The 47,280-nt window shown below is 57.0% G+C and carries 42 protein-coding genes and 2 pseudogenes (1 of these 44 cut by a window edge); 24 read left to right on the top strand and 20 right to left on the bottom strand.

The annotated features are described in order from the left end of the window. Positions 1–43: 43 nt before the first annotated feature. Positions 44–121, top strand: a complete 78-nt coding sequence (locus ACTNA2_RS02785; protein ID WP_441048561.1) for an agmatine deiminase family protein — start codon at positions 44–46, stop codon at positions 119–121. A gap of 448 nt (positions 122–569) precedes the next feature. Here ACTNA2_RS02785 and ACTNA2_RS02780 read toward each other — a convergent pair whose 3' ends face one another. From ACTNA2_RS02780 to ACTNA2_RS02770, 3 genes and pseudogenes are all read right to left on the bottom strand, one after another. After that, positions 570–989 (bottom strand): YjdF family protein, encoded by a 420-nt coding sequence (locus ACTNA2_RS02780; RefSeq protein WP_427796066.1) that lies wholly within the window; start codon positions 987–989, stop codon positions 570–572. Between the two features lie 842 nt (positions 990–1,831). Then, entirely contained in the window at positions 1,832–2,326 is a 495-nt protein-coding gene (gene lnu(C), locus ACTNA2_RS02775) for a lincosamide nucleotidyltransferase Lnu(C) (RefSeq protein ID WP_019543803.1), read from the bottom strand. 23 nt (positions 2,327–2,349) lie between these two features. Further along, positions 2,350–3,264 (bottom strand): annotated as a pseudogene (locus ACTNA2_RS02770) (IS1595-like element ISSag10 family transposase); the annotation flags it as partial. A 100-nt stretch (positions 3,265–3,364) separates the two neighbouring features. On the opposite strand from ACTNA2_RS02770, the gene ACTNA2_RS02765 reads away from it, so the two are divergent. Together ACTNA2_RS02765 and ACTNA2_RS02760 are read left to right on the top strand one after the other, a co-directional pair. After that, complete coding sequence (locus tag ACTNA2_RS02765; RefSeq protein WP_441048558.1) at positions 3,365–4,963, top strand: hypothetical protein; 1,599 nt, start codon at positions 3,365–3,367, stop codon at positions 4,961–4,963. A 585-nt stretch (positions 4,964–5,548) separates the two neighbouring features. Beyond that, positions 5,549–6,055 (top strand): annotated as a pseudogene (locus ACTNA2_RS02760) (flavodoxin family protein); the annotation flags it as partial. 108 nt (positions 6,056–6,163) lie between these two features. Here ACTNA2_RS02760 and ACTNA2_RS02755 read toward each other — a convergent pair. The 5 genes from ACTNA2_RS02755 to ACTNA2_RS02735 all read right to left on the bottom strand — a co-directional run bounded on the left by ACTNA2_RS02755 (position 6,164) and on the right by ACTNA2_RS02735 (position 17,570). Then, positions 6,164–7,258 carry an ATP-binding protein gene (locus ACTNA2_RS02755; RefSeq protein WP_154516910.1) on the bottom strand — a complete coding sequence of 365 codons (1,095 nt, stop codon included), beginning with the start codon at positions 7,256–7,258 and terminating at the stop codon, positions 6,164–6,166. 246 nt (positions 7,259–7,504) lie between these two features. Then, positions 7,505–9,745 (bottom strand): DNA gyrase subunit A, encoded by a 2,241-nt coding sequence (locus ACTNA2_RS02750; RefSeq protein WP_441048557.1) that lies wholly within the window; start codon positions 9,743–9,745, stop codon positions 7,505–7,507. A 45-nt stretch (positions 9,746–9,790) separates the two neighbouring features. After that, positions 9,791–11,788 carry a DNA gyrase/topoisomerase IV subunit B gene (locus tag ACTNA2_RS02745; protein ID WP_441048556.1) on the bottom strand — a complete coding sequence of 666 codons (1,998 nt, stop codon included), beginning with the start codon at positions 11,786–11,788 and terminating at the stop codon, positions 9,791–9,793. A gap of 254 nt (positions 11,789–12,042) precedes the next feature. Next, on the bottom strand, positions 12,043–16,410 hold the full coding sequence (locus ACTNA2_RS02740; protein ID WP_441048555.1) for a hypothetical protein: 4,368 nt from the start codon (positions 16,408–16,410) through the stop codon (positions 12,043–12,045). Positions 16,411–16,565: 155 nt separating this feature from the next. Beyond that, entirely contained in the window at positions 16,566–17,570 is a 1,005-nt protein-coding gene (locus tag ACTNA2_RS02735; RefSeq protein WP_441048554.1) for a helix-turn-helix domain-containing protein, read from the bottom strand. Between the two features lie 297 nt (positions 17,571–17,867). Between ACTNA2_RS02735 and ACTNA2_RS02730 the strand changes: the two genes are divergently transcribed. From ACTNA2_RS02730 to ACTNA2_RS02715, 4 genes are all read left to right on the top strand, one after another. After that, entirely contained in the window at positions 17,868–18,134 is a 267-nt protein-coding gene (locus ACTNA2_RS02730) for an asparagine synthase-related protein (RefSeq protein WP_441048553.1), read from the top strand. Continuing rightward, a complete protein-coding gene (locus ACTNA2_RS02725) occupies positions 18,135–18,848 on the top strand; it encodes a GMP synthase (glutamine-hydrolyzing) (protein WP_441048552.1) in 714 nt (237 codons plus the stop codon). A 279-nt stretch (positions 18,849–19,127) separates the two neighbouring features. Continuing rightward, a complete protein-coding gene (locus tag ACTNA2_RS02720; protein ID WP_441048551.1) occupies positions 19,128–19,712 on the top strand; it encodes a DUF5714 domain-containing protein in 585 nt (194 codons plus the stop codon). A gap of 242 nt (positions 19,713–19,954) precedes the next feature. Then, the gene (locus tag ACTNA2_RS02715; protein WP_441048550.1) at positions 19,955–23,209 is read left to right on the top strand and encodes an ABC transporter ATP-binding protein/permease; all 3,255 of its coding nucleotides are present in this window, start codon (positions 19,955–19,957) and stop codon (positions 23,207–23,209) included. 439 nt (positions 23,210–23,648) lie between these two features. Here the strand turns inward: ACTNA2_RS02715 and ACTNA2_RS02710 are convergent, their stop codons facing one another. After that, positions 23,649–24,308 (bottom strand): hypothetical protein, encoded by a 660-nt coding sequence (locus ACTNA2_RS02710; protein ID WP_441048549.1) that lies wholly within the window; start codon positions 24,306–24,308, stop codon positions 23,649–23,651. Between the two features lie 348 nt (positions 24,309–24,656). On the opposite strand from ACTNA2_RS02710, the gene ACTNA2_RS02705 reads away from it, so the two are divergent. Further along, on the top strand, positions 24,657–25,610 hold the full coding sequence (locus tag ACTNA2_RS02705; RefSeq protein ID WP_441048548.1) for a tRNA dihydrouridine synthase: 954 nt from the start codon (positions 24,657–24,659) through the stop codon (positions 25,608–25,610). Between the two features lie 144 nt (positions 25,611–25,754). Here ACTNA2_RS02705 and ACTNA2_RS02700 read toward each other — a convergent pair whose 3' ends face one another. From ACTNA2_RS02700 to ACTNA2_RS02680, 5 genes are all read right to left on the bottom strand, one after another. Next, positions 25,755–26,021, bottom strand: coding sequence for a ribbon-helix-helix protein, CopG family (locus ACTNA2_RS02700; protein ID WP_154516940.1), 267 nt, complete (start codon positions 26,019–26,021; stop codon positions 25,755–25,757). Positions 26,022–26,029: 8 nt separating this feature from the next. Beyond that, the gene (locus ACTNA2_RS02695; protein ID WP_441048547.1) at positions 26,030–26,296 is read right to left on the bottom strand and encodes a hypothetical protein; all 267 of its coding nucleotides are present in this window, start codon (positions 26,294–26,296) and stop codon (positions 26,030–26,032) included. A gap of 57 nt (positions 26,297–26,353) precedes the next feature. Beyond that, the gene (locus tag ACTNA2_RS02690; protein ID WP_441016494.1) at positions 26,354–27,640 is read right to left on the bottom strand and encodes a hypothetical protein; all 1,287 of its coding nucleotides are present in this window, start codon (positions 27,638–27,640) and stop codon (positions 26,354–26,356) included. 293 nt (positions 27,641–27,933) lie between these two features. Next, positions 27,934–28,179 carry a glutaredoxin family protein gene (locus ACTNA2_RS02685; protein WP_441048546.1) on the bottom strand — a complete coding sequence of 82 codons (246 nt, stop codon included), beginning with the start codon at positions 28,177–28,179 and terminating at the stop codon, positions 27,934–27,936. Between the two features lie 51 nt (positions 28,180–28,230). Next, the gene (locus ACTNA2_RS02680; RefSeq protein ID WP_154516952.1) at positions 28,231–29,058 is read right to left on the bottom strand and encodes a TipAS antibiotic-recognition domain-containing protein; all 828 of its coding nucleotides are present in this window, start codon (positions 29,056–29,058) and stop codon (positions 28,231–28,233) included. A 141-nt stretch (positions 29,059–29,199) separates the two neighbouring features. Here ACTNA2_RS02680 and tsaA point away from each other — a divergent pair, with 141 nt between their 5' ends. After that, positions 29,200–29,937, top strand: a complete 738-nt coding sequence (gene tsaA, locus ACTNA2_RS02675) for a tRNA (N6-threonylcarbamoyladenosine(37)-N6)-methyltransferase TrmO (protein ID WP_441048545.1) — start codon at positions 29,200–29,202, stop codon at positions 29,935–29,937. Positions 29,938–30,049: 112 nt separating this feature from the next. Continuing rightward, positions 30,050–31,261 (top strand): MalY/PatB family protein, encoded by a 1,212-nt coding sequence (locus ACTNA2_RS02670; RefSeq protein ID WP_441048544.1) that lies wholly within the window; start codon positions 30,050–30,052, stop codon positions 31,259–31,261. Between the two features lie 96 nt (positions 31,262–31,357). Here the strand turns inward: ACTNA2_RS02670 and ACTNA2_RS02665 are convergent, their stop codons facing one another. Next, the gene (locus ACTNA2_RS02665) at positions 31,358–31,837 is read right to left on the bottom strand and encodes a pyridoxamine 5'-phosphate oxidase family protein (RefSeq protein WP_441048543.1); all 480 of its coding nucleotides are present in this window, start codon (positions 31,835–31,837) and stop codon (positions 31,358–31,360) included. A gap of 255 nt (positions 31,838–32,092) precedes the next feature. Here ACTNA2_RS02665 and ACTNA2_RS02660 point away from each other — a divergent pair, with 255 nt between their 5' ends. The 3 genes from ACTNA2_RS02660 to ACTNA2_RS02650 all read left to right on the top strand — a co-directional run bounded on the left by ACTNA2_RS02660 (position 32,093) and on the right by ACTNA2_RS02650 (position 34,518). Then, positions 32,093–32,518 carry a potassium channel family protein gene (locus ACTNA2_RS02660; protein WP_154516963.1) on the top strand — a complete coding sequence of 142 codons (426 nt, stop codon included), beginning with the start codon at positions 32,093–32,095 and terminating at the stop codon, positions 32,516–32,518. Positions 32,519–32,554: 36 nt separating this feature from the next. Continuing rightward, positions 32,555–33,088 (top strand): TIGR00730 family Rossman fold protein, encoded by a 534-nt coding sequence (locus ACTNA2_RS02655; RefSeq protein WP_441048542.1) that lies wholly within the window; start codon positions 32,555–32,557, stop codon positions 33,086–33,088. A gap of 125 nt (positions 33,089–33,213) precedes the next feature. Beyond that, on the top strand, positions 33,214–34,518 hold the full coding sequence (locus ACTNA2_RS02650) for a chloride channel protein (protein ID WP_441032546.1): 1,305 nt from the start codon (positions 33,214–33,216) through the stop codon (positions 34,516–34,518). A gap of 83 nt (positions 34,519–34,601) precedes the next feature. Here the strand turns inward: ACTNA2_RS02650 and ACTNA2_RS02645 are convergent, their stop codons facing one another. The 5 genes from ACTNA2_RS02645 to ACTNA2_RS02625 all read right to left on the bottom strand — a co-directional run bounded on the left by ACTNA2_RS02645 (position 34,602) and on the right by ACTNA2_RS02625 (position 38,903). Next, entirely contained in the window at positions 34,602–35,339 is a 738-nt protein-coding gene (locus ACTNA2_RS02645) for an SAM-dependent methyltransferase (RefSeq protein ID WP_441048541.1), read from the bottom strand. A gap of 257 nt (positions 35,340–35,596) precedes the next feature. Continuing rightward, positions 35,597–36,472: an EamA family transporter gene (locus tag ACTNA2_RS02640; protein WP_441048540.1), complete on the bottom strand. Its 876-nt coding sequence runs from the start codon at positions 36,470–36,472 to the stop codon at positions 35,597–35,599. A gap of 450 nt (positions 36,473–36,922) precedes the next feature. Next, positions 36,923–37,621, bottom strand: a complete 699-nt coding sequence (locus tag ACTNA2_RS02635; protein WP_441048539.1) for an ABC-2 transporter permease — start codon at positions 37,619–37,621, stop codon at positions 36,923–36,925. Then, a complete protein-coding gene (locus ACTNA2_RS02630; RefSeq protein WP_441048538.1) occupies positions 37,618–38,499 on the bottom strand; it encodes an ABC transporter ATP-binding protein in 882 nt (293 codons plus the stop codon). Before ACTNA2_RS02630 ends, ACTNA2_RS02635 begins: the two co-directional genes overlap by 4 nt. A gap of 23 nt (positions 38,500–38,522) precedes the next feature. Continuing rightward, complete coding sequence (locus ACTNA2_RS02625; protein ID WP_370450620.1) at positions 38,523–38,903, bottom strand: GntR family transcriptional regulator; 381 nt, start codon at positions 38,901–38,903, stop codon at positions 38,523–38,525. A gap of 853 nt (positions 38,904–39,756) precedes the next feature. Between ACTNA2_RS02625 and ACTNA2_RS02620 the strand changes: the two genes are divergently transcribed. The 11 genes from ACTNA2_RS02620 to ACTNA2_RS02570 all read left to right on the top strand — a co-directional run. Then, positions 39,757–40,398 carry a hypothetical protein gene (locus tag ACTNA2_RS02620; protein WP_441048537.1) on the top strand — a complete coding sequence of 214 codons (642 nt, stop codon included), beginning with the start codon at positions 39,757–39,759 and terminating at the stop codon, positions 40,396–40,398. Further along, positions 40,398–41,252: a hypothetical protein gene (locus ACTNA2_RS02615; protein WP_441048536.1), complete on the top strand. Its 855-nt coding sequence runs from the start codon at positions 40,398–40,400 to the stop codon at positions 41,250–41,252. Before ACTNA2_RS02620 ends, ACTNA2_RS02615 begins: the two co-directional genes overlap by 1 nt. A 94-nt stretch (positions 41,253–41,346) precedes the next feature. Continuing rightward, positions 41,347–41,910 carry a hypothetical protein gene (locus tag ACTNA2_RS02610; protein ID WP_441048535.1) on the top strand — a complete coding sequence of 188 codons (564 nt, stop codon included), beginning with the start codon at positions 41,347–41,349 and terminating at the stop codon, positions 41,908–41,910. A gap of 15 nt (positions 41,911–41,925) precedes the next feature. Next, entirely contained in the window at positions 41,926–42,264 is a 339-nt protein-coding gene (locus ACTNA2_RS02605) for a hypothetical protein (protein WP_441048534.1), read from the top strand. A 118-nt stretch (positions 42,265–42,382) separates the two neighbouring features. Continuing rightward, the gene (locus ACTNA2_RS02600; protein ID WP_441048533.1) at positions 42,383–42,577 is read left to right on the top strand and encodes a hypothetical protein; all 195 of its coding nucleotides are present in this window, start codon (positions 42,383–42,385) and stop codon (positions 42,575–42,577) included. Between the two features lie 10 nt (positions 42,578–42,587). After that, entirely contained in the window at positions 42,588–43,109 is a 522-nt protein-coding gene (locus tag ACTNA2_RS02595; protein ID WP_441048532.1) for a hypothetical protein, read from the top strand. Then, positions 43,099–44,574 carry an FtsK/SpoIIIE domain-containing protein gene (locus tag ACTNA2_RS02590; protein ID WP_441048531.1) on the top strand — a complete coding sequence of 492 codons (1,476 nt, stop codon included), beginning with the start codon at positions 43,099–43,101 and terminating at the stop codon, positions 44,572–44,574. The genes ACTNA2_RS02595 and ACTNA2_RS02590 overlap by 11 nt, the downstream gene beginning before the upstream one ends. Positions 44,575–44,800: 226 nt before the next feature. Further along, positions 44,801–45,577 (top strand): rolling circle replication-associated protein, encoded by a 777-nt coding sequence (locus ACTNA2_RS02585; protein WP_441048530.1) that lies wholly within the window; start codon positions 44,801–44,803, stop codon positions 45,575–45,577. A 3-nt stretch (positions 45,578–45,580) separates the two neighbouring features. Next, positions 45,581–45,796: a DUF3173 domain-containing protein gene (locus ACTNA2_RS02580; protein ID WP_441048529.1), complete on the top strand. Its 216-nt coding sequence runs from the start codon at positions 45,581–45,583 to the stop codon at positions 45,794–45,796. A gap of 222 nt (positions 45,797–46,018) precedes the next feature. Next, a complete protein-coding gene (locus tag ACTNA2_RS02575; protein ID WP_441048528.1) occupies positions 46,019–46,378 on the top strand; it encodes a hypothetical protein in 360 nt (119 codons plus the stop codon). A 200-nt stretch (positions 46,379–46,578) separates the two neighbouring features. Beyond that, positions 46,579–47,280 carry the 5' portion of a tyrosine-type recombinase/integrase gene (locus ACTNA2_RS02570; RefSeq protein ID WP_441048527.1) on the top strand. The gene runs 417 nt beyond the window's last position, so only the first 702 of its 1,119 coding nucleotides appear in the window; its start codon is at positions 46,579–46,581; its stop codon lies beyond the right edge, outside the window.

The raw sequence follows: 47,280 nt of genomic DNA, 5'->3' as shown, positions 1-47,280 counted from the left end.
GGAGATCTACGACGAGGTCTGGGGCGAGGGCGTCTACAAGTGCGTGGGCGTCAAGTCCGACCAGGTCGTCTACGGCGGCGGCAACATCCACTGCATCACGCAGCAGGAGCCGTCCGCCTAGTAGCCCGGCCTGCCGGGGCGCGGCGCCCCTCTTTCACGGGAGTCCGCCGCACCCCGGAGGCCCGGCCGGCCAGGCGAACGGGGCCGCCTGGCCGGGCTTTCCCCGGGCGCTCCGCTGCCTCCGCACCGGAGCGCCCCTCCCCTTCGATTGGATACCCGCCTGGCCTGGGACCTATCGCGGGTTAGGCCTAATGTTCGCTTGGATATCCCAGGTCAGACGCGTATCCAATTGCCGAAAGTTCCCGGTCGTATACGCGGCCGTCTTGATCGGAGTATCCATGTACCAGCGTATTTAATTACTGCGCTGGAATAGAACGCATGCTTGATAAATTAATTTAGCATCAGACAGCGGGCGCAGTTTCAGTCGAATCCGTGCCCGCTGCTGTATGTGTGAGCAGTGTGAACAGGGGACGTAGCCCTGTTCACGCCTGGACCCATGTCGGCACCGGTCAATGTCCACGATGCTTCTGCTTACGCTTCAGCTTTCGCTGCTCGAAGCGCGCCTCCGCCTCATCCGCGCGACGCTGACTTCTTGCTTGAGCCGACTCCCGCTTCATCGCTTCCCGCTGTGCCGCGAGCGCCTGTTGTGCCTTGGTGCTCACCGCGGGCCGTTTAAGGGCTTTCGCTGCCTCGCGAGCGCGCCGCTTGGGGTTCTTCGCGGGCTTGCTTGTCTCAGTGGCCTTGTCGCCGAAGAACGAGAGCTTCTCCCATTTGCCGACAACGAATTGCAGGATCTCCTCATCGGACGGCTCCGCGCCGAAGACGATGCGGGCGACGCCGTATCTGCCGTCCTCGACATGCTCCGCCAGCCCGACCCAGAATTGGCCGTCGTGATATACGGTCAGGGTGGACGACACACTGATCTGCATGGTTGGTTCCTCCTTTATGTAGATGACCATGCAGAGAAGGGACAACCAAGGAGGCAGGTTACTGATGCGGACCCCCGCACGCCCACGACTACCCGACGGGGACTGTGTTTTTATCTCTGGTAGTTGGATTGTAGCACGCGCAGACGCGCCCTTCATCGCTGGCGACATGACATGGTTGGGGCTTACCACCCGACGCGCCCTTGCGCATATCGTCTTCTCGGTTTCGAAACTTTAAAAGACCTTGAGTTTCGAAACCGCGAAGGAGAGTTTAAGCAAGAGATGACGTTAGCTCTGAGTCGACGCTCGAGAAGGGGCTCGGGTCGCTTCTACCCATCAGGGATGCATTCACGAAGGTCCTCATCGCCCGCGCGGGAGTTCGAACGCGCGCAAATCGATCCGGACGCAAGCGAAGCCCCAGTCGGCTCCATGACTTATGGGAAAGCCGCCCTTTGCAGGCTTCTTACCCTTGTTGTGGATGTTGTTGTTTACGGTGTTGTTTGCGTTCGCATTGGCAGAGGAGCTGTCGCCGTTGCCCCCCGTATTCGTCAGTACCGGGCTGGGTGGCTGCCCTTCAGCCTGTATGCAAAGTGGGCTTGGGCCCAGCGCCGTCTTTTTATAAGCGCTTTGGCGAAAACGTCCTGCTTATCAGAAGGATTTAAGTCCCAATTAAGAAAGGAGCGGAAAGAGAGCCATATGCAATAGCAATGATTTCGCTATTGCATCTTTTGCTCGCATTTGCCTTAATAAATCCTATATTAAAAGGCTATGTCACAACAAACAGTTGATAAATAGCCATTTTTATAGGGGAGTATCAGAACTCCCCTACAAACTGTTATTTGCAGTTATCTATACTCATTTGGAATTTCGATATGAAGTGTCTCACACAATAACTTCACATCATGTGCATCATTTTCATCAAACTCGTATCCCAGATGGAACATTACTTGACTATATGGTTCAATACAGGAAACCTCTATTTCCTCAATTCTTCCTTTACCCGAAAAAGTTTCTACCGGAAAACAATCCCCATCATAAAGAATTTCACCTTCGTCCGTATATTCAAAACAATGCAAATCAATAATTCTGTTTTTCAAATCTTCCCATACAGTATGGTTCAATGTTGTATATTCCATCTTAATCTCATAAAAGCCATTAGCTTTCATTATTTCTATAAAGTTCTGATAATCGTTCTTTTCTACAAAAATGTCAATATCATTATGGGCTCTTGATTGATATCCAAGAAGAGCATCTACACCCCAGCCACCATCAAGAAAGACTTTAATCTCCGCATCTATTGCAAATTGAAGAATCTGTTTTACATCTGTTATATTGACCATCTTATCATCTCCACAAATTCTAATTAGGCGACCAGAGGAACTGCTGGTCTGTTTGATAAATCTCTGCATTTAGCAGTTTTCAATGTTGCCAAAACGAAAGTTAAGAAGATGTTCCTTTTCTCCATGTCGCTTTCTTTGGCGTAATTTACAAGGTTATTCCACACAAGATAGTTGTTCAGATACTTGGTAGAAACACCGTTAAAGCCACGCATAAACCTCTTTAGCTGGCTATGGTAGCTATTGATATGTTGGATATTATAAATGCCTTTCTTGGCTTTGCCAGTCTTTAACTGCACAAGGTCAATGCCATTGGCATTTGTAAATCTCACATAGGAGTTCATCTTGTCCGTAACAAGAGTGGAATTGGTCTTAATCCTACCATCATAAATATGATGTAAATCTCTTGTAGAAACTCTACCAGTATTCGTAATCTTGGAGATAGACAAGCCATTCCTATTAACCGCACAAGGAACACATACCTTTTCTTGGGACAAGCCTCTGATATGTGTAGAATGACCACGCTTATGAGCCTTGCGTGGCATAGCAAATGTCTTACTCTTGCTATGATTGCCCTTGTACGAGATGGCGAAAAAAGTTTCGTCAGCCTCAATAATGCCGTCAAGGGTAACATCGTCTGCCATATTCTGAAGTGCATCCAAAATCTTGTGTCTCCAAAGGAATGCGGTGTTTCTGTGAATCCCACAAGCAACAGCAGTCTTACGAATGGATAAGCCATTCATCATACAATCAATGTACTGCTCCCACACGGACAAGTCTTTTCTTGTACCAGACACAATGGAGTTCGTAGCAATCACGAAGGACTTGCCACAATCCTTACATACATATCGCTGTGTGCCATCTTTACGATGACCATTGCGAACCACATGGATACAGCCACAAAGAGGGCATACACGACCATTTGCAAAGCGTTCCTTTAATGAGTACATCATTAAACTCACCAACGATATTGAAACTGGGGGTGTTACGTTCCGCTCTCCGCAGGATGTAAGTGTAAGTATTGTTGGCAACGGACACACCGTGACGCTTAAACAGGACGGCTTGATTTCCGTAATGAGGGGAGCTCAATTGAACTTGGGCGCGGCAGACGGTACTGACACGCTAATAATTAGCGGTGGAGACGCGCAGAGCTACTACATACCTGGCATGTTGTATATCCAAGACAGGTACAGCACGTGCAATATGTACCCCGGCGTCACCATTGCCGACCGTACAGGCAGTAACTACTTTGGCGGCGGCGTAACCGTACGGAGCGGCACATTCCATATGTACGGCGGTATTATTGATCACTGTGGCATTAACGGCGGATCCGTTTGCTCTGGCGGTGGCGTTGCGGTAATTAACGGCGGCTTGTTTATCATGGATGACGGCGAAATAAAGAACTGCTTCGTTACTTCTGACTACAAAGACCCGGACCCCTGCATTATCACGACTGCCGGCGGCGGCGTGTGCGTTTCCGGCGGATCTTCGTTTGTTATGAAGGGCGGAACCATTTCGAACAACAAAGCAGACGAAATGGGAGGCGGCGTTGCCGTTGTTGCAACACAAGATGACCGCGATGGCGACTTCAAGAGCTCCGCGCAAATCCTTGGCGGTAAAATCATCGAAAACGAAGCAAACGCCGGCGCAGGTGTGATGGTTTCCGCGCATTTCTACACCGAATCAATGGGCATATGCGTTCCCAACCCGGGCGTAGGCACCCCCCAAACGCCGGGCCTGTTCCTTATTAAGAACACCACCATAGCCAATAACATAGCGAACAAGGACGGTGGCGGCGTTGCATCGTATCTTTACGACACCAGCTTGACCATCGACGGATGCACCATCACCGGTAACAAGGCGGCAAATTACGGCGGAGGCTTTGCCGCAGAAAACAATTCTGGCGAAGGCGCAGACACCACCATCACCAGCACCAAACTGTGCAACAACAGCGCAGACATGGCGGGTTCCGACGTCTACCTGAGCAACTCTGTTGCAAAATTGCCAGCCGCAAAAGACATGAACGAGCTTTACCTGGGCAAACCCGATGACGTGACTAATAAAAAGATTGACGGTTGGTATCATGACAACGAAGGTGCCCGCTACACAACGCAGACAAAAGATCAGCGTAGCGAGTACTCCACCGATGCCCCCATCGGCTCCGATGGCAAGGTTTATCTGGTTGCCGCCGCAAATCCGTCTTTGGTGAAAATCACCTTCGCGAATGAAGACGGCACCACTATCTACAGCGAAAAATTGTACGAGATCGGCACGACAGCAGACCAAATTGAGGTACCCACTCCTACGAAACCGTCTGACGACAAGTACGACTACGTGTTCGATTCGTGGGACAAGGAAATCACCGACGCGACAGAAGACGTTGTCTACAAAGCCAAGTTCAAAAAGGTGCCCAAGAACAATCCGGGCAATCCCGATGCCGGCAAACCCGACGCGGGCGCCACAGGCAACAACACCCCTGGCGCGGGCGGATCTCAAACTAACGGCGGCAACGCGAACGCCGATAGCGCCATTCCTCCGATGGGTGATCATACGGCAACAGTGCTTGGCGCTGCTCTGACCGGAACGGGTGTGCTTGCATTGGCAGCTGCAATCTTCGCGCGCAATAGAAAGCGCATCTGATAAAGCAAGGCGCTCTCTTTTCGCTTGCCGCAAGAAGTCGGTACCGCGCGGGTGCGAACTGCGGCCCAAACTTAGACGGCTCAATAAATAAATAAGCTGCAAGGGACTGGTCCCGGATTTTCTCCAGGGTCAGTCCCTTCAATTTGACCCGACCCCTCCGAGCGTTTCAGTGGGTTGCGTAGGCGTCGAGGTCAGTCATCCCTAAAGGGCCCGAAGTCGTATCACGTCCGCTCCGATCCCGTCCTCGATATGGCCGAAGGCCTGTTCGGCCGGCTCGCTATCCAGGTAGTTGTCCTTGACGCCTATTCCGAAGGAGGCATGCGAGCGATATCAAGTCGTCGCGATTCCCAATGCTCATCTTGACCGCGTGCCATCTGGGCAGGCGGCGCAACCATGGCTCCCTTGTTGGTTTTCGACGTTGTATAAGGCAATCGCAATCGTCTTGAGCTTCTTTAGGGAACTTGAACAAGAGATATGGCCTGCTGGCGATTGATTAAGTCCATTCGTTTTGGTTACAAGAAAACACACTGCGCGCCTGCAGCATGAAGAAGAGGGAATCCATATGAATATCGTGTATTAAGTGGCAGCCCGCGCAAGGGTGCCAATACCGACACCATGGTCGAGGCGTTTGCCGAGACCGCACGCGAGGGCGGCCATACGGTCGAGGTCATTCGCGTTGCCAGCAAGAAGATCGCCGGCTGCCTGGGATGCCAGTACTGCTTTACCCATGAGGGCGCCTGCGTGCAGAAGGATGACATGATCGGTGTGGTCGAGTCGCTGCAAGACGCCGATATGGTCGTCTTCGCCTCGCCTATCTACTGGTTCGATATCACTGCGCAGGAGAAGGCTGCCATCGACCGCCTGTACGCCTTCGGTGCTACGGGCTTCCCGTTCACCAAGACGGCCCTTTTGCTCGATAGCCACAGCGAGGGCGCCTATGATGCGGCGATCGCTATGTACAAGTCAGCCTGCGCGTACTGCAAGTGGGAGAACCAGGGCATTGTCACCATCAGCGGTATGACCGAGCGCGACAGCATGGCATCGTCGCCCAAGTTGGAAGAGGTGCGAGAGTTCGCCCGCAAGCTCGCCTAAGGACAAGAAGAGCGCATGGCAATCGGTGTTATTTGAACTGCTTGCCGTCCTTGCCAGGTGAATCGTTGATTGCCCTGCGCCGTTGCCCTTGCGGACAATCTCGGCGTGCTAGGAGGCCTTCTCACTCAGGAACTCCCTGAATGCGGGGATGTCAAAGCCAACGAGACCACGCCCGCGCTCTCCGATGACGCCGTCCTCGAGGAGACGGCGTTTATATTGGCTTGCATAGTTGCCGGCAACGCCCATGCGTTTGGCTATCTCCGAGACCCTGCTGGGGCCAGAGTCGGGCAGCATCGCGAGCAAAAACTCAATGTCTTTATCGGAAAGCTCCCGATAGGTCGTTTCGAGAATTCGATCGCGCAGCTCCATACGGGCAAGCAGAGAACCCTGCTGGACATCAGGTGCGCTGATTTTGGGCGAGTTCTCCGAAACATCCCATGTGCGATATCCGACGAGCTGCATCATGTAGGGGAATCCGTCGACGGCCTTCACAGCATCCTCGAGCGCTTCTGGTGTGATTGAACGTCCTCCGGCCTCAACAGTTTTGCGAAACGCGTTTGCAATTTCAACGTCAGTGATTCGTCCTAACTGATGATATTGGGAACGCCTGAGGAACGAGACGGAATCGTTACGCAGCAACGCCGATACTTTGTAGGGCAGTCCTGCCATGAGTAGGGCAACTTTTTTACCTTCGCGTACAAAGTGCTGGTAAACAGAGGCAAATTGAAGCATTTCTTCGAGATCGACGGTGACTTCATCGATGGTGATGAGAAGTCCGATGTCATGTTTTTCGAGTTGCTTAAAGATACCATTCATGCGTGTGCGCCAGTTGCCCTGGGCCTCTTGAGCATATGTCCAATCGATGCCCACTGGACCAATTTGAACGCCGTTTATGCGCGCGTGAGGCTGTGAGAGATAGCTATCTGCGGCTTCTTTGGTTCGCTCGATAATATCTTCGAGCATGCCTGGCATGGCGGAGACATTTGCTGCGATCCAGCCGTGTTCAAGCGCCGTTTCTGAAAGGAGCGAGAGAAGCGCCGTCTTGCCCGTTCCCCTTGCTCCCGTAATAATAGTCGACAGGTTGGGATCTCCCGGGCCGTTGATAAAGCCACGGTTGATGTCGCGCAGGATATGCTCGCGACCCGCTAGAAAGGGAGGGACGCTTCCAAATGTTGGGGTAAAGGGGTTCTTGCTGTACTCCATGGTAGCTCCTTTGCAAGTTTTGCTAATTTTTGCAAGTTTTGCTAACTTTTGCAAGTTTTGCTAACGACAGACCAAAGGGCATCGAAGCAGTGGCGCTGACATGTTTTACGCAGAAAAATAAGCAGAAATCAATTTATCTGCGTTAAAAAATAGTTGAGAAGAAAAACGACGAGTCCCGGGCGCAATGCCGTTGCGTTCCGGGCCTCGTCGCTTTGCGAAGTGTCTAACGATCTCGTTGCCGTCGTCCTAGTCAAACAAACTCGGCATGTCGTTTTCTTTCATGAGGGCACCGGCAGAGGGGAGACTCTGCGCGGTGAACTTCTCGGCCGAGACGCCGGCGCCAAGGATTTCCTCGGTCGTGCCGACGGTGGTGACCGAGCGACCCTTCTTGGCGGTAAAGGCCTGGACGCCCTGCGTGTTGGTGGTCGTCTTGGTCTTGAGCAGCGACGTGTTGAAGTTCATCAGGCGGTAGTCGCTCGAGACCAGCGCGATGTCGTGGTCTTCCTTGAGTACCTGAGCATACAGCAGTTTGCTGCCGCCGTAGATGGCGTTCTTAAGGCGCTTGCGGTTGGTCTTGGTGACGTATCCAGAAAGTGCGACGCGCACCACGCGGCCGTTCTCAAAGACAAACAGCACGTCGGCCTTGTAGTCCTCAGGGTCGATGACCCAGATGACACTCTCGTCGGGTTCCATCTCGAGGTCGGTGGGCAAGTACGAGCCCAGCTGGGCCGACTTGGTGTCCTCAAACGCTGCGACCTTGCACTTGTACACCTGGCTCTTGTTGGTAAAGACCAGCAGCTCGTGGGTGTTGGAGGACGGGAACTCGATAAAGGGTTTGTCGCCGTCTTTGTACTTGAGCGTCGCAGCCTTCTTGAGCACGCGGTCCGTCATCTTCTTAAGGTAGCCATCGCGCGAGAGCATGATGGTAACCGGATATTCCTCGACCTCGGGCTCCAGGCTTACCTCGATAACCTCATGGGGCTCGATCCTGCCCGTGCGGCGCGGCATCACGTACTTTTTGTTGACCGCGGCCAGCTCGTCGCTGATGACCTTCTTGATGTTCTCTTCGCTCGAAAGGATCTCCTCTAGCTCGGCAATCTCACCCTCGAGCTTAGCGATGTCCTTGGTGCGGTTGAGGATGTACTCCTCGTTGATGTTGCGGAGCTTAAGCTCGGCAACAAACTCGGCCTGGGTCTCGTCGATGTCGAAACCCTTCATAAGGTTGGGCACGACCTCAGCCTCGAGCTTGGTGCCACGGATGATGGCGATGGCCTTGTCGATGTCGAGCAAGATCGCTTCGAGGCCGTGCAGCAGGTGCAGGCGCTCGGACTTTTTGCCCAAGTCAAAGTTAATGCGGCGACGCGTGGACTCAATACGCCACTTGACCCACTCGTGCAGGATCTGGCGTACGCCCATAACGCGGGGATAGCCGTCGACCAGCACGTTAAAGTTGCATGAGAACGAATCCTGCAGCGTAGTCGAGCGATAGAGCTTGGCCATGAGCTTGTCGGGGTCGACACCGCGCTTAAGATCGATGGCGATACGCAGGCCCGAGAGGTCGGTCTCGTCGCGGATGTCAGCGATCTCCTTGACCTTGCCTTCTTTGGAGAGCTTGACGATGCGATCGATGATGACATCGGTCTTGGTGGTGTAGGGGATCTCGTAGACCTCGATAATGCGCTCTTCGGGAATCCAGCGCCAGCGGGAGCGGATCTGGAAGCTGCCAAGGCCGGTCTCGATAATCTTTTCCATCTCCTCGCGGCGGTAGATAATCTCACCGCCGGTCGAGAAGTCGGGCATGGGCATGTACTCGAGCAGATCGCAGTTAGGATCCTGCAGGTAGTGCATGGTGGCGGTGCAGACCTCGTTGAGGTTGAAGCCGCAGATGTCAGACGCCATGGCGACGCCGATGCCCTTGTTGGCCGAGACAAGGATGTTGGGGAATGTGGTAGGCAGCAGGCGCGGCTCCTTCATGGCGCCGTCGTAGCTGTCGACAAAGTCGACCGGGTCCTTGTCGATGTCCTTGAAGATCTCGGCACTGATGGGGGCGAGCTTGGCCTCGGTGTAACGCGAGGCAGCGTAGCTCAGGTCGCCCGAATAGTACTTGCCAAAGTTGCCCTTCGACTCCACGAAGGGGGCGAGTAGCGCCTCGTTGCCGGTGGCCAGGCGCACCATCGTCTCGTAGATTGCAGCGTCGCCGTGCGGGTTGAGCTTCATGGTCTGGCCCACGATGTTGGCGCTCTTCTGGCGCTCACCTTTGAGCAAGCCCATCTTGTACATGGTGTAGAGCAGCTTGCGGTGCGAGGGCTTAAAACCGTCGATCTCGGGGAACGCACGCGAGACGTTGACGCTCATGGCGTAGGGCATGTAGTTGACCTCGAGCGTCTGCGTGATCGGCTGATTGGTGACCTCGGAGTGCAGGCCGATGACGTTCTCGGCGTTGACCTGCTTTTTCTTTGGCTGGTTCTTCGTCTTCTTCTTTGCCACGATTTCCTCTTGAACTTCTTATGGGCCGTCGTTATCGATTTGCTGCTACTGCAGGTCCAGCTGGTCCAGGTATTCCTTGCCGTGCTCCGAGATATGGCGCTTGCGGCCCGCCTCGTCGCTGCCCAGCAGAAGGTTGAACATGGTCTCCATCTTGGCGACGTCTTCGGACTCCACCTTGATCAGACGACGCGTCTCGGGGTTCATGGTGGTGAGCCACATCATGTCCGGGTCGTTCTCACCAAGACCCTTGGAGCGGTTGATGGAGCACTTCTGGTCGCCGATCTCCTTAAGAATGCCGTTCTTCTCGAGCTCGGTGTAGGCAAAGTAGGTCTTTTCTTTGCAGTTGATCTCGTAGAGCGGCGACTCGGCGATATACACGTAGCCTTCGTCGATAAGCGTGGGCACCAGGCGATAGAGCATGGTGAGCACGAGCGTGCGGATGTGATAACCGTCGACGTCGGCGTCCGTACAGATGATGACCTTGTTCCAGTTAAGGTTGTCCAGGTCAAAGGCGCCGAGGTTCTTGATGCGCTTGTCTTTGATCTCCACGCCGCAGCCCAGCACGCGCATGAGGTCCATGATGATATCGGACTTAAAGATGCGCGGATAGTCCTCCTTTAGGCAGTTGAGGATCTTGCCGCGGACGGGCATAACGCCCTGGAACTCGGCATCGCGCGAGGTGCGAATGGCGCCTGCTGCCGAGTCGCCCTCTACGATGTAGATCTCGCGGCGGCTCTTGTCCTTGGAACGGCAGTCGATGAACTTCTGCACCCGGTTGGCCATGTCGGTCTTCTGCTGCAGGTTGGTCTTGATGCTCTGGCGCGTCTTCTCGGCATTCTCGCGCGAGCGCTTGTTGATGAGCACCTGCTCCATGATCTTGTTGGCGGCATCTTTGTTCTCGATCAAGTAGGTCGAGAGGCGCTCCTTAAAGAATGCCGTCATGGCCTGCTGGATAAAGCGGTTGTTGATGGCCTTCTTGGTCTGGTTTTCGTAGGACGTCTGGGTGGAGAAGCAGTTGGTCACCAGCACCAGGCAGTCCTGGACGTCCTGCCACTTAATGCCGCTCTCGTTTTTGTTGTATTTGCCCTGTTGCTTAATGTAGGCATCGATGGCGCTGGTGAGGGCACTGCGGGCCGCCTTTTCGGGTGAGCCGCCGTTCTCGAGCCAGGAGGAGTTGTGGTAGTACTCCTGCATCGTGAAAGTGCGCGAGAAGCACATGCAAGCAGTGATTTTTACGTTGTAATCGGGCAGATCCTCGCGATCGCGACCGCGACGGTCGGCTTCGATAAAGAAGGGCTCGGTAAGGTAGTCGGTACCGACCTTCTCGAGCACGTAGTCCTCGATGCCCTTGGGATAGCAGAAGTCCTCTTCGGAAAACTCGCCGTCGTCGCCCTCGATGCGCAGCCGGAAGGTCACGTTGGCGTTGACCACGGCCTGGCGGCGCATGGTCTCGCGATACCAATCGTGGGGGATGCTGATGGAGGTAAAGACCTCAAGATCGGGGCGCCACTTGATGGTGGTGCCGGTGCGGTCCTCGTCGCTGGGCTCAACCTCGAGTGCTTTCTTTTTGGCGCCGACGACCTTGCCCTTCTTAAAGTGCAGGGAGTACTTGTTACCGTCGCGCCAAACCGTGACGTCCATGTACTCGGAGGCGTACTGGGTTGCGCACGAGCCCAGGCCGTTGGTGCCGAGCGAGAAGTCGTAGTCGCCGCCCTGGTTGTTGTTGTACTTGCCGCCGGCGTAAAGCTCGCAAAAGACGAGTTCCCAGTTAAAGCGCTTCTCGGAGGGGTTCCAGTCAAGCGGGCAGCCGCGGCCGTTGTCCTCCACCTGAATGGAGCCATCGCGAAAGGCGGTAAGGGTGATGAGCTTGCCGTAGCCCTGGCGCGCCTCGTCAACGGCGTTGGACAGGATCTCGAAGGCGGCATGCGCGCAGCCGTCGAGCCCGTCCGAGCCAAAGATGACGGCAGGGCGCAGGCGTACGCGCTCCTCGTCCTTGAGCTGACGAATACTGTCGTTACCATAGTTTGCGGTGTTTTTTGCCATGCTCGCTCTCTCGATGCTCCTTTGCTGCGTTTTAGTCATATAGATAGTCAAGGTAGCATAGCCCAGCCCTTGGGCGATTCCAACCAACACGAAATCCATCGAACAATCGTTCGGAGTTCGATAAGGTTTCGTTTACTCGCACAAAACCGAGTCGGTATTGTGCGAGCAAGTTTGAATAGCGAACCGAAGTTGTAATGTCCGCATAGCGATGACGAATGAGCCGAGTCGGCGTCTCTCACAAAAGTAACTAGGAGCTAGCGGGGCCTATCCGAATTGACCTCATTGGCGGTATCGGCTTCGAGCGCCGTGCGGCGGGCGCTGTAGGCGACGAGGCCGGCGCCTGCCGCGGCGAGTGCTGCAGCGGCTGCCGTAAGGGGAGCGCATGTATCGCCCGTGCCCGCAAGCGCGCCCGCTTTTCCGGGGCGCTTGCTATTGTTGTGGTCCTTGCCGCTGCTGGAGCTGCTTCCGCCGGAGCCGCCGCCCTTGTCAGTACCGCCGCCACTCGAGCCGCCACCGTCGTCCACCGTCATCGGTGCATCGTGAAGCCCCGTCGTATCCGCGCTGTCGCATACGCCGACCTGAACTTCTGAGCGTTCGCATGCCGCGTCGGGCACATGAAGCTCGTGCAGTACGGCACCCAGCGCCGAGTTTGCACCCGGCCGAATTTCCTCGAGCGTTACGGGATCGAGCGCCACCAGGTTATGCGCCTTCGCATACAGCGTTACGCGTTTGCCCACATCGTCGCTCCAGCTCTCGGGGATGGCGAAGCTCATGCGGAACTGTGCCGTGCAACCCGGTGCCAGCACGGCGTTGCCGTTGTCGGCTACCAGCGGGTGCGTTGCAAAACGTGCGCCCAGCGTCTCGAGCGCGTACTTCACGTGTGCCATGTCTTGGGCCGAAGCATCCTCGGCAAGCTCTGGATCGTAGATCGAAACCATGCGTGCGTTCAGTCCGAATCCGATGGATGCGCTGGAGAACGGCTGGCTGGAGCCCTCTCGGTACAGATCGATCGTGCCGGCGGTCAGCAAGGTGTTGCCGTCGTTTCGCACCGTGACCATGAAGGATTCGCCTGCTGCTCCGGGTACCACCGCGCCCGAGGTAGCGACCGCGCCCGTCGGAGTGGCACACGCCACCAAGGGCACTTCGATGCCGTGCAGCTCTGCCTCGCTCTTCTCCGCGCTCACAATGTGCGTGGCGAGTGCGGAGAGCATGCCTCCCGACGTCAAAAATGTCGTTATCTGATCGACGGGATGGTCCAGCTCGCACATCACGAACGGCTCCGTGAACAGATCGCCTGCCAAGGTGCTGGCGAAGATGCGGAAGTGCTTGCCCATCACTGCTACCGGGTTGCCTTCTTCGTCGTAGGTTTGTCCCACCTTGCCATCGGTGTTCTCTACATAGAGCACGCACCTGCCGTTGTTGCTTACGCTAAACGATGCCGGGCCACAGCCTGCGGCACCCACGGGCTGCGTTGCAAATGCCGATGCGCCTCGCGTCCAAGTAATATGCTGCAGTTGCTCGTTGACGGTTGCCAAAAAGCCCGAATGTTGTGGCCATGGCACCGCATGAGGTACCGTGGCGTCTGGTGACATAACGTCCCAGCACGCAATGGACTGGCCGATCACGGCGTACGATGCGCAGCCGCAACCGTCTGCGGTCTCGTACGCAACGGACACCACCATTTTGCCGTTGATATTCTCGGGCTTGCCCAGCTCGATACTCGACGGTGCTTGCGGAAAGCAGAGGACCTGACGGAACGTGAGACTGTCGCCCAAATCATCCGACCACAAGGTAAAGCATTCCAGCGCAACCTCGGCCTCGCTGCCGAGCGCCTTTTCTGCGGTGGTTCCGCGGCGGTGGAGGTAGGCACCCGACAGGCGCCCGTCGACGAGCGTCTTGCCCACCGTGATACGCGGGCACTGCAGACAATGGTAGCCATCCTCCTGAAGGCGGCCGCGCGAGATGCTGCGCCACGACGTATACGACACCACGCGAACTTCGCTATTACTTATGCGCAGGCGCACGACGGACAGTATGCCGGCTGTGCTTGCCGTATCGAAAAGGGTGTTGTCACCTGCGGGGCGCTCGCCCGAGATCAGCAGCACGTAGGCGTCCTGGTTTCCTCTTCCGTCCGTATATTCCACCACGTCGAAGTCGTAATCGAATATGCCGTCGCGCTCCACGTCGCCCTCGCCAAACCCAAGGGGAAAGTCCACGGGAGTGGGAGCGGACCACGTGCCGTTTGCCTTTGTGTGCACCACCAGGCGCGAGCGGCCATTGTCGCCGTAGCGCACCGAGGCGATACGGAACAGACATTCTACGCCGGCAATCATTGCCAGCTTCATGTGGGCTTCGCTGAGCACGCCAGCAAACAGCACGTTGTCGCTCGAGGGCTTGATGCCGCCACGCTCGTCCTCCGATACACCAGCAGAATTGGCGTTGGGGTCCGCAACGGCGTTCGTCGCCTGCCCGATATAGGTGTACTCATACATCGGCGCGGCGTTTTCGTCGTTCTCTATCAGTGTATGGACGAAATGCTCGATCTGTCCCGTGTCGTCGCTTTCTGCATCCGCCTCGAGCTTAATGCGCGTGACCGCTTGATCCCAATCGCGCACGACAGGCGCGACGTTTACGGCAGTGGCCTTAACCTCGGCGCGTGCGAGCAGCTCGGCGTTGGTGACGATGGTGGCCGATGCGATAAATTGAGGAACGCCGCCTGCCTCGGCGTTGCCGGCCGTGCCGAAGCGGGCATCCAACGTGTAAGGCGTATCTCCACCCAATGCGAGCTCAGAGCGCTGGAGCACATACTGGTTGCCATTGTTCACCGACATATTCCACGAATCGAGGAGTGTGGGCCACGACCCCGACCAAGCCTTGGTGGTCCACTTGAACATTACGAACTGGAGTATCACATCGACATCGACGTCTGCACCTACGCGCAGCCGCGGAAGCTGGCGTCCATCTGCCTTCTCGTACCCAATGAACAGCGTGAGGGATGCGGCGCCGCGCACGGCAGACGAAGCGACGCCTGCAACGCCGGCGCCAAAGGTGACGGCAAGCCCGATCTGGATGGTGAACGAGCCCGAGGTGTTTGAATAGTCGAGCGAAATGTTTTTAAAAAACGCCGCGCCGCTGCCGTGCGTGTGGGCACCCACGGCGAGCGCCAGCTTCGCCAGCACCCAGGGGTTGACGTTTAGGAAAAACGGCACCGGTCCTAGGGTAAACTGCTCGGTCCAATTGAGGTCGGTTCTTACCTGGAAGAGGGCCTTAATATTGCCAAATGCGGGGTCGTTGTTGTCACCCCAGGTTTTGCCCACCCAGTCGTAGGCGAGCGATCCGTACAGCTGTGTGGCGATATCCATCGTAAAACGCGGCGTGCAGTGGTGACGAAGCAGCTTAGTGTTCCTTGGATCGGTGCCCGAACCGGCACTCATACTTTTGTACTGATTCCACTTCCCCTCCATCTCGTCGAGGTAGCGGTTTGCCTGCTTGGCGCCCGACTCGCGCGGTGACTTCTTCCAGTACTCCGGATCCGGATTGCCCGAATCGTTCATGTAGCCGACCGGTTTGTATCCTCCGCCAAACAGCACGTATCCGGCAAAAGAGAAATCGAACAAAATGGGGAACGAGGGCATCCAGCACGTGAACTTATTGCCGCCGATGCCGGGAAACGCCGCCGGGAAATCAAACGGAGTAATCTCTTGGTCCATGGTGGTGGGGACGATAGTGGTCGAGCCCGATTCTGCCTTTGCGGCCGGCGCGGTGACAACGGCCATGGGGGAGGAGAGTGTATAGGTCTTGCCCTGATAGTCGAGGACAAAGCGCAGCTTGCATCCTTCCTCCAGAAGGCCCGAAGCTGCATCGAGGAACGTGTCTTCGAGTGTGAACGTTGCCAGATTATCCGAACCCGATGCACTGGCCTTGACTTGGCCAATTTGCGTGACGGTTTCGGATGAGCTGCTCGTGGCGGGCATTACCTTGTTGATGCACAGCGTTGCCTGTCCACCCTGTGGCAGATGTGCCTGCACGGTAAAGGCGTGCGTGTCGGGTTGGTCGTTTCCGGCGTCGTCCTTCGGCAGTGCCATGAACGTGGCGTCGGCGTACTGGATGTCCCACTCGTCGAACGTAAGCTGGCGAAAGTACGGCTCACCGTCGGAAAGCGGACGTGTGGGCGCGGTAATGGCGGTGCCGCCCTGGATGCGCGTGAGGGGGATCTCGACATCACGGTAGCCCGCCATGCTGATGGAGATGCCACCGTTAAAGTCGTACGCGTCGAGAAGCGTTGCCTCGTCCACGTAGCCTTCCGAAAGCGGCGCGACCTCAAAGATGGCCGTGCCCTCGTCGTCGGTAGTGGCGGAGATCTGCTTGCCCGCGGCATAACGCGACGCGAGCGTGACCTGGGCTCCCTTGATGGGCATATTCTTGTTGGCGACGTCGACCACGACCACACCAAACATGGTGCGCGAGAGAACGAGCACCTTGAAGGGGTCTTCTTCGTCGGCATAGGCCTCGGTGGGGGCGAATGGCAGTATGAAGGCGTTTGCGCTGCTCGGCACGCGAGGCAGCATGATGCCTGCCAGCGAGGATGCTCCGGCGATAAGTAGCGAACGACGATCAAGCATTTTGGGCTCCCATCCCGCAAATAACGGAGGAAATAATCCTATTTTGCGAGAAGGTGCCCCGTGGCGGTAGTGCCGTTCAAGGGTCAAAATGTCCAAATTGATCGAGCGAAGCGCCGGGTTCCGGAACGCGTTCGATGCGCTTGGCAGCCCGGTCGCTAACGCAACATATGCGCGACCAGCTCGGCGCGAGTTCCGATACCAAGCTTGGCATACACTCCTGATAGGCGGTTTTTAACAGTGCCCGGCGATACTTCCATGTGGCGTGCGATTTCGGCGTTGGTCCATCCGCGGCAGGCGAGCATGGCCATGGTGAACTCCGTGGTCGTTAAATCGTCGGCCACGTCCTCGCCCGAATCGGGGTTGTGGATGCGCCGCCAGCCGTAGCTGAATCGATACGTAATCTCGATGATGCGTGCGAAATCGTCAGGGTATTGCGCTTTTAGGCACGCCTCTATGAGCCCCTGTAAAAGGCCGTGGTGCTCGCCAATGAGCTCGATGAGGCCGTCGGGGCGCGCAATGTCCCAAGCGGCTCCGAAATGTGCCTTTGCGGCGTCGATGTCCTTGAGGCTCATGCATGCCATGGAAGCCGCCAGGTGCAGGAACAGTTCCGAGATGGGATAGCTTCCCTGTTTCATGATCAGGGCATTTTCCACCATGCCCAGGCTGCGGCCGTATTCGCCGCGCAGATACAAGGCGTGCGCCATCACGTAGCTGGCGAACAGGCGCAGGCCTTCGGGCAAATGCGCCGCAAGCGGATAAAACTCTTCGGCGGAATACGGGGAAGGCAAGTGCATCAGGACGCTCGCGGCCGAGGCGAACAGGATATGCACGGCGTGGACGGCAGGCGATTCCTCGTCGGCCGGCGTATCGAGGATGCCAGTAAGGCACCGGCGGGCATCGGCGATACGGTTGAGCGACAGACTGGCGTATCCGCAGATAAAGCATGCGGAATAGCGCAGTGCGGGGTCGGTGGCGTCAAGATAGGGGCGCGCCGTCTTGGCAGCGAGGGTGGCCTGTCCGCGAAAGTACAGCGCTTCTGCCGTGGCAATGGCGCGCGAATCGGGGTCGGAAATGCCTGCAACCGCAGCGTCAATCTGCCCCGGCACAAAGGCGGTGCACATCAACGGCATGGGAACGCAAGGGTAGCCATCGCAGTCCATCTTCCATCTCCCAACAGTTGGCAACAATAGCAGCAATTGTACTCCTGTTACTCGGGACTGGAATTTGCGGGTATGGCATACGATTACGCAGAACGTATAAAGGAAGAGTCTATTGGCGATGCTGCCAAGGTGGCTACCGAAGCCTAGCTGAGCTCGACAGTAGGAAAAATTGCCACCCCTGCAAAAAGCTTTGTCGCAGCGATGGGAAACACATCTTGTTCTGCATATAATGAGGTCATATGACGGTGCGTTTGCATACGTGTGACGCATTCCCATCGAACCGAAAAGGAGCTTTGCATGGATTCCAACAAGCGTCCCGACGACATGGTGCGTATCACCACTTCCGAACTTGCCCAGGTGTTCATCGATGAACAGGTCGCTGCAATCCGCGAGCAGATCGGCGACAAGAAGGTCCTGCTGGCCCTTTCCGGTGGTGTCGACAGTTCGGTTGTCGCGGCCCTGCTCATCAAGGCCATCGGCAAGCAGCTTATCTGCGTGCACGTGAACCACGGCCTGATGCGTAAGGGCGAGAGCGAGCAAGTCGTCGACGTCTTCAAGAACTAGATGGACGCCAACCTGGTCTATGTGGACGCGACCGATCGCTTCTTGGATAAGCTCGTGGACGTCGAGGAGCCCGAGGCCAAGCGCAAAATCATCGGCGCCGAGTTCATTCGCGTGTTCGAGGAGGAGGCCCGCAAGGTTGGCGACGAGGTCAGCTTCCTCGCCCAGGGAACCATCTACCCCGACATCCTGGAGTCCCAGGATGGCGTGAAGGCCCACCACAACGTGGGTGGCCTGCCCGAGGACCTGCAGTTTGAGCTTTGCGAGCCCGTCAAACTGCTGTACAAGGACGAGGTACGCGTCGTGGGCCGCGAGCTCGGTCTGCCCGAGAACATGGTCGAGCGTCAGCCGTTCCCCGGTCCCGGCCTGGGCGTCCGCTGCCTTGGTGCCATTACCCGCGACCGTCTTGAGGCGCTGCGCGAAGCCGACGCCATCGTGCGCGAGGAGATCGACAAGGCAGGTCTGACCATCTGGCAGTACTTCGCCGTGGTGCCCGACTTCCGTGCCACCGGCGTGCGCGAGGGCAAGCGCGCCTACGACTGGCCCTGCATCATCCGCTGCATCAACACCGTCGACGTGATGACCGCCGAGGTGCCTGAGCTCGACTGGGCACTGCTCAAGCGTATTACCGCTCGCGTCACAGCCGAGGTTCCCGGCATCTGCCGTGTGTGCTACGACCTCACGCCCAAGCCCGTCGGCACCGTTGAGTGGGAGTAAGCTTTTTGGGCTGCTTTGATCATAGTTCCATGAATGGGGAGGCCTCGCGCGATTGCGCGGGGCCTTCTTTTTCGAAAAGGGCTGCCGTCGTGGTGTTGCCACTGTCCATCGTGCTTGCCATCGCCTCTGGTGTTGCTCCTGAGCAGGTCTGGTTTGCGACGAGAACTAGCAGGGCTTGTTGGCGGCACGAGCGAAGCAGGTTGTTTCGCATTGAGCGCGCCGGGCAGAAGAAGGCCATAATGGAGTGTGCGCACAATTTGTTTTAGAGGAGGATGCCGCATGGCAAAAGACGAACAAACAGGCTGGATTGTTGAGATGCTCATGGCCAGTACGTCGGTGGCGCCCGCGGCTCTTTTGGAAGAGGTTATGGCAGATGAGCGCTGCGTGGCTTTTGGCCCCATCCACCATTTTATTGTGGGCGCGGTGCTGCTTGCGTGCTGGCGCAACGCCGAAGCATCTGGGGAGCGAGATGCGATGCTCAAAGACGATCTTGCCGATTTGATGTCTCGTTCGGATTGCGTGCCGGGGGCGACGTGTGCCCGCTGGGGCATGTGCGGGGCAGCTGCGTCTGCGGGCATGGCATATGCAATCGTGCGCGGCAATGCGCCGCTGCGCAGTGAAGGCTGGCAGGAGGGGCAGCTTATGGTTTCGGAGCTGCTTGCCGCCATCGCGCGCTCGGGAAGCCCACGGTGCTGCAAGCGAGATGCGCGCGTGGCGATTCGTGAGGCCGTTTCGTTTTTTAACGCGCTCGGCGGACCACAGCTTAAAGCATGGGAGAAGACGCCAACCTGCGATAGCTATGCGGTCAATACAGTGTGCATGGGCGAAAAGTGTCCGTATCATCCGTCCTTTATCATCCAATAGGGAATCGGGTGCCCCAATAAGGGTTGGGCAGATGTGACAAAGTGACAGTTCCTTTGTCACATTATCGACGGTATGCGCGGGATGGTGCGCCACACGGAGTGCCGTCCCGTTCGTTTTTTGGCGCGGTTTGTTACATTCCTCACTGGCGCCGGTAAAAAAAGGGGATAGAGTAGGACAAACGCGTCGAATACGAACGGCGGGGGAGAGCGGGCAAGGTGCCTGCGCAGGAGAGGTTGCCGTCCATGCTGGAGCTCAAAGGAATTTGCAAAAGGTACGTTACGCAGTCGTTTACGCAGGTGGCGCTCGACAGCGTGAGCCTGTCTTTTCGGGATAACGAGTTCGTGGCCATTCTGGGGCCCTCGGGTTCGGGTAAGACCACGATGCTCAACGTTATCGGCGGACTCGACCACTTTGACTCGGGTGACCTGCTGATCGACGGTATTTCGACCAAGGACTTCCACGATCGCGATTGGGATGCCTATCGCAACAACCGCATCGGCTTTGTGTTCCAAAGCTATAACCTCATTCCGCATCAGACCATTTTGGAAAACGTGGAGCTGGCGCTTGCGCTCACGGGCGTGGGGCACGCCGAGCGCCGCCAGCGTGCGCGCAAGGCGCTCGAGGCCGTTGGTCTGGGCGAGCACGTGAACAAGCGCCCGAGTCAGCTTTCGGGTGGGCAGATGCAGCGCGTGGCCATCGCCCGCGCCCTGATTAATGATCCCGAGATTGTGCTGGCAGACGAGCCGACTGGCGCCTTGGATTCCACAACGTCCGTGCAGGTCATGGACTTGCTCAAGGACGTCGCGCGCGACCGTCTGGTTATCATGGTCACGCATAATCCCGATCTGGCGTACGAGTACGCCACGCGCATCGTCAACCTGGCGGACGGCAAGATTACCGACGATTCTGATCCTTTCGATGTCGCTGACGCCACGCGCCGCGAGGCCAAGCCTACGCGCAAAACCTCGATGAGCTTTGTGACGGCGCTGGGGCTTTCTGCCCGAAACCTTATGACCAAGAAGGGCCGTACGGCCATGACGGCCTTTGCGGGCTCGATTGGCATTATTGGCATCGCGGCGATTTTGGCGCTGTCCAATGGCGTAAACGGCTACATCAAAAAGGTCGAGGAGGATACGCTTTCGAGCTACCCGCTTACCATTTCCAAGCAGGATTACGACCTGTCGTCCATGATGGGCGAACAGGGGGCCACGGATGACGATATGTCTAAGAACGAGGGTTCGTCCGACGACGGCACCGACGGCAAGGCTCAGGGAACCAATAAGATCCCTGTGGTCACGGCCGTAAAGGATATGTTTGCAAGTGTTAAGTCCAACGACATGACGAGCTTTAAGGCATGGCTCGATGCCGGCGGCGACGGTATCGACAAAGAGGTCAATGCCATCCAGTACGGTTACGGCGTGACGCCGGTTGTCTATCGTGCCGGCAAGGGCGATGAGAAGCCTGTCCGGCTGGTGCCCAACGCTATGACCGAGGCCATGAGCGGTGGTGCGAGCTCGGCGGCAACGGTGAGCATGGAATCCATGGGGACCTCGGTCTTTAACGAGATGATCGACGATCAGAGTCTGCTCGACAGCCAGTACGATGTCGTCGCCGGCCATTGGCCTACGTCTGCTCACGAAGCCGTAATGGTGCTTTCGAGCCGTGGAACGGTGGGCGACTATACGCTTTACAGCATCGGTGCGCTGGATATCGATGAGCTCAACGACCTGGTGAACAGTGCCATGGCCGCCGACGGTAAGATTGAGACGCCTGAGAGCGGCGCCGACTTTACTTACGACGATGCGCTGTCCACGACGTTTAAGGTGTTGTCGCCGGCCGATGCTTATCGCAAAAACGAAGAGACCGGCATGTGGACTGACATGTCTGGCGACGCCGACTTTATGACGGCCAAGGTTGCCGACGGTATTGACGTGCACATTGTGGGCGTGGTGCGACCTAACGAGACGGCCAATGCGAGCGCGTTGTCTCCGGGCATTGCCTATACGCATGCGTTGACTCGCCAGCTTATGGAGCGCGCCGCCGATTCGCAGATCGTGCAAGAGCAACTTGCCCACCCCGAGACGGATGTCTTTACGGGCAAAACCTTCGACGAACTGCAAGGCGAGGCCAAGCAAGGCGTGGATCTGGGCAGTATGTTCAGTGTGGACGAGGCGGCGCTCAAGAGCGCGTTCTCGTTCGATGCGTCTGCACTCTCGGGTGCTGCCGGTGGCATGGATCTTTCGGGCATCGATTTGTCGGGCCTGGATATTGACCTTTCGGGCGTTGGCAAAGACATCGACTTAAGCGACATCATGGCCAAAGCGCCGACCCCCGATTTCTCGGGCATCTTTGACGGTCTGGAGCTCACGCCCGAGCAAATGCAACAGGTGGGAACGCTTGCCAACCAACTATTTGAGGGCTTTTTGCAGTCTGATCAGTTTAGGGCGCTGTCACCCGAAGATCTCAAAGACGCGTCAAAGCTTGCTGCCGCATTCTCGGCGTATCTCGAGAACGATGTTGTGGCGCAGCAGTGCCTGGCGCAGCTCAAGGCGCTCGGCGGCGATGCCCTGGCCGAGCGCCTGCAACAGGCGATGACCGACTATGTCCAAAAGCAGTTGGCTCCGTATCTGCAGCAGGCTATGGATCAGGTGATGAAGGCGATCAGCGAGCAGGTGGCAACGACCGTGTCGACCCAGCTTAAGGCCGGCGCGGCAGGGCTCATGGACCAGATGGTGACGCAGATGTCTTCGAGTTTTGCCAACCTGGCGAGCGCCATGCGCGTGGATGCGAGCGCCTTTGCTCGTGCCATCCACTTCAACATGGACGCCGAGGACCTGAGCTCGCTCATGATGAGCTATGCCAAGGCGTCGAAGCTCACCTACGACAACAATCTGACCACGTTGGGCTACGCGGATGAAGCGGATCCCATCTCGGTCAAGATTTTCCCGCGTGACTTTGAGGCCAAGGAGCGCGTACTCGACCATATCGATGCGTACAACAAGCAGGTCAAAGCCGCCGGCCACGACGAGCAGGCAATCTCGTACACCGACTACATGGGCATCATCATGGGCTCGGTGACTGATATCGTGAATACCATCAGCTTGGTGCTCATCGCGTTCGTGAGCATCAGCCTGGTCGTGAGCTCCATCATGATCGGCATCATCACCTACATCAGCGTGCTGGAGCGCAAAAAGGAGATTGGCATCCTGCGCGCGATCGGCGCGTCGAAGCGCAACGTGGCCAACGTATTCAACGCCGAGACCTTTATCGAGGGCCTCATTGCCGGTGTCTTTGCCATTGTCGTTGTGGTGGCCGTGAGTTTTCCGGTTAATGCCTGGGCGCTTGCTGCCAAACAGGTACCCAATCTGATGAGCTTGCCCGTGCAGGATGCGCTGGCGCTCATTGCAATTTCGGTGCTGCTGACGGTCGTTGCCGGCCTGCTGCCGGCCCGCAGTGCATCCAAGAAAGACCCCGTGGAAGCCCTGCGCTCCGAATAATGTGACAAAGGGACTGTCCCTTTGTCACATTGAGTGACATGTAAATCGAGGTCTAATACTTTTCCCGAGAAGTGAACGAGTCAAATTGGACCCCCGAAGCATCGACACTTATTGAAGGCGGTTTCCTGCGGTTTTGCCAGCCAAATCCTGCGGGTTTGGCGTCTAAAAATGTCGATGCTTCGGGGGTCCAAATATAGCCGTTCACTTCTCGGGAAAAGTATTAGACCTTGAGATATAGACGGCGTTTGCGAGCGTCAATTAGAGCGTAAGTTGCTAGTCCTCCTTTGCGGAGAGCATGAGGCTAATTTCCGGATGGGTGTACTTGTCGAACTCTTCTTTGGGCTCGGTGTCAAAGGTGTAGTACGACTTGATAGATTCGTCCTCCGTCTTGATGCTGATTTCTTCATATAGGGATCCGGCTAAAAATGCCTGTTTAAATTCATCCGACAGGCTGCATGGCGTGAGGAGGCCCGGTGTGGCAACGGAAATGCCTAACCCGTTGAGCGGGGGGCGCAGAGTGTCGCGATATCCTGCTCGCTGCAGGCGAGGTTGTATGCAAGGCTTGCCTCGGGGTCGATCTGACTGGTGTAATCGACGTCCGTGAGCATGACATCTGCATCGAAAGAAAGGTAGCCACGGCTGCTTGAGCGCCGAGGTCAATATCACCCAGATAGCCGATAATGCGGTAGCCGTAGTCGTGATACGACTCGTATGGGTCGTCTGCCGCGACGCGTTTGCACACGGGTTCCAAGGCATCTTGCGCGGCGAGCACGCCGGCGACCTCCGCGGAGCGGTCTTTGTTGGTTTGGGCTACCGCAAGTCTGCTCTGTAGCTCCTTCCACTGTTTGCCCTGCATTCCAAAGCGTGGCGCAAGAGCGCAATAGCAAAAGATGATGAGTTCGATTGCGGTGAGTGCAATGGCGGTATATATGCCCGCGGGTTGGAATTCCTTTTGGTGGAACGCGATATCGTTGATCATTTGGAGCGGCAACATCAACAGGCATGCTACGAACGACATGACGAGTGCGGTCGCTGCGATCTTGGGGTACGTGCAGTACCGCTGGATGCGTTTCTTTTCTTGCTCGGTGAGCAGCTGCATGGGGCCTCGACTCTCATCGTTTTTCGAGGGCGATGCGCATACGCTCTTGAGTATGTGAGTGGAGGGTGTCTGTTGTTCAGACATGGCGGTCAGCAGCGTGCTGTTGGTGATCGATTGATCGCGAACGTCCTCTTTTGGACAAGGAAAAAGTGGCGAGTGAGGGAGCTGCTGTGGGGCGGCCCTGCTTGCTGTTTGCGGGCGCCATTCACCTTCGTTGCACAGGGATGGTCGGAGGGCTGGCTGACATCAAGTAGCCGCCTCCGCCTTGTGGGCCGCCTCGGGGACAAGGCATAATGCATGTGACAAAGGGGCGGTTCCTTTGCCGCATTGATTTGAGAGTAGATGTTGATGATTCTATCGTTGGCCCCCATGGAGGGGATTACCGGGCATGTGTTCCGTCGCGTGCATGCGGAGTGCTTCGGTGCGCTCGACTGCTATTACACGCCGTTTTTGCCGCCGCCGCGGGTGGGCAACCGCTTTGGCGGCAAGGCGTTTAAGGAAATCGATCCGGCTAACAACCAAGGGCTTAACGTGGCGCCTCAGCTGATGTCCAAGAACGCGGATGAGTTTGTGTGGGCGGCGCGCGTGCTCGCCGACATGGGCTACCGCGAGGTTAATCTCAACCTTGGCTGCCCCTCGGGTACGGTTGTTGCCAAGGGTAAAGGATCGGGCTTCTTGCGCAACCTCGATGGGCTCGAGGTGTTCTTGCTTGATGTGTGCGAGCGATCGCCCTTGCCGGTGTCGGTAAAAACCAGGCTGGGGCTGGAGAGCGACGACGAATACGAGCGCGTGCTCGACCTGTACTGTCGCATGCCGCTGGCAGAGTTGATCGTGCATCCGCGCGTACAGAAGGATCGCTATACGGGCTCGCCGCGCAAAGGGTTTTATGGCGAGACGTTGGAGCGGGCACCGTTTCCGGTGGCATACAACGGCGATATTTTTGATCTTGAGGACATGGAGGCGCTGGTGGAGGCCTATCCCGGTACACGCCATGTGATGCTGGGGCGTGGCTTGCTTGCGAACCCCGCGCTGGCTCGCATGGTCAAGGGCGGCCCTGCTGCCACGGCAGCCGAACTGCAGCGCTTCCACGACACGCTGTTTGCGGCATATGCAGAAGAGATTGGCGGCAACGCGGTCTTTCGCATGAAGGAGTGGTGGTTCTACGCTAAATGCGCCTTCGCCGATCCTGCTACCGTTCACAAACTCGTACGCAAGACTAAAAAGGTCGACGAATACCGTGCCGCCGTCGAGCGCGTCTTTCGCGAGCAGCCACTTGCGCCCATAGCCCGCTTCCACGGTTAGCTAGTCATTGGGGACGTTCTTTAACGGCTAGTCATTTAAGAACGTCCCCAATGACTATGTTGCAAAAGCTGTACGTCAGCATCCAAAGATATCGAAAAATGTCGACTTTGGATGCTGGCGTACATGTTTGGATTCGGTGGGGGACTAGGCAATCATTGCGTCAAGGGTAATGAGTTCTCTGAGTCGCTCTGTGCGTGTTTGCCCATGGCGCTTTGCCTTCTCGTCAAACGCTTCAAGAACCGATTCACCCACACGTGCCGATAAAACAACGCTTGGCTCATCAGAGATCGACGGCCTTCCCAGCTTGATGGTGCGACCCTTCGGCCACTCATCTTTTTCGTATGCCTCCGCGGCTTTCTCCAACTCTCCGGGGGCAAATCCGATCATCTTTTCGAGTTGCTTAGCGTCCATAGCGCCTCCTATCGATCGATCCCGATTTCCCTGAGCACCTTGTGCGTAGGAGGGACAAGGGCGTGGTAAATGATATAGCCATCTCGATTGGAGCAATATCGAGCGATGAGCTCCATGAGACGGCTTCTTCCATCAAGTCCAACGAGAACGTAATCGATACCTCCGTTTTCAAGATCACGCCTGAACCATGCAAAAGCGGAGTTCCAGGCGCAGGTGATATCCGTCTCCGTCAGCCCGTGTTTGAGGGCGTGGGGGTGGATTGCGATGAGCTCCATAAGGGCCTCTCTTTTTGTATACAGTTTTGTAAACAAAAATGCAAGCAGTTAATAGGCTTAAGCGACTTGTTTTGATTGGACTTTTCGATGTAAAGCCGACATCGGAGGCTCCACTACTCCTTCGCTTTTTAGTTCGGTATGTGAACGTCCGTTGAACTCCCAGAGGGGAGCGTTTTCATAGATTATCGAGAGGAGCTTGGAGACTTCGGCTGTTTTCTTGCGTTCGTAAAACTCGGGCCGTACGACAATCAATAAGAAAGCTGCGTCTTCGGTAATTTGCTGTGCTGTCGGCATACCGTTGAGTCCAACGGAACGCAAAAGCTTTGTCATGATGAAATCGAACTCATCTTCTCTTGCATGGAGATCGGATGCCTTAATCTCAGGGTCTCTCAGGACGTACTGCTTGAGTCGTTCGACAGATCGACTGCACTTTATATGCCCGCAGATGACTTCGTCATAACTGAGCCTTTTGATTGGGAGACGTTCGTGACCGGCGAAGATGGCTGCCACTCTGATGCCAACGCGCCGTTCGCGCAGCGCGCGCATCTCACCGGTGTATTCGCTGCGTCGTTCATATTTTCGATAGGAGTATCCGTAGTCATCGTAGTAATAAGGGGCTTCATCGACAGCGTCATCGAGCTCAGGCGCTATGAGATAGAGTTTTCCATCTCTGGATATGACGCAGGGATTGTCGATTTGCCCCGATTCGTTCCTGATTTGCCAAATAGTTTCATTTATCTCAAATCTCGAGACTGGATTGGGGGCACAGGAGTTGTAGAGCTCAATAAGTTCATCGAGTGAAATGATTCCACAGGCATCTGTGTAGGCGCGGGCGAAGCGCCGTACTTCTTGATTTGATTCAAGCACACGGCGCTCCCAAGCATCCAAAACGTCCTGCGGACTTCGATAGCGGGCATGACGATCGATGCGCGATGCGCTCCAACGGTTATCAGCGGCAACGTTCATCAGATCCAAGCGCAGATCTTTGTCGGCGATGCGAGCGAGCGACTGATAGTGTTCTAGATCAAGCTCCGGTCGAAAACTCATGTCTTCCGGAACAGTTCGTGCGAGCTTTATGCAACGCTTGAGATAGGTCGGGCCCAGGCTTGGGCTAAAGTGCTGCTTGAGGTGGCAAGCGATGGGCGAGAGTAGGCCATTTAGATTGGAAATGGGGTATCCGGCAATCTCTTGCTCGAGACGGCGCCCGATGAGCAGAGCCCCTTCCGAAGAGGCCTCATGGTCGGTGCCTTTCTGGCCGAGGTGTTTGGCCTCGACAATCCTGCTGATATCCGAGCAGGTGTTTGAAATAATGTCGGGTGAAAGGGTTGGTATCTTTTTTGCCATAGCGATGCGCTCCTGTGTGACTCACGGAAAAGAAACAGTCTGATTGTGAGTGCCGTTCTTTGATGGCGACGGCGAACAGGAGCGCAGCCTGTCTGAGATGGGCGAGTGCGGTAACCACCGATCTTACTTACCGAGCTCGCTCCAGCGTGTCATTGGGGACCTCCGCAGGAGCTCTCGACCAGTCTCATGCCTTGGGATGAGTATAACACAGAGAGCAAACATATGTTCTATATATTTGAGAAACCGAAGCCCTACCCACTCATTTAAAAACGTCCCCAATGAGTACTCGCACGCTAGAGCAGGTTCTCCTGTACCCATGCGATGATGTCGCTCGATTCGTAGAGCGGCTTGCCGTCGATGAACAGACAGGGAACCTGGCGTTTTCCGCCGACGGCGATAAGCGTCTGCTCGGCTTCGGTATCGGTCGAGATATTGCGCTCGGGAACGGTCACGCTGTTATCCGCCAAAAAGCGCCTGACCTTCATGCAATACGGGCAGCCGGTCATAACGTACAGCGTGAGCTCATGATTAGTAGCCATAGGTCTCCAATCGGTTGAGGTTTTGATTGAAATACCCAAAGCCGCCGCGGTCTATGCATGAGCTGACGACGACTCGATGGCCTGTACCAGAAACGCCGTGGCTCCGGTGCCGCAGGGCTTGTCGTAGTAGTCGATAAAGCGCTGGTCAGCAAGATAGCCGTGGGCGAGGCCCAGGTATGCTTCGTCTTGGGGCTTGTGCCCCCAGTTAAGGCCAATCCATCGACGGTGCATCGCGACAAGTTTGCGGGCCTCGCTTCCATCCGCATCGCCGTCGCCCATGGCAATCGAAAGCTGGCCCAGAATAGCGCGTTCAAGTTCCTTCATGTCGTTCCATGTCTCGGGGTCCATGTCCAGCAGTGCTTCGTTTGCTGCGTCGATCGCCTCGTCGCCATAGCGCGCCCGCGCCTCGGCGCCGTAGCGCTCCTCGTTTTCCTGCACGGAGCGCCAGCGCTCCAGTTGCGGCAGGACGGCACCCATGAGCGAGACGGCTTCGTCGAGCGACATGCCGGTGTTTTGCGCCAGCCGCGGGGCACAATCCTCGATCATCGCCTCCATGGTGGTGTCGTAGGTGTACTTGCCGTGGTCGTAGCACCACTTGCAGTAATGGTCGGTCGTGGCGCCCACAGCATCGGTGCCGCAGTCGTCGGGTGTGAGTATCATGCCGCAGCTCTGGCAATAGTGCTCGGGCATTTCGAGCAGGTGGGACAGCGGTTCTCCGGTTACGGCGGCAATGAGCTTCATCATGTCGATGCCCGGGGTGACTTCGCCGCGTTCCCAACGGCTGACGGCTTGGCGTGTGACGAAGAGCTTGGCGGCGAGCTGCTCTTGGGTAAGGTGATGGGCGCGGCGAATGGCAATGAGCTTTTCTGCAAAGGCCATAGCGACTCCTTTCTGCTGGTTGATGGCTTAAGCATACGCGGCGGCCGGCGCCCTTCCAAGCAACCGTTGGTTGCACGACGGGAGACCGCGGCGAAGAATTGCGCGCTGCACCCCGCACCTCCATGCCGTACAATGACCGGCATGGAACCTATCGCACACATACATACCGACCTGCCGCAGAAGTTCGGCATTCCGCGCAACAGCTTTTTGGCGCCCCACCTGCAGGGACGCATCGTCTTTGAGCCGGAATTTGCCTCCAACGCAGCAGTTGAGGGTCTGGACTCCTTCTCTCACCTATGGCTGCTGTGGCGCTTCGAAAACGGAACGCCCGGCGGCACGGCTAAGGATATAGCTGCCGATGCCAAGACGCAGGACAGGTCCGGCACCAACGTCAAGTGGTCGAAGACTGTGCGCCCGCCGCGTCTGGGCGGAGCCGAACGCGTGGGCGTGTTTGCCACACGCAGCCCGTTTCGCCCCAATCCCATCGGTCTTACCTGCGTCAAGCTCAGCCGCGTTGAGCGCACCGACGACGGCCCCATCATCCATGTACTGGGGGCCGATCTGCGTGACGGCACGCCCATCTACGACATTAAGCCCTACATCCCGTTTGCGGACTGCCACCCGGGTGCGACCGGCGGCTGGATTGAGGGTGCTCCGTGGCAAGAGCTCGATGTTGAGTTCCCGCAAGCGCTTCAAGACATGGTCCCGCCCGCAAAGCTCCCCGGCCTGGTCGAGGTTCTTCGCCAAGATCCGCGCCGCGCGGGCAGCAAGCACGAGCCAAACCGCGTTTACCACTTGGCTTACGCCGGACTCGACATATCGTTTACGGTTGACGGGGCCAGGTTGACGGTAACCGCCATCAACGACGCGCGAGACTAACCAGCCATTCGTCCTCACCCGTTAAATTAAGCGCCAAACCCCATGCCAAAATCGCCTACGCTGGTGGACAATAACGCCTACCGAATCATTCCGCTCTGCACGGGGGCTCAGCATGAAATACGACTTCACTTCAATCATCGACCGCCACGGCATGGACTCCATCGCCGTTGACTCTTGGGGTGAGATCCCCGGTATGGCTCCGAACGCACCCGACGAGGGCTTCGACCGCATTCCCATGTGGGTGGCGGACATGAACTTCGCCACGGTGCCTACAGTCCAGGAGCACATCATTCAGCGCGCCCAGCACCCCATGTTTGGTTACTTCAATCCGCGTTCCGAGTACTTCGACCGCATCATCGAATGGCAGAGCCGCCGTAATGGCGTCGAGGGCCTGGCGCCTGAGCATATCGGCTACGAAAACGGCGTGCTGGGCGGTGTCGTGTCGACGCTGCGCGCGTATGTCCAGCCGGGCGATGCGGTGTTGGTCCACAGCCCCACCTACATCGGCTTCACCAAGTCCATCGAGGCCGCGGGCTATCGCATTGTCCACAGCCCGCTTCAGCTCGACGACCAGAGCGTGTGGCGCATGGACTTTGAGGACATGGAGCGCAAACTCGCCCAAAACCACATCCATGCCGCAGTGTTCTGCTCGCCGCACAATCCCTGCGGCCGCGTATGGGAGCGCGACGAGATCGAGTGCGCTATGGACATTTATCGCAAGCACGATTGCGTGGTGATCTCGGACGAGATTTGGTCCGATATCATTCTGCCGGGACACAAGCACATCCCGACGCAGTCGGTGAGCGAGGATGCCCGCATGCGCACGGTTGCCCTCTATGCGCCGAGCAAGACGTTTAACCTGGCGGGTCTGGTCGGCAGCTACCACATTGTCTACAACGAGACGCTGCGCGACCGCATGTGCGCTGTGTCTAACAAGACCCATTACAACGAGATGAATGTCCTTTCGATGCATGCGCTTATCGGTGCCTACCAACCGCAGGGCTACGAGTGGGTGGACGAACTCAACCAGGTGCTTGCCGACAATATCGAGTACTTCTGCGATTACGTGGACGAGCATTTTGGGGGCGTGTCCTATTCGCGTCCGCAGGGCACGTACATGGTGTTTCTGGACTGCACCGAGTGGTGCCGCGAGCATGGCCGTGATATTCAGTGGTTGCTCGACGAGGGGGCACGCGTGGGCGTGGGGTATCAGGATGGACGTCCGTTCCATGGCCCCTGCCACATTCGCGTGAATCTGGCGCTGCCGCTTTCGCGCGTAAGGGAAGCGTGCGACCGCCTAGACCGTTACGTTTTTGGGGTATAGGGGTCGCACGATTCGGGTACTGCGGCTTGCGCCCGTGTCGTCAACGTGCGTGGGCGCATAGGGCGCAGAGGGTTGCGAGCGCGTTTTCCACGTTTGTTACTTTTCTTGAATTTGCTTGCCGCAAAGGTGTTCAACCGTAATTTCATACAGCTGGACGCCCCTGATACTTTGCTTGATCTCCTCTTCGACCTCTTCGGCAGAAGGATAGTACTTGAGGGCAAACTGTCGGACTTTGTCTTCGACAAACGCCGGGTCATCGTTCACGAGGCGGCAACGGCCAAAAACCACAGTGCTCTGAACATAGGGTGCCCAGTCGTCGTCTTTGTACCAATCGTTGCCATAGACGGTAAAGCAGACTTTGTCGCTGCGTTTGAGTGCATCGACCTTATGCCCCGCCTTGGCTCCATGAAAGTAAATTTTGTCGTGCTCGGGGTCAAAGTAGTAGTTAACGGGAATGGCGTAAGGATAGCCGTCGTCTCCGTTGACGGCAAAAATGCCGCGTTTGCAATTAACAAGTAGATCTCGTGCCTCTTGATCGGTGATAGCACGCTTCTTTCTACGAAGAGGTCTAAACATCGTGGGTTTCCTTTCTTTCCGCGTGCTGCGTGCACGGCGGTGGGTGGTATGTCTATATCAAGATACTAGTTCAGGCTGCGAGGCCGACGGGAACATCCTATTTGTCGCAGATTGAAACGCACTTTTTGTTGTGGAAGGATTGTCCCTCACAACTCGTCGTCTAGGGGCATTCTCGATGGCTGGTTCCGTTTGCGGGGGAGGCGTGGGACAATACCGACCAAAAGCGATTGCTTGTCCTGAAAAAAGGGGGTCTCGATGAAAAAGCTGAGGACGCTGGCCGATGTGTTGCGTCAAGCCGGTTTCGTGCGCATCACGGGCCTTTTTCTCGTCTTTTATCTTCTGTGTTCAATGGCTGTTTGGCTCTCTGAGCCAACAACTCTTACGTTTGGCGATGGCCTTTGGTTTAGCTTTGAAACCGTATCGACGATCGGCTTTGGCGACATTCCGGCCGAAACGCCGGTCGCCCGTGTCATCACGGTCGTCCTAAGCGTTATCAGCATTTTTTACATTGCCATGCTCACGGGCGTGGCGGTGAGCTACTGCAATATGCTTATCAAGATGCATCAAAAGGACACTATGGCGCGCTTTATGGATGATCTTGAGCATTTGGAAGAGCTCGATCGTGACGAGCTCGCCGATCTGTCGCGCCGCGTGCGCGAATATCGCCGGCGCCAGCGCTAAAACGGGCGCCGCGCGTCACGATGAGGGGGACTGAATTTGAATATCACCGTGTATCTGGGTGCCAGTATCGGTAATGACCCGGCGTTTCTGCCTGCGGTGCAGGAGCTGGGCAACTGGATTGGCGCCAACGGGCACGCGCTCGTGTACGGCGGATCCAAATCGGGCCTGATGGGCGCGCTCGCCGATAGCGTGCTTAATGCCGGCGGGCACGTGACGGGTGTGGAGCCGAGCTTTTTTATCGAGGCCGAGTTTCAACATGACGGTATCGACGACCTCATCGTGACGAGCGATATGGCGGAGCGTAAGGCAAAGATGATCGAGCTCGGCGATGCGTTCATTGCCTTTCCCGGTGGGACGGGCACGCTCGAGGAGATTGCCGACGTTATGTCCGCGGTGTCGTTGGGGCACCTGAGTGCTCCGTGCATCCTGTATAACCTGGACGGTTACTACAACGACCTCGAGGCGCTGCTCGGACACATGATTGATAAGGGCTTATCAAGCCCGCGGCGCCAGCAAGGCATTTACTTTGCCGAGGATCTGTACGAAATCGCATCAATTATCAACGGATAAGCCTTGAGCCTGTCCCGCTGTGGCCCCCGGTGGCTCCGTTTGCAGCGCAGACGGTTGGCTTGTCTGGGCCACACTCGCTCTACAATAAAACGTATCTATGTCGACTTTGACCGCGGGAGGACCCGATGGATAAGCTCGCTAAACCCACAAACCGCGCGCTGTTTTTAGTTAGCGTTGCCGTGACCGGTGCGTTCGCAGGTGCCGCGGTCTGGCTGTTCTTTTTTGTGATGGAGCACGGCATCGACTATCTATGGACCGAGATTCCGCACGCACTGGGCGTCGCTTCGCCCGAGCTCGCCAGCGGCCCGTTTGGCTTTCTGCCGTACCCGTTTTTTGTCTGCCTGCTGGGCGGCCTGTTAATCGGTCTGTACGAAAAGATGACAGACACCAAGACCGATAACCTCAATCAGGTGATGGCTAAGGTCAAGCAAGATGGGCGCTACCCGTACGACAATCTGGGCAAGCTTTCGCTTGCGGCATTGCTGCCGCTGCTGTTTGGCGGAAGTATTGGACCGGAGGCCGGCCTGACCGGCGTTATCGCGGGCCTGTGCAGCTGGGTCGGCGACCGCATGCGTCGCTTTGGCGCCGAGTTTAGGGAGCTCACGCTGCTAGGTACCCAGGCTGCCCTGACGGCGCTCTTTACCGCGCCTGTCTTTGGCTTTGTGGCGCCGCTCGCCGGTAGCGCCGACGGCCAGGGCGAAGATGCCGACGATGAGTCCGCGTCCGACGAGATCACCATCAAGCTGCCCAAGGCGCAAAAGACCGTGGTCTACGGCATTGCGATTGCCGGCGGTCTGGGCACTTACCTGTTGCTTGGCCAGCTCGTGGGCGGCGGCATGGGCATGCCCAGGTTCGAGTCCGCCGAGGTGGGCAACCTGGAGCTTGCCTGGCTCATTCCGCTGGCGTTGCTCGGCACCGTTTGCGGCTGGCTGTACTTTGTCTCCGAGCACGCGAGCGAGGCGCTGTCCCATGCAATAGGGGAGCGTCCTGTCGTCAAGGCCATGATGGCCGGTCTGGCGCTCGCCATCTGTGGCACGCTCCTGCCCTACACCATGTTTGCCGGCGAGACGCAAGCCGATGTGCTCATGGAAACCTATCTGACCATTCCCGCCGGCGTGCTTATCGCGACCGGTCTTGTCAAGGCTATGCTGACCCCCGCCCTCATCAATATGGGCTGGCGTGGCGGTCACTTCTTCCCGGTTATCTTCTCGGGCGTAAGCCTGGGCTATGGCCTTGCCATCCTCACCGGCGCCGATCCGGTCTTTTGCGTCGCCGTCTGCACGGCATCGACGATGGGCGCCGTCATGCGCCAGCCTGTCATGGTTGTGGGCCTGCTGCTCATGTGCTTCCCGCTCAAGGGCATCGTCTGCATGATCATCGCCGCAGCCATCGCCGCCGGCATTCCGCTGCCCAAGCCGCTGCGCAAGTAGCATATTGCGCTTTGCGTTTGTTCAGAACTCGTTTTGAAGAAGCCGCGCGAGGCCATTTGTTTACGGCCTCGCGCGGCTAATGTTTAGAGCTTCCTCAGCACAATGGCGATGGTGTTGAGGTATTCGAGCGCACCGGCTTCAACGGCAGCGCGGTCGCCTGCTGCGTACTCGTTGTCGCAGGCGAGCCAGTCTTTCCATGCTTCGTCCGTGCAGAGCATAGGCTGCATCGAGACAATCTCGACGCCGGGGGTCGGCTCGATCATGGCGCGCCACCAGGCTATGTCGTGCATATAGTCGAGCTGCTCGGGTGTCCAGGATTTGAGCAGGCAAACGGGCAGGTTGTCGTGGCAGTCGCGAACCATGCCGGGGATGCTTAAGTAGAGCATCCCGCCTTGCTTTACGTAGGGGAGTAGGCGCTCACCCAGATAGTGTGGGTCACGGCCGTAGTAGTTGTACGAGTCGATACTTACGACCGCATCAAAATAGTCGTGCTCAAACGGCAGCCCCTGCGAGGCGTCTGCCTTAACAGGGTGAATCGTGTCGCGCGAGATACCGAGCGAATCGAAGAACGCACGGTTTTCGACGGGGTCGCTCCACAGATCGACGGCGTAGGTGTCAAACCCGTATACGCGGGCGAGTAGGGCGCTGGTGATACCGGTGCCCGATCCAAGGTCGCAGACGCGGACGCCGCAGGGGATATGCACATCGCGAAGCAGCTCTTCGCAGAGCTTGAGGGGATTAGGGCCCATAATCTTAGAGCGTACGAGTGTCGCGCCGAAGCTAGTTGCTTTTGGGAAGGATTGAGATTCCTGGGTTTGCATTGTTCTTTCCTATCAGGTGCAAAAATGGCAGATGACGGAGGCGGAACGGAGCAACAAACCACGGCCGTTGGACGGCCGTTTTCGTGGTTCTATGCGATTGACCGTTCCCTAAAGAACAATGACCAAAAAGACATCCCCTTGGATGATCGAGACTGAGCCGAGGCCCGTGACGTTTATATTGTAAAACGTCACGGGCGTGCCGGGATATGCCGTTTGTCACGGATTTGCGAGCGTCTAGATCTCGCTTGGCATCGGCGCTATTTCCAAATCGCGAGCGCGGCGGTGCCCAGGACGATGAAGGCGAGACCGATGGCGCTGCGCCGTGAGAGTTTTTCGTTGAATGCCAGGCGCGCAAATAGTACCGATACGACAATCGATAGTTTGTCGATCTGCACCACGACGCTCACCTGGCCTGTGGCGATGGCGTAGTAGCACAGCAGCCACGATGCGCCAGTCGCAATGCCCGATGCCGCGAGAAATACGAGTTCGTAGCGGTCTACGTGCACGGCTTGGTCCATCTTGCCTTTAGCTGCCACGATTGCCCATGCCATAACCAGTACCACACAGGTACGGATTGCCGTGGCCAGGTTGGACTCGACGCCTTCGATGCCAACCTTGGCAAGGATGGACGTGAGCGCCGCGAACACGGCGGCGCCGAGGGCGTAAGCGAGCCAGGTCCGGTCTTGCTGCCGCTCGGATCCGGCAAACTGCTTCTTCTCGATCATTAAAAACGTACCGAGGGTGATGACAGCGGTTCCCACGAGCTTAACCGCAAGGTTGCTCGTCTCGCCAAAAAGCACGATGGCGATCAGTGCAGCGAGTACGGTGCTCATCTTGTCGACCGGTACGACCTTATTGACGTCTCCGATGCCCAATGCCTTAAAGTAACAGATCCACGAAGCGCCGGTAGCGAGTCCCGAGAGGACGAGAAAGAGCCAAGATCTGGGCTCGATGCTGCCGATGGTTCCAATGGATCCAGAAATGCCCGCCATTGCCCAGGCGAAAACGAGCACCACGCAGGTGCGAATGGCCGTCGCGACATCGGAGTCGGTATGCTTGATGCCGCATTTGGCCAGGACTGATGTGACGCCGGCAAAGAAAGCCGACACAAATGCTGCTGCGACCCACGACACGGGTGAAATGCCTCCCCAAAGAACGACCGCGCCAGATTTACGGCGCTCGTCCGATGATACCGTCCCGCCATGAAGCTTTGATATCGCTGTGGTGAGATAGGGGCCATAGTTCGAGAGGGCATTTGGTTAAGGCTCGAATCGAAGGTGAATGGTTTTCCGCGAAGTGAACGAGTAAATCTGGACCCCTGGAACATGTACACTTTTTTCGAACAAAACTGCAGGATTCTTAGACAAAAACCGCAGGAATTGAGTCCTTAAAAATGTCGATGCTACAGGGCACTGTTTTTACTCGTTCACTTCTCGGAAAAGTATTCACCTTCGATATGCTGACGGTGTCTTTTTGGTTGCCAAGAACTAGACGGCCTGCTGTGAAGGGCGGTGGTGACGCTATGCCGCCTCGTTTCATTGAAAAAATAAGCGGGGTACCACCTAAGCTTTTTTAGCCGTCGATTACAGATCGCGTACTCGATAAACCTTGGTGCTGACAGCGCAGCTGATTACACATAGTGCGAGCGCCAGTACTGCAGTTCCTGCACACAGACAGCCAAGGACGGTGGGATCGGGATTCGCCCCGGCAATCGACATGAGCCAGTTACTGATGGGGTTGGAGGAGCTTAGCGTGGCCATGGCAAGGCATCCGAGCAGGGCAAACAGGCCAACGGATAGGCGCAGCGCCTCCATGTGTCCAAATCGAAAGAACAGCGGCTGCGCCAAGAATACCATCATGAGGGAGATAAGCATCGATGCTGCCGAGGCGATTGCGATTTCAAAGACCGTCTGTCCCGTCGAAGGAATGCCCGCGCTGTTGAAGAGCGGGATGGAGGCGATGCTCAAAAGCGTGGCGGCGCACGTCATGACGGCCGAGAAGACAACGATGCTCAGGTAGCGTGCGCAGATGATGTCTTTGCGCGAGAGGGGCAGCGTTGCCCAATAACGCTCCCATCCGTTTTGATTGTCGAAGCCTGCCAGCGAGCTCATGACCATGATGGGTGACATGGCGCTGAGCGCGCAGGCGCCGGCACTCATGCCGGAGTCGCCACCTGACGTGTTGGCGAGGGTCAGCACAACGAATATGAACAGGCCGACGCCCGCTATGCTCGGGACAAGCGTGCGAACGATGGCGAGCTCGGACATAAAGGCGCGTTTCATTTCGAAGCCCCTTTCAGCGTGAGGCGTAGATAATCGTCAATGGTTGCCCGATCGCAGGGAATCTCGGGGAAGGCCTCGAGCGTTTCGCGACGGTTGGGCACGAGCACGTCCACGCTATAAGCGTGGTGGGCGGCACGGGCGCCTTCGACGCAAGCCATAAGCTCGGCGGCCTGCGCTTGGGTACAGTGGGCGATGCCGGCGCGGTCGGTAATGTCCTCGCGCGGCAGGTCAAACACAATCGAGCCGTTATCGATGCAAATGATGCGGTCGGCAGCGCGATCGAGGTCGGACGTAATGTGACTCGAGAGCAGCACGCTGCGTTGGCCGTCGGCGACAAAGGCAAGCAGCTCATCAAGCAGCTCCTCGCGTGCCATGGGATCAAGACCCGCGGTGGCTTCGTCCAAAACGAGCAGCTTGGCCTTGTGACTGAGCGCACAGGCAAGCTGCAGCTTCATGCCCATGCCGCGGGAGAGGTCCTTGACCTTCGCCTTGGGATCCAAGCCAAATCGGTCGATGAGGCTGGCGAAGGTGTCGTGGCTCCAGGTGGGGTACGCCGGGCTTACGAGTGCCTCAACTTCGGTCACCTTGAGTGTGGAAGGGAAAGGACACGTGTCCAGCACGAGGCCGATACGGGTGCGCAAGCAGCGCTGCACTTCACCGGGTACGTCGGCGCCACAGCACTGCCCAAACAGGTGCACCTCGCCGGCATCGAGCTTTATAAGCCCGAGCGCGGCGCGAATGGTCGTTGTTTTGCCAGCACCGTTTGCGCCCACAAAGCCAACAATCTGGCCGGGCTCCACGGCAAGCGTGACATCGCGTAGTGAAAAGCGGTCGCTTACAGCGCGTGAGATGCCTTTGAGTTCAAGCAAGTTTTGCATGGTATAGCCTTTCTTGCAGATGGCTACTGCATGGTTTCGGGGGCTACCAGGTCGAGCATTTCGTGCAGTTTGTCGCGCGTGACGCCCAAGGCTTCGGCTTGGCTCGCCGCTTTCGCAAGCAGGTCTTCGATATGGCATAGCTGGTTTTCGCGCAAGAGCTCCTGATTGCCCTCGGCGACAAAACAGCCCTTGCCCTGCACGGTGCAGATAAACCCGAGTTGCTCTAGGTCGGCGTAGGCGCGCTTGGTGGTGATGACGCTCACACCCAGGTCGCTCGCGAGTGCACGGATGCTGGGGAGTTTGGCTCCCGCAGCGAGCGTGCCCGATAAGATCTGAGCTTTGACTTGCGAGGTTATCTGCTCGTAGATGGGCTTGTCGCTCGAATTGGATAGGATGATGTCCACAGCGGCTCCTTAGCTGTTGGGCTACACGTGTATATAACCGGTAAGCACAGTATATATACACTATGCACAGTTATGCAAGAGGTAAATAGGGATTGTCCGCTCGTTCATTCATCTCAATCTGTAACATCTGGAACCGATTTGGACGGCTACCTGTTACAGATTGAGATTTTGCTGGTGGGCCCACCTGGTTGTCTCAATCTGTAACAACTGGAGAAGTTTTTGGCTGCTAGATGTTACAGATCGAGATCTTTCTGGGACGCCCACCTGGTTGTCTCAATCTGTAACAACTGGAGAAGTTTTTGGCTGCTAGATGTTACAGATCGAGATCTTTCTGGGACGCCCACCTGTTTGTCTAAATCTGTAACAGGTAGAGGTTCAAAAACCGTCTAGATGTTACAGATCGAGACAAACTGCTGCGGAGTGCCGTCATCGACTGCTACACAGGCCCCAACTGATGAATTTGTCCTGATAGGCGCCCTAGAGCGGAATTTCGCGGCTACAATAGTGCGGTAATAGTCGATACTTGACGAGTTCAAGCCCCTGACCTGCGAAAACGGGTTGGGGGCTTTTCTTTTGGCAACCTCGGGGCAACCTATCTACCGCTATCGTGCGGATAACCCAGCGTTTTCAATGCCGCCGCTTTCAATGCCCCGTAGTCCACCAGAACAACGTAGGGGTGTTGGAAGGGGCGGTGTTGTAAACGCGGCTCGACTAGAAATATTTTAAGAAACTTGATTGACAGCTACTAACCGACTGTTATTATCTTGGTTGTAGAGATTAGTAGCTACTAATCAAGGCGCTCTTCTGGTGACCGTATACCACTAGAAGTATCATGATGAAAGGAATGGTTTCTATGCCCGCCTTACGTATCAAGAGCAAGCCCGACAATGTTACACGCCGATATTCATTCCGGCGTGAGGTGTCTTATACTGCACTCAGGGTTTTCTCCATTTCAATTGACGATAACAGTACCGCCGCCCCGAGCGTTGCCGATGCCGTGAAATATGCGCTAGGGTACGTCACCCCGATTGCCCACACTATCGACTGGGTGGCTCTTTCTAAGCTCTCGACCGAAGCCCTAGGGATACCTAACGGTTTGAGGTGTGGGTCGCGTTTCTACACCTCTGTGACCCTGCCCCGTAATGCCGATGAAGCGCTCGGCGCTCTCTGCGTAGTTGTCGGGGACGATTTTAAGCAACTCCGATGCCGCGCCCCTTACCGCAACCTTGTTTTGGCGCTGACCCTTCGCGCCGTAATCGCTGACGAACTCGGTATTTTGCCGCGCAAGATTGCTGGTGGGGACAAGCTGCCCGCCGATGCACCCGCAGCGTTCAACCCTTCCGAACTTCTTTCTGGTAGTGTGTGCTGCGTACCCTCCGAGACAGACCGTATCGTTAACCGTATGGCGCTCGATAATGAGGGTGGTTTTGACCCGTCCATCTTTGATGACCTGTATCCTAACGGCACCAATGCCGAGGATAGCGAGTGGTTTTAATGCAACCTGATGTAAACATAACGGTTGCGCGCCAATGGGGTTTCGCTGACACGGGGCGTGAGCGTTTGTCGGGTGACGAACCATTTCCAGCCGAATTCGATGAAGATATAGAAGCTGGCTGGGAGATGTTCGCCCTCTCTTTTCGCCGCTCGGAAGGAACGTTCCGCGGTTTACCGCCCGTCTTGGTCGGGCGAACTGTTCACTTCCTTCATAAGCCTAAGAAACGTAGGGGCGTGTTCGTTCGTGAGGGCGGGTGCGTTAGGCTTGCCTTTGTAGATGAACCGGGAGAACTGCTTGGCTCACCAGTGCGAGTGCTTCACCTTCGCCGATGGTTGCTCCTGCTGCCCTTGCTCCTTGCCGCCCTTCTCCTGTGTCTGTCCCTCTCGCTATGCTCGCCGTCTAGCTCGCCCGACTTCCTATCGGGCATGACGGGAACGGCTGGCGCTACGTCCAAGCCCGTTGTCTCGGTCGATTACGCCGCGTATGATGCCACGGTCGATAGCGTCTGGAAAGCCGATACCCTGACTCAAGATTTTCGTCTTTCGCTTCCTTCGACCTGCAAGTACGCCAAGGGCAAAACGGGCGGGAACCCCATTTTGAGTAGTCCAAGTATCTGGGTGGATATAGACGGGAATAACCAGTTTTCCGACAACGAATGTGTTTATAACGCCCCTGATAAAACGGGGTACGGTGCGTTTATTCGCCCTGGGTGTGAGGTTAATCGTATCAAGCTCACACAGTCCGTCCCAGCAGGCACCTACAGTGCCCGAACCGTCTGGAACTCCGTGTTGGAGCGTGACGGGAAAACGCCCGCTGGCTCGACCTCGTTTGATTTCAACCTGACCGTTGTGTAGGTGATACCGCTTTCGATCATTTTTCCGAAAGCGTGTCATAGAAAGGTTCTCGCGATAGGCGCGGGAACGAAACCCCTCCCGAAAGGAGACTGTCATGTTAAACCCCAAGACCGCCGTAAAGCTCATGCCCGCCCTTGCGCTCGCGGCTGCTATCGGCTCCCCGCTGTCTGCGTTCGCCGCACCCGCCGTCACCCTCGGCGCTGATAATGCTATCGAAAGCTCCGAGCAGGGTACCGCCGAAGCCACCGTTCCCGTCACCCTTACCGCTGACGGCTCGTGGACAGATAAGGGCGGCACCTCCCACGACATGGGCAAGTACGTTGTCACTGTACCTACCAGCATCAGCGTTTCGGGTATCGGCGCTGGTTCCAACTCCATCAGTGCAAAGTATCGCGTCAATGTCGCTGGAATCATCGGTAGCGGTAAGAAGGTTACGGCTCGTGCCCAGACCGACCGTCACCAAGCGCCCTATATGCTGAGCGTCACGCAGGGCAAGACCGAGTTCACTGCCAAGGACATTAGCAACGGCACGAACGATAGCGAGGGCGTGCTGCATATCAATGGCTCCGATTCCGAGGATACCCTCAGCACCGAGCAGGACGTTTGGTACTCCGATTCCGTCACTGGCAACGTCACCTATAACTTCGCTATCGCCTAGAAAGGGCTATTCATCATGGCTTACAAGCTCGACCTTAACGGTCACCATTTCTTCCTCGCTGGCAATTCCATCGCCTACGAATACGACCGCGCCACGAACCAGCGCACCGATACCATCAGCGGAACCCGCTTCGATGTGGTTGACCTCCAAAACGGCTATGAGCATTTGAACGTGCTGGTCGAGGGCGCTCCCGCGCTCCTGTTCGACCCCGATAATGACGAGATTCCCACGGGTACCGAGGTGGTCTTTACCAACCTCAACGCCCGCCCCTATGTCGGTCGTAACGGTCGTATCGCCGTCACCGCGTCCGCTGATGCCTGCCGACTGGCGAACCAGCCGCGCGGCAAGGAGTAACGACCCCCTGACCGCTGCCGATTCCAGCTACCGCCCTGCGTCCCAAAACGCCAATCCCGAGACGCGGGGCGGCTCTTTTTCTGACAACCGAACCGTTTACGATTAAGGAGCCGTTACTATGGCTTATTTTATCGAACTCGTTAAAGGAATAATCGCCAAAGCCCGTTTTAGCGCTGATTCGTGGCAGGACTTCCGCGACCGTCACCCCGCCATAGCCCGCGACCTCGGCGCTTTCGTCCTCGTTCTCCTGCTCGCCGCTGTCATTTGGGCGCTCTCGGCTGCTTCGGGCAACCCCAGCCCGTTCGGATACTAGGGGGTGCGCCATGCCCAGACCCCTCCGCGTGTTCTTCGTCTCGGTGGCGGCGCTGTACGCCCTCGTCCTAGGCTGGCTCGTTTTCGAGACTGCCCGTATCGCCGCCGCCGTCCCCCCAGCCCTGCCGCCTTTCGAGTGCTGCACCCCGTACCTTCGGGGTAGCGCCGCCGTCCCGCTCAACGCCAAGGAGTTCGATAGGTTCGACCTCCCAGACGGCTCGGCGCTCTCCCTGCGTCTGGTGCCGTCCGATGGTGTCGCTCCCGCCCTGCTCTTTGCCGTCCTGACCTCGCCCGATGCCGCCACGCTCACCGTCAACTCGGCTTCGCTCGGCTCCCGTTCCGTTCTGGGGTCGTTTGCGGGTCACGGTGCCGAGGTCGGCTATGACGGCTCTACCGCCGCCCTCTGGACTTGCTTCGAGGTGGTGCCGTCCCTGCGTGACGGCTCGCCGCTCTCCGTCTCCGTGACCGCCGTGAACTCTGACGGCTCCCGTTCCGTTTTCTCTCGTAAGGGGGTTCTCTCCCATGCTCTCTGATGCCCTCCGTTCCCTGCCCGCTTTCGATCATTTCCGAAAGCGTTTCGATGCCCGCGATACCGAGTTGCTTCGTAAGGGCGTTGACGTGTCCCTGACCTCGCCCGCGCCCTCGGGTTCGTTCAAGGCTGTTTTCGTTCTCTTCTCGGCTGGGCTGTCCTTCGTGTTCGGCTTCAACCTGCTCATGCTCTGCGAGCGCTCGCGTTTCACACTGCCGCTGCTGCTCCCCGCCGTGGCGCTTCTGGCGCTCTCGCTCTGGCTCGTTCTGTATGTCGCGCTGTTCGGCTCCCGCTTCGTGCCATGCGGCTCGACCGTCCGCAACCTCGAACGGTTCCTCTATGCGAATAAGCTCTACGTCTCGCATGAGGACACGTTGTCGAACGGCACCAAGCGCGAGCGTATAGATTCCTCGCTCCGTCTCCGCGTCCTCGTGAGCGGCAATATGCTGACCGTCCGAGCCTTTGACGATGGCAACGGCTATACCTCCAAGCTCTCCAAACTTGAGGACATGGGGCTTTGCTCCGTGATAGGTCGCCCGCTCGATTCCAAGTCGGCTGGCGTTGGCGCTACCGATTACGTTTTCCGTCTGCGCGATGATGTGCGCTTGCAGGCTGTTCCCCGCCTGCTCGCCGCCGAGCCTACGGGGGCGCTCGATTTCGTCCCGCTCACTGGCGAGCTGTCGTGGAACTTCGCCCACCTGCCCCATATGCTCATTGCTGGCGGCACTGGCGGCGGCAAGTCTACCTTCCTCTACTACCTCATAGCCGAGTTCATGCGGCTGGGCAACCCCAACGGCTTCGCGGGTGAGGTCTATATCTGCGACCCCAAGAACGCCGAGCTGGCTTCGCTCTCGCATGTCATAGGCTACGACCGCGTGGGTGTCTCGCCCGCCCAGATTGCCAAGGTCGTTCGCCTGTGCCGTGAGGAAATGGATAGGCGCTACGAGTATATGCAGGACCCCGAGCGTTTCCGTTTCGGTGCCAACGCCTTTACCTACGGGCTTAACCCCGTGTTCCTGATATTCGATGAGGTGGCGGCGTTCAAGGCTGCGGCTGACAAAAAGACCTTTACCGAGGTCTGGGACAACCTGACCCAGCTGGTGCTGAAAGCCCGCGCCGCCAACGTGTTCGTTATCCTCGCCATGCAGCAGCCCCGCGCCGATACCATATCGACCGACATACGCGACAACTTGGGCGCTCGCGTGTCCCTGGGTTCGCTCTCGGACGAGGGCTACCGTATGACCTTCGGCGGCTCTTTCGACTTCCTGCCCATCGAGGAACGCGGCACGGGCTATATCATGCTTGACGGCTGGGACGCTCCAAGACCTTTTAAAGCCCCGTTCGCGGACTACTCGAAGGTCGACTACCCTAAAGAGCTTAAACGGCTTTATATCGCCGCTCAGCGCCGTAACGGGGTATCTGCGGACAACGCCGAGAAGGAAGAAAGCGCCGAAAGTGCGACGGATTAGGAAGTAAAGCCCCTGCCGCTGGACGAACGCTCGGGGCGGAAAAGGGGGCGGCGGGCGCGGAGCGCCCAGCCGAGCGGAGCGACCCCCCGCCCCGAGCGGGCGCACGGCGGCTTACTTTACTTGATATATATGTCAACATCTGTCCGCGGAAGTTCGCCCGTTTTGGGCGGTTCCCGCTGGTTGGAACCAGTTTTTTCGCGGATGTGCGGAAGGTGGTATATACCAGTTGGCGCTCGAATGGGTCAAGACCATCGAGACGCCCACAACGATTGAGGTTTGGGAGTATTCGGCTCCCGCTGGGCGCATGAACCCAGAAGCCCGCCGCGATGATGATTCAGAAGATGAAAGCGAACGTGGGCGAAAGCCCGATGCAGCCGCCTACTACGATGCCGCGAAACGGCGGCAAAGGCACTACAGGGGCGTTCGTTGGGAAATCGCCCGCCTTATCGACTGCAATTTCGATGATTCGACCAAGTTTCTAACGCTCACGTTCGCCGATAACGTAACCGATATTAAATATTGCAACCGTGAGTTTCGCAAGTTTATCAAGCGCCTTAACCGCCGAGTGTATGGAACGGATAAGACGAAAGTGCGCTATCTGGCTGTTTGGGAAGCCCAGAAGCGCGGGGCTATCCATTACCACGTTGTCCTGTTCGGTATGCCGTATATCAGGCTCTCCGAGCTGCGCGAGGTGTGGGGTCACGGCTTCGTCAAGATTAATCGCGTTGACGTTGACCAACGCTACAACGTTGGTCGCTATATCTCCAAGTATTTCAGCAAGGACGTTGACGAGGGTTCCTACAAGCTGAAGAAGTTCTTTCGCTCACAGAACCTTATTCAGCCCGTGGAAGAGCGTTTCACCACGCTCGAACCTCTTTCGTTCGAGGGCTATACGGTGGCTTTCACGAAGGAATACGACCAATTGATACCTGGCCTTTACGGTGAGGGCGGTGGATACGCCCCGCGAAAGGTTCGGTACACGAAGATAGGGAAGGACTGGTAGCTTATGACTGGCTGTCCGATGGTCGATAAGACCGATTTAATCGCGTTGGGCTTCACGCCCTCCAAATCTGCCGACATAATCCGAGCCGCCAAGCGGCTCATGGTGTCGCGCGGCTTCGGGTTCTACGGCTCCCGCAAGGTCGGGCGCGTCCCCGCGTCCGCTGTTGCCGAGATAATCGGCGTTGACCCTGTGGGGGCGAACGATGCCCAAGGTGAGTAGGTGATGCCGCTTTCTCTACGTCCTCGTCTTCGGCTGGGCAGTCCTCCCAGCCCGAGCGACCCGCCATTGTAAACGCGGCTCGACTAGAAATATTTTAAGAAACTTGATTGACAGCTGCTAACCAACCGTTATTATTTTGGTTGTAGAGATTAGTAGCTACTAATCAAGGCAATCTTCTGGTGACCGTAAACCACTAGAAGCATCATCATGGAAGGAAACGAAATGTCTGCAACAGAAACGCCTTGGTCTGGTCACTTAACCCCTCGTCATTGGCCTGTGCCTGAGGGGGTCAAACCCTTCCAGCAAGGCCAGCTCAAGAGCAGCGGCATCGAGGTAGATTGTTACCAGTATGGCGGGGTTCTTGTAGCCGTTGCCCATGCCGACCTCCTGCGGTTAGAGTTCCTGAGCGTCAAGCTTGGCGAAGATGAGCTTGAGACTAATCTGCTCGGCTTCGGCGCTACGGCAGGCTACACATGGACTTCGCTGTACCTCGAGCCCGACCTGTACAAAGGCCGTAGTCCCGAAGAACTTACTTTCGAGTTCCTCGCTATCGAGGACGATGACGAGGACGATGACGAGTAGCACGTAGCTCCTAGCCCCTGACCTGCGAATAAGGGTCGGGGGCTTTTGCTTTTAGCAACAGATAGGGAAGGATTGGTAGCTTATGTTTAGCTGCCCGATGGTCGATAAGACCGATATTATCGGCGTTGACTCCGTGGGGGTGCGCCATGCCCAAGGTAAGTAACGTATACCGCGACAAACGCAACGGCTCGTGGTATTTCGTGGCAAACCTCGGTACCGATGCCGAGGGTAAGCGCGTGCGCCACTGGGGGCGCGGCTACAAGACCCAGAAGGACGCGAAAGCCGCCTACGATGCGTATATGGCTGACTTCTCCAAGACCGCCGTTCGCGGCAACTCGACAATGAGTTTCGGCGAGTTCAACCGTACCTATTTCGTCCCCGAGTTCAGGGCGAGGGTTCGCGAAAGCACGTTTCGGGAGCGCATGTGTATGGCGGGAAAGCATTTCGCGCGGTGGGATCGGTGTCGGCTGCGCGACATTGACGCGCCCGCGCTCAAGCGGTGGCAGAACGAGCTTGTGTCGGGGTACTCTCCCGCCTACGCGCGTCTGGTTTTCTGCCATTTCGCTATGGTTCTCGACCTCGCCGTGAAGCTCGGACTGTTGCAGCGCAACCCCGCCCGAACCGTGGGCAACATCCCGAAGCCCCGCAGGGAAGTCGATTTCTGGACGAAAGACGAGTTCGACCGCGTTATGGCGACCTTCGATACTTCCGACTATTACGGGCTTTTCGGCTTCATGTGCGTGTATCTGCTCTATATGACGGGTCTGAGGGTCGGTGAAGCCCAAGCCCTCAAATGGTCTGCTGTCGACTTCGGCGCGCGCACGCTGTCCGTTGGGTATTCCATGAGCTACCGTAATGCGCATGAGTGGAAACTAACCCCGCCAAAAACGAAAGCTGGCAAG

The sequence above is a fragment of the Collinsella sp. HCP28S3_E9 genome (genome assembly GCF_052065455.1).
Taxonomy (GTDB): domain Bacteria; phylum Actinomycetota; class Coriobacteriia; order Coriobacteriales; family Coriobacteriaceae; genus Collinsella.
Note: the sequence above shows the minus strand (reverse complement) of the source record. Positions and strands in the feature narration are given on the sequence as shown.

Excerpts from the sequence above, each read along its gene's own strand:
- ACTNA2_RS02650 (WP_441032546.1), top strand. The coding sequence starts at position 33,214 with ATGGATAAGCTCGCTAAACCCACAAACCGCGCGCTGTTTTTAGTTAGC.
- ACTNA2_RS02600 (WP_441048533.1), top strand. The coding sequence starts at position 42,383 with ATGGCTTATTTTATCGAACTCGTTAAAGGAATAATCGCCAAAGCCCGT.
- ACTNA2_RS02685 (WP_441048546.1), bottom strand. The coding sequence starts at position 28,179 with ATGGCTACTAATCATGAGCTCACGCTGTACGTTATGACCGGCTGCCCG.
- ACTNA2_RS02720 (WP_441048551.1), top strand. The coding sequence starts at position 19,128 with ATGGCAAAAGACGAACAAACAGGCTGGATTGTTGAGATGCTCATGGCC.
- ACTNA2_RS02780 (WP_427796066.1), bottom strand. The coding sequence starts at position 989 with ATGCAGATCAGTGTGTCGTCCACCCTGACCGTATATCACGACGGCCAA.
- ACTNA2_RS02695 (WP_441048547.1), bottom strand. The coding sequence starts at position 26,296 with ATGGAGCTCATCGCAATCCACCCCCACGCCCTCAAACACGGGCTGACG.
- ACTNA2_RS02615 (WP_441048536.1), top strand. The coding sequence starts at position 40,398 with ATGCAACCTGATGTAAACATAACGGTTGCGCGCCAATGGGGTTTCGCT.
- ACTNA2_RS02705 (WP_441048548.1), top strand. The coding sequence starts at position 24,657 with ATGATTCTATCGTTGGCCCCCATGGAGGGGATTACCGGGCATGTGTTC.
- ACTNA2_RS02635 (WP_441048539.1), bottom strand. The coding sequence starts at position 37,621 with ATGAAACGCGCCTTTATGTCCGAGCTCGCCATCGTTCGCACGCTTGTC.
- ACTNA2_RS02730 (WP_441048553.1), top strand. The coding sequence starts at position 17,868 with ATGGATTCCAACAAGCGTCCCGACGACATGGTGCGTATCACCACTTCC.
- ACTNA2_RS02605 (WP_441048534.1), top strand. The coding sequence starts at position 41,926 with ATGGCTTACAAGCTCGACCTTAACGGTCACCATTTCTTCCTCGCTGGC.
- ACTNA2_RS02715 (WP_441048550.1), top strand. The coding sequence starts at position 19,955 with ATGCTGGAGCTCAAAGGAATTTGCAAAAGGTACGTTACGCAGTCGTTT.
- ACTNA2_RS02670 (WP_441048544.1), top strand. The coding sequence starts at position 30,050 with ATGAAATACGACTTCACTTCAATCATCGACCGCCACGGCATGGACTCC.
- ACTNA2_RS02595 (WP_441048532.1), top strand. The coding sequence starts at position 42,588 with ATGCCCAGACCCCTCCGCGTGTTCTTCGTCTCGGTGGCGGCGCTGTAC.
- ACTNA2_RS02575 (WP_441048528.1), top strand. The coding sequence starts at position 46,019 with ATGTCTGCAACAGAAACGCCTTGGTCTGGTCACTTAACCCCTCGTCAT.
- ACTNA2_RS02725 (WP_441048552.1), top strand. The coding sequence starts at position 18,135 with ATGGACGCCAACCTGGTCTATGTGGACGCGACCGATCGCTTCTTGGAT.
- ACTNA2_RS02590 (WP_441048531.1), top strand. The coding sequence starts at position 43,099 with ATGCTCTCTGATGCCCTCCGTTCCCTGCCCGCTTTCGATCATTTCCGA.
- ACTNA2_RS02735 (WP_441048554.1), bottom strand. The coding sequence starts at position 17,570 with ATGGACTGCGATGGCTACCCTTGCGTTCCCATGCCGTTGATGTGCACC.
- ACTNA2_RS02580 (WP_441048529.1), top strand. The coding sequence starts at position 45,581 with ATGACTGGCTGTCCGATGGTCGATAAGACCGATTTAATCGCGTTGGGC.
- ACTNA2_RS02680 (WP_154516952.1), bottom strand. The coding sequence starts at position 29,058 with ATGGCCTTTGCAGAAAAGCTCATTGCCATTCGCCGCGCCCATCACCTT.
- ACTNA2_RS02710 (WP_441048549.1), bottom strand. The coding sequence starts at position 24,308 with ATGCAGCTGCTCACCGAGCAAGAAAAGAAACGCATCCAGCGGTACTGC.
- ACTNA2_RS02630 (WP_441048538.1), bottom strand. The coding sequence starts at position 38,499 with ATGCAAAACTTGCTTGAACTCAAAGGCATCTCACGCGCTGTAAGCGAC.
- ACTNA2_RS02690 (WP_441016494.1), bottom strand. The coding sequence starts at position 27,640 with ATGGCAAAAAAGATACCAACCCTTTCACCCGACATTATTTCAAACACC.
- ACTNA2_RS02610 (WP_441048535.1), top strand. The coding sequence starts at position 41,347 with ATGTTAAACCCCAAGACCGCCGTAAAGCTCATGCCCGCCCTTGCGCTC.
- tsaA (WP_441048545.1), top strand. The coding sequence starts at position 29,200 with ATGGAACCTATCGCACACATACATACCGACCTGCCGCAGAAGTTCGGC.
- ACTNA2_RS02700 (WP_154516940.1), bottom strand. The coding sequence starts at position 26,021 with ATGGACGCTAAGCAACTCGAAAAGATGATCGGATTTGCCCCCGGAGAG.
- ACTNA2_RS02740 (WP_441048555.1), bottom strand. The coding sequence starts at position 16,410 with ATGCTTGATCGTCGTTCGCTACTTATCGCCGGAGCATCCTCGCTGGCA.
- ACTNA2_RS02645 (WP_441048541.1), bottom strand. The coding sequence starts at position 35,339 with ATGCAAACCCAGGAATCTCAATCCTTCCCAAAAGCAACTAGCTTCGGC.
- ACTNA2_RS02745 (WP_441048556.1), bottom strand. The coding sequence starts at position 11,788 with ATGGCAAAAAACACCGCAAACTATGGTAACGACAGTATTCGTCAGCTC.
- ACTNA2_RS02660 (WP_154516963.1), top strand. The coding sequence starts at position 32,093 with ATGAAAAAGCTGAGGACGCTGGCCGATGTGTTGCGTCAAGCCGGTTTC.
- ACTNA2_RS02620 (WP_441048537.1), top strand. The coding sequence starts at position 39,757 with ATGCCCGCCTTACGTATCAAGAGCAAGCCCGACAATGTTACACGCCGA.
- ACTNA2_RS02755 (WP_154516910.1), bottom strand. The coding sequence starts at position 7,258 with ATGGAGTACAGCAAGAACCCCTTTACCCCAACATTTGGAAGCGTCCCT.
- ACTNA2_RS02665 (WP_441048543.1), bottom strand. The coding sequence starts at position 31,837 with ATGTTTAGACCTCTTCGTAGAAAGAAGCGTGCTATCACCGATCAAGAG.